The organism is Salinibacillus aidingensis, assembly GCF_055393355.1.
Map to the genome: position 1 here is coordinate 1313341 of NZ_AP043759.1, position 57290 is coordinate 1370630.

The 57290-nt window shown below is 41.0% G+C and carries 62 protein-coding genes and 1 riboswitch (2 of these 63 only partly in view); of the genes, 43 read left to right on the forward strand and 19 right to left on the reverse strand.

The window, feature by feature from the left end; all coding sequences use genetic code 11:
* Window positions 1-150, forward strand: the 3' portion of a protein-coding gene (locus ACZ5OK_RS07165) for an aminopeptidase (RefSeq protein WP_343840552.1). The gene continues 1104 nt to the left of window position 1, outside the view; 150 of the gene's 1254 nt are visible here — the last part of the coding sequence; its start codon lies beyond the left edge, outside the window; its stop codon occupies window positions 148-150.
* Window positions 151-400: 250 nt separating this feature from the next.
* Here the strand turns inward: ACZ5OK_RS07165 and ACZ5OK_RS07170 are convergent, their stop codons facing one another.
* Entirely contained in the window at window positions 401-823 is a 423-nt protein-coding gene (locus tag ACZ5OK_RS07170; RefSeq protein ID WP_343840555.1) for a hypothetical protein, read from the reverse strand.
* A 270-nt stretch (window positions 824-1093) separates the two neighbouring features.
* Here ACZ5OK_RS07170 and ACZ5OK_RS07175 point away from each other — a divergent pair, with 270 nt between their 5' ends.
* Window positions 1094-2083: a M20/M25/M40 family metallo-hydrolase gene (locus tag ACZ5OK_RS07175; RefSeq protein WP_343840558.1), complete on the forward strand. Its 990-nt coding sequence runs from the start codon at window positions 1094-1096 to the stop codon at window positions 2081-2083.
* A 38-nt stretch (window positions 2084-2121) separates the two neighbouring features.
* Here the strand turns inward: ACZ5OK_RS07175 and ACZ5OK_RS07180 are convergent, their stop codons facing one another.
* Window positions 2122-2907 carry a yteA family sporulation protein gene (locus tag ACZ5OK_RS07180; RefSeq protein WP_343840561.1) on the reverse strand — a complete coding sequence of 262 codons (786 nt, stop codon included), beginning with the start codon at window positions 2905-2907 and terminating at the stop codon, window positions 2122-2124.
* A 250-nt stretch (window positions 2908-3157) separates the two neighbouring features.
* Window positions 3158-3271: riboswitch (SAM riboswitch) on the forward strand.
* Window positions 3272-3429: 158 nt separating this feature from the next.
* Here ACZ5OK_RS07180 and ACZ5OK_RS07185 point away from each other — a divergent pair.
* From ACZ5OK_RS07185 to ACZ5OK_RS07200, 4 genes are all read left to right on the forward strand, one after another.
* Window positions 3430-4722: an O-acetylhomoserine aminocarboxypropyltransferase/cysteine synthase family protein gene (locus ACZ5OK_RS07185; protein WP_343840564.1), complete on the forward strand. Its 1293-nt coding sequence runs from the start codon at window positions 3430-3432 to the stop codon at window positions 4720-4722.
* Between the two features lie 782 nt (window positions 4723-5504).
* Complete coding sequence (locus tag ACZ5OK_RS07190; RefSeq protein ID WP_343840567.1) at window positions 5505-7010, forward strand: M23 family metallopeptidase; 1506 nt, start codon at window positions 5505-5507, stop codon at window positions 7008-7010.
* 185 nt (window positions 7011-7195) lie between these two features.
* A complete protein-coding gene (locus tag ACZ5OK_RS07195; protein WP_464758635.1) occupies window positions 7196-8227 on the forward strand; it encodes a C40 family peptidase in 1032 nt (343 codons plus the stop codon).
* Between the two features lie 130 nt (window positions 8228-8357).
* The gene (locus ACZ5OK_RS07200; RefSeq protein WP_343840571.1) at window positions 8358-9782 is read left to right on the forward strand and encodes a hypothetical protein; all 1425 of its coding nucleotides are present in this window, start codon (window positions 8358-8360) and stop codon (window positions 9780-9782) included.
* 152 nt (window positions 9783-9934) lie between these two features.
* Here the strand turns inward: ACZ5OK_RS07200 and ACZ5OK_RS07205 are convergent, their stop codons facing one another.
* Window positions 9935-10465 (reverse strand): CotY/CotZ family spore coat protein, encoded by a 531-nt coding sequence (locus ACZ5OK_RS07205; RefSeq protein ID WP_343840574.1) that lies wholly within the window; start codon window positions 10463-10465, stop codon window positions 9935-9937.
* A gap of 216 nt (window positions 10466-10681) precedes the next feature.
* Between ACZ5OK_RS07205 and ACZ5OK_RS07210 the strand changes: the two genes are divergently transcribed.
* The 7 genes from ACZ5OK_RS07210 (at window position 10682) to ACZ5OK_RS07240 (ending at window position 16734) form a co-directional block, all read left to right on the forward strand.
* Window positions 10682-11722 (forward strand): DmpA family aminopeptidase, encoded by a 1041-nt coding sequence (locus ACZ5OK_RS07210; protein ID WP_343840576.1) that lies wholly within the window; start codon window positions 10682-10684, stop codon window positions 11720-11722.
* A gap of 72 nt (window positions 11723-11794) precedes the next feature.
* Window positions 11795-13450 (forward strand): BCCT family transporter, encoded by a 1656-nt coding sequence (locus tag ACZ5OK_RS07215; RefSeq protein WP_343841493.1) that lies wholly within the window; start codon window positions 11795-11797, stop codon window positions 13448-13450.
* Between the two features lie 251 nt (window positions 13451-13701).
* Window positions 13702-14277, forward strand: a complete 576-nt coding sequence (locus tag ACZ5OK_RS07220; protein WP_343840578.1) for a hypothetical protein — start codon at window positions 13702-13704, stop codon at window positions 14275-14277.
* Window positions 14278-14332: 55 nt separating this feature from the next.
* Window positions 14333-14824, forward strand: a complete 492-nt coding sequence (locus tag ACZ5OK_RS07225; RefSeq protein WP_343840581.1) for a GNAT family N-acetyltransferase — start codon at window positions 14333-14335, stop codon at window positions 14822-14824.
* Between the two features lie 131 nt (window positions 14825-14955).
* Entirely contained in the window at window positions 14956-15405 is a 450-nt protein-coding gene (locus ACZ5OK_RS07230; protein WP_343840584.1) for a DUF4362 domain-containing protein, read from the forward strand.
* Between the two features lie 166 nt (window positions 15406-15571).
* Entirely contained in the window at window positions 15572-16114 is a 543-nt protein-coding gene (locus ACZ5OK_RS07235) for a hypothetical protein (RefSeq protein WP_464758637.1), read from the forward strand.
* Between the two features lie 296 nt (window positions 16115-16410).
* Entirely contained in the window at window positions 16411-16734 is a 324-nt protein-coding gene (locus ACZ5OK_RS07240; protein ID WP_343840590.1) for a hypothetical protein, read from the forward strand.
* A 53-nt stretch (window positions 16735-16787) separates the two neighbouring features.
* Here ACZ5OK_RS07240 and nfsA read toward each other — a convergent pair whose 3' ends face one another.
* The 3 genes from nfsA to ku all read right to left on the reverse strand — a co-directional run bounded on the left by nfsA (window position 16788) and on the right by ku (window position 19525).
* Window positions 16788-17534: an oxygen-insensitive NADPH nitroreductase gene (gene nfsA, locus ACZ5OK_RS07245; RefSeq protein ID WP_343840593.1), complete on the reverse strand. Its 747-nt coding sequence runs from the start codon at window positions 17532-17534 to the stop codon at window positions 16788-16790.
* A 24-nt stretch (window positions 17535-17558) separates the two neighbouring features.
* Window positions 17559-18257 (reverse strand): hypothetical protein, encoded by a 699-nt coding sequence (locus ACZ5OK_RS07250; protein WP_343840597.1) that lies wholly within the window; start codon window positions 18255-18257, stop codon window positions 17559-17561.
* A 431-nt stretch (window positions 18258-18688) separates the two neighbouring features.
* Window positions 18689-19525, reverse strand: coding sequence for a non-homologous end joining protein Ku (gene ku / locus ACZ5OK_RS07255; protein WP_343840600.1), 837 nt, complete (start codon window positions 19523-19525; stop codon window positions 18689-18691).
* Window positions 19526-19664: 139 nt separating this feature from the next.
* Here ku and ACZ5OK_RS07260 point away from each other — a divergent pair, with 139 nt between their 5' ends.
* Complete coding sequence (locus tag ACZ5OK_RS07260; RefSeq protein ID WP_343840603.1) at window positions 19665-21485, forward strand: DNA ligase D; 1821 nt, start codon at window positions 19665-19667, stop codon at window positions 21483-21485.
* 30 nt (window positions 21486-21515) lie between these two features.
* Complete coding sequence (locus tag ACZ5OK_RS07265; RefSeq protein WP_343840606.1) at window positions 21516-22088, forward strand: class I SAM-dependent methyltransferase; 573 nt, start codon at window positions 21516-21518, stop codon at window positions 22086-22088.
* 43 nt (window positions 22089-22131) lie between these two features.
* On the opposite strand, the gene ACZ5OK_RS07270 is transcribed toward ACZ5OK_RS07265, so the two are convergent.
* Entirely contained in the window at window positions 22132-22605 is a 474-nt protein-coding gene (locus ACZ5OK_RS07270; protein ID WP_343840609.1) for a hypothetical protein, read from the reverse strand.
* 887 nt (window positions 22606-23492) lie between these two features.
* Here ACZ5OK_RS07270 and ACZ5OK_RS07275 point away from each other — a divergent pair.
* The gene (locus tag ACZ5OK_RS07275; protein WP_343840612.1) at window positions 23493-24701 is read left to right on the forward strand and encodes an MFS transporter; all 1209 of its coding nucleotides are present in this window, start codon (window positions 23493-23495) and stop codon (window positions 24699-24701) included.
* 99 nt (window positions 24702-24800) lie between these two features.
* Here ACZ5OK_RS07275 and ACZ5OK_RS07280 read toward each other — a convergent pair whose 3' ends face one another.
* On the reverse strand, window positions 24801-25436 hold the full coding sequence (locus tag ACZ5OK_RS07280; RefSeq protein WP_343840615.1) for a glycerol-3-phosphate acyltransferase: 636 nt from the start codon (window positions 25434-25436) through the stop codon (window positions 24801-24803).
* 339 nt (window positions 25437-25775) lie between these two features.
* On the opposite strand from ACZ5OK_RS07280, the gene ACZ5OK_RS07285 reads away from it, so the two are divergent.
* The 5 genes from ACZ5OK_RS07285 to ACZ5OK_RS07305 all read left to right on the forward strand — a co-directional run bounded on the left by ACZ5OK_RS07285 (window position 25776) and on the right by ACZ5OK_RS07305 (window position 27728).
* The gene (locus ACZ5OK_RS07285; RefSeq protein WP_343840618.1) at window positions 25776-25979 is read left to right on the forward strand and encodes a helix-turn-helix transcriptional regulator; all 204 of its coding nucleotides are present in this window, start codon (window positions 25776-25778) and stop codon (window positions 25977-25979) included.
* Window positions 25969-26466, forward strand: a complete 498-nt coding sequence (locus tag ACZ5OK_RS07290) for a DUF3278 domain-containing protein (RefSeq protein WP_343840621.1) — start codon at window positions 25969-25971, stop codon at window positions 26464-26466. The genes ACZ5OK_RS07285 and ACZ5OK_RS07290 overlap by 11 nt, the downstream gene beginning before the upstream one ends.
* Before the next feature lie 60 nt (window positions 26467-26526).
* The gene (locus ACZ5OK_RS07295; protein ID WP_343840624.1) at window positions 26527-26742 is read left to right on the forward strand and encodes a hypothetical protein; all 216 of its coding nucleotides are present in this window, start codon (window positions 26527-26529) and stop codon (window positions 26740-26742) included.
* Window positions 26743-26801: 59 nt separating this feature from the next.
* Window positions 26802-27152, forward strand: coding sequence for a hypothetical protein (locus ACZ5OK_RS07300; RefSeq protein WP_343840627.1), 351 nt, complete (start codon window positions 26802-26804; stop codon window positions 27150-27152).
* A gap of 177 nt (window positions 27153-27329) precedes the next feature.
* Window positions 27330-27728, forward strand: coding sequence for a hypothetical protein (locus tag ACZ5OK_RS07305; protein ID WP_343840629.1), 399 nt, complete (start codon window positions 27330-27332; stop codon window positions 27726-27728).
* 315 nt (window positions 27729-28043) lie between these two features.
* On the opposite strand, the gene ACZ5OK_RS07310 is transcribed toward ACZ5OK_RS07305, so the two are convergent.
* The 4 genes from ACZ5OK_RS07310 to ACZ5OK_RS07325 form a co-directional block, all read right to left on the reverse strand.
* Window positions 28044-28175, reverse strand: a complete 132-nt coding sequence (locus tag ACZ5OK_RS07310) for a YuzL family protein (RefSeq protein WP_343840631.1) — start codon at window positions 28173-28175, stop codon at window positions 28044-28046.
* A 578-nt stretch (window positions 28176-28753) separates the two neighbouring features.
* Window positions 28754-28933, reverse strand: coding sequence for a hypothetical protein (locus ACZ5OK_RS07315; RefSeq protein WP_343840634.1), 180 nt, complete (start codon window positions 28931-28933; stop codon window positions 28754-28756).
* Between the two features lie 571 nt (window positions 28934-29504).
* Window positions 29505-29834 (reverse strand): hypothetical protein, encoded by a 330-nt coding sequence (locus ACZ5OK_RS07320; protein ID WP_343840636.1) that lies wholly within the window; start codon window positions 29832-29834, stop codon window positions 29505-29507.
* Between the two features lie 710 nt (window positions 29835-30544).
* Window positions 30545-31819: a SpoIID/LytB domain-containing protein gene (locus tag ACZ5OK_RS07325; protein ID WP_343840640.1), complete on the reverse strand. Its 1275-nt coding sequence runs from the start codon at window positions 31817-31819 to the stop codon at window positions 30545-30547.
* A gap of 159 nt (window positions 31820-31978) precedes the next feature.
* Between ACZ5OK_RS07325 and ACZ5OK_RS07330 the strand changes: the two genes are divergently transcribed.
* The 13 genes from ACZ5OK_RS07330 to ACZ5OK_RS07390 all read left to right on the forward strand — a co-directional run bounded on the left by ACZ5OK_RS07330 (window position 31979) and on the right by ACZ5OK_RS07390 (window position 44307).
* Window positions 31979-33790, forward strand: a complete 1812-nt coding sequence (locus ACZ5OK_RS07330) for a MotA/TolQ/ExbB proton channel family protein (RefSeq protein ID WP_343840643.1) — start codon at window positions 31979-31981, stop codon at window positions 33788-33790.
* On the forward strand, window positions 33787-34506 hold the full coding sequence (locus ACZ5OK_RS07335) for an OmpA family protein (protein WP_343840645.1): 720 nt from the start codon (window positions 33787-33789) through the stop codon (window positions 34504-34506). The genes ACZ5OK_RS07330 and ACZ5OK_RS07335 overlap by 4 nt, the downstream gene beginning before the upstream one ends.
* A gap of 437 nt (window positions 34507-34943) precedes the next feature.
* Window positions 34944-35045, forward strand: a complete 102-nt coding sequence (gene pqqA / locus ACZ5OK_RS07340) for a pyrroloquinoline quinone precursor peptide PqqA (RefSeq protein ID WP_425542213.1) — start codon at window positions 34944-34946, stop codon at window positions 35043-35045.
* A gap of 81 nt (window positions 35046-35126) precedes the next feature.
* Window positions 35127-36044 (forward strand): pyrroloquinoline quinone biosynthesis protein PqqB, encoded by a 918-nt coding sequence (gene pqqB / locus ACZ5OK_RS07345; RefSeq protein WP_343841494.1) that lies wholly within the window; start codon window positions 35127-35129, stop codon window positions 36042-36044.
* A 2-nt stretch (window positions 36045-36046) separates the two neighbouring features.
* A complete protein-coding gene (pqqC, locus tag ACZ5OK_RS07350; protein WP_343840647.1) occupies window positions 36047-36787 on the forward strand; it encodes a pyrroloquinoline-quinone synthase PqqC in 741 nt (246 codons plus the stop codon).
* Between the two features lie 46 nt (window positions 36788-36833).
* On the forward strand, window positions 36834-37157 hold the full coding sequence (pqqD, locus tag ACZ5OK_RS07355) for a pyrroloquinoline quinone biosynthesis peptide chaperone PqqD (protein ID WP_343840650.1): 324 nt from the start codon (window positions 36834-36836) through the stop codon (window positions 37155-37157).
* Entirely contained in the window at window positions 37135-38253 is a 1119-nt protein-coding gene (gene pqqE / locus ACZ5OK_RS07360; protein ID WP_343840653.1) for a pyrroloquinoline quinone biosynthesis protein PqqE, read from the forward strand. Before pqqD ends, pqqE begins: the two co-directional genes overlap by 23 nt.
* A gap of 413 nt (window positions 38254-38666) precedes the next feature.
* Window positions 38667-39953, forward strand: coding sequence for an MFS transporter (locus ACZ5OK_RS07365; protein WP_343840656.1), 1287 nt, complete (start codon window positions 38667-38669; stop codon window positions 39951-39953).
* 205 nt (window positions 39954-40158) lie between these two features.
* Complete coding sequence (locus ACZ5OK_RS07370; RefSeq protein WP_343840659.1) at window positions 40159-41247, forward strand: AI-2E family transporter; 1089 nt, start codon at window positions 40159-40161, stop codon at window positions 41245-41247.
* Window positions 41248-41425: 178 nt separating this feature from the next.
* Window positions 41426-42529: a CapA family protein gene (locus ACZ5OK_RS07375; protein WP_343840662.1), complete on the forward strand. Its 1104-nt coding sequence runs from the start codon at window positions 41426-41428 to the stop codon at window positions 42527-42529.
* A 134-nt stretch (window positions 42530-42663) separates the two neighbouring features.
* Window positions 42664-43398, forward strand: a complete 735-nt coding sequence (locus ACZ5OK_RS07380; protein WP_343840664.1) for a YwaF family protein — start codon at window positions 42664-42666, stop codon at window positions 43396-43398.
* Window positions 43399-43411: 13 nt separating this feature from the next.
* A complete protein-coding gene (locus ACZ5OK_RS07385; RefSeq protein ID WP_343840666.1) occupies window positions 43412-43597 on the forward strand; it encodes a hypothetical protein in 186 nt (61 codons plus the stop codon).
* A gap of 131 nt (window positions 43598-43728) precedes the next feature.
* Complete coding sequence (locus ACZ5OK_RS07390) at window positions 43729-44307, forward strand: C40 family peptidase (protein ID WP_343840668.1); 579 nt, start codon at window positions 43729-43731, stop codon at window positions 44305-44307.
* A 231-nt stretch (window positions 44308-44538) separates the two neighbouring features.
* Here ACZ5OK_RS07390 and ACZ5OK_RS07395 read toward each other — a convergent pair whose 3' ends face one another.
* Window positions 44539-45108 (reverse strand): NAD(P)/FAD-dependent oxidoreductase, encoded by a 570-nt coding sequence (locus ACZ5OK_RS07395; RefSeq protein ID WP_343841497.1) that lies wholly within the window; start codon window positions 45106-45108, stop codon window positions 44539-44541.
* A 243-nt stretch (window positions 45109-45351) separates the two neighbouring features.
* Here ACZ5OK_RS07395 and ACZ5OK_RS07400 point away from each other — a divergent pair, with 243 nt between their 5' ends.
* The 3 genes from ACZ5OK_RS07400 (at window position 45352) to ACZ5OK_RS07410 (ending at window position 49283) form a co-directional block, all read left to right on the forward strand.
* Window positions 45352-45792: a YwpF-like family protein gene (locus tag ACZ5OK_RS07400; protein ID WP_343840670.1), complete on the forward strand. Its 441-nt coding sequence runs from the start codon at window positions 45352-45354 to the stop codon at window positions 45790-45792.
* Between the two features lie 134 nt (window positions 45793-45926).
* On the forward strand, window positions 45927-47291 hold the full coding sequence (locus ACZ5OK_RS07405) for a TrkH family potassium uptake protein (RefSeq protein WP_343840673.1): 1365 nt from the start codon (window positions 45927-45929) through the stop codon (window positions 47289-47291).
* Window positions 47292-47318: 27 nt separating this feature from the next.
* A complete protein-coding gene (locus ACZ5OK_RS07410) occupies window positions 47319-49283 on the forward strand; it encodes a sensor domain-containing protein (RefSeq protein WP_343840675.1) in 1965 nt (654 codons plus the stop codon).
* A gap of 71 nt (window positions 49284-49354) precedes the next feature.
* Here ACZ5OK_RS07410 and ACZ5OK_RS07415 read toward each other — a convergent pair whose 3' ends face one another.
* The 3 genes from ACZ5OK_RS07415 to ACZ5OK_RS07425 form a co-directional block, all read right to left on the reverse strand.
* Window positions 49355-50245, reverse strand: a complete 891-nt coding sequence (locus tag ACZ5OK_RS07415; protein ID WP_343840678.1) for a putative RNA methyltransferase — start codon at window positions 50243-50245, stop codon at window positions 49355-49357.
* A gap of 68 nt (window positions 50246-50313) precedes the next feature.
* Window positions 50314-51525 carry a S1C family serine protease gene (locus tag ACZ5OK_RS07420; protein ID WP_343840680.1) on the reverse strand — a complete coding sequence of 404 codons (1212 nt, stop codon included), beginning with the start codon at window positions 51523-51525 and terminating at the stop codon, window positions 50314-50316.
* A 15-nt stretch (window positions 51526-51540) separates the two neighbouring features.
* Window positions 51541-52698, reverse strand: a complete 1158-nt coding sequence (locus ACZ5OK_RS07425; protein WP_343840683.1) for an FxLYD domain-containing protein — start codon at window positions 52696-52698, stop codon at window positions 51541-51543.
* A 419-nt stretch (window positions 52699-53117) separates the two neighbouring features.
* Between ACZ5OK_RS07425 and ACZ5OK_RS07430 the strand changes: the two genes are divergently transcribed.
* From ACZ5OK_RS07430 to ACZ5OK_RS07440, 3 genes are all read left to right on the forward strand, one after another.
* Complete coding sequence (locus ACZ5OK_RS07430) at window positions 53118-53336, forward strand: DUF1659 domain-containing protein (RefSeq protein WP_343840685.1); 219 nt, start codon at window positions 53118-53120, stop codon at window positions 53334-53336.
* A 35-nt stretch (window positions 53337-53371) separates the two neighbouring features.
* A complete protein-coding gene (locus ACZ5OK_RS07435; protein ID WP_343840687.1) occupies window positions 53372-53587 on the forward strand; it encodes a DUF2922 domain-containing protein in 216 nt (71 codons plus the stop codon).
* 86 nt (window positions 53588-53673) lie between these two features.
* Window positions 53674-53811, forward strand: a complete 138-nt coding sequence (locus ACZ5OK_RS07440; protein WP_370521800.1) for a YvrJ family protein — start codon at window positions 53674-53676, stop codon at window positions 53809-53811.
* Between the two features lie 211 nt (window positions 53812-54022).
* Here ACZ5OK_RS07440 and lepB read toward each other — a convergent pair whose 3' ends face one another.
* Complete coding sequence (gene lepB, locus ACZ5OK_RS07445) at window positions 54023-54538, reverse strand: signal peptidase I (RefSeq protein WP_425542220.1); 516 nt, start codon at window positions 54536-54538, stop codon at window positions 54023-54025.
* A 342-nt stretch (window positions 54539-54880) separates the two neighbouring features.
* Here lepB and ACZ5OK_RS07450 point away from each other — a divergent pair, with 342 nt between their 5' ends.
* Entirely contained in the window at window positions 54881-55081 is a 201-nt protein-coding gene (locus tag ACZ5OK_RS07450) for an aspartyl-phosphate phosphatase Spo0E family protein (protein WP_044157143.1), read from the forward strand.
* Between the two features lie 74 nt (window positions 55082-55155).
* Window positions 55156-55329, forward strand: a complete 174-nt coding sequence (locus ACZ5OK_RS07455; protein WP_343840692.1) for an aspartyl-phosphate phosphatase Spo0E family protein — start codon at window positions 55156-55158, stop codon at window positions 55327-55329.
* A gap of 176 nt (window positions 55330-55505) precedes the next feature.
* On the opposite strand, the gene ACZ5OK_RS07460 is transcribed toward ACZ5OK_RS07455, so the two are convergent.
* Window positions 55506-56651 carry an aminotransferase A gene (locus ACZ5OK_RS07460; protein WP_343840694.1) on the reverse strand — a complete coding sequence of 382 codons (1146 nt, stop codon included), beginning with the start codon at window positions 56649-56651 and terminating at the stop codon, window positions 55506-55508.
* A 111-nt stretch (window positions 56652-56762) separates the two neighbouring features.
* Here ACZ5OK_RS07460 and ACZ5OK_RS07465 point away from each other — a divergent pair, with 111 nt between their 5' ends.
* The gene (locus ACZ5OK_RS07465; RefSeq protein ID WP_343840696.1) at window positions 56763-56915 is read left to right on the forward strand and encodes an FbpB family small basic protein; all 153 of its coding nucleotides are present in this window, start codon (window positions 56763-56765) and stop codon (window positions 56913-56915) included.
* A 74-nt stretch (window positions 56916-56989) separates the two neighbouring features.
* Here the strand turns inward: ACZ5OK_RS07465 and ACZ5OK_RS07470 are convergent, their stop codons facing one another.
* Window positions 56990-57290: the 3' portion of a DMT family transporter gene (locus tag ACZ5OK_RS07470; RefSeq protein ID WP_343840698.1), read on the reverse strand. The gene runs 620 nt beyond the window's last position; the window shows 301 of its 921 coding nt (coding positions 621-921); the start codon falls outside the window, past its right edge — the gene reads right to left on this strand; its stop codon occupies window positions 56990-56992.

The window sequence follows — 57290 nt, forward strand, 5'->3', positions numbered from 1 at the left end:
CAATCTGAGGAAGAGTTGAAGGCAGCGGGTCTGAATACTTCACTTTTATCAGTCAATGTGACCTTTGGTAGCGATGATATGAAAGTAGTGGGCATTAAAGAAGGTGGAACGGAAGTCCTGTTAATGAAGGATGGGGCTTTCCAATTCTAAAAATCGTCTGCAATTTAAAACAGAGGAGACTGATTTCTGGTGGATTGTACCTAGTTCTAGTTATATTAAAAACAAACTGGGCAGCATTCCTGTAAAAAATAAAGATTATGGTTATGTTTATGAAAAAATGTACATAAAAAACAGGGGCTGAGTATCACAGAGTATATGCCAATATTTGAAAATGATAAATAAACGAAAGGGGAGGATTTAATTAAGGCATTAGTTGATAAACACCAATTTTAAAATGCAATCAAAAGGTGACATTTTCTGTCCGGGCCTCATGATAAAACCGATCCCAAAAGGGTTTTAATACCTGGGAAGAGGACGTATCCAGCCTGAACGTCTCCTCGTTAATTCGGACATGCTGATTTCCTGCAAATTCAACATCTGCAATCATTTTGCCTTCTTTATTAAAAAGCTGGACTTCCTGTTCAGGTGTGGAGGCTTTCGAGCTTATCTTTTTAAATTCAAGCTGTTCAAGTGCTTGTAAAAATTGCTGAATGATCTCTTTGTCCCTGGTTGTATATAACATTTCCTGATGCTCAGCCGAATATCCTGCAAGCTTTGATGGCTCTTCCGTCATGACTTCATTGATTGTCGGTGTTTTCCGATCGTGTATAAACAAAGTCATCACAATCATGAAAAGCAAAATCACAAATCCAAGTTTTTTCATCGTAAATCTCCCCATATTTTCCCTTTACTCTATTTGACGATGATCCCTTCTAGTTGGTTTCAGATTTTTTTGCTTATTTTGGATATTTGTTAGAAATTGACGAGATTTGTATCATTGTGCGAGAAATGGACCCATTGTTTTAGTCATTATGAAGGGTACATACAAACAGCGCTATGCCAATACTCCCAATTTTTTCAAATTTAAAGGAACAGATGCCTGATTTGCAGAAGTTAAATCATGAAAATACAAAAGGGGAAAGGGAGTGTATGAATGAAAAGGATGAAGTTATCAGCCCTTTGGATGATGATGATGATGCTGGTGGCGACACCTGTGTTCGTCTCAGCGGAGGCTCAATCAAATGGAAAATCGGATCAGGCCTTCGATAACAAAATTGTTAAACGGATAAAAGTCGATAACATCTATGAGCATATTTCCTATCTGTCCGAAGAAATTGGCTCACGACCTGCTGGATCAGAAGGAGAACAGCAAACGGTTGACTACCTTGTGGATCAATTGAAAAGCTATGGATATGAGGGTGTTAAGGTAGAGGAGTTTACCGCTACAACCTGGTATGGGGAGGACATTACCTCATACAATGTGGAAGCTGTTAAGGAGCCGAAGAAAAATCACTATATGGGTCAGCAAATTGTGATCGGTGCCCACCATGATTCTGTTCCTAATGGCCCGGGAGCCAATGATGATGCTTCAGGTACAGGGGCATTGCTTGAGTTAGCCAGAGTTTTTGCCAATACTCCAACCGATACAACAATCAAATTTGTCGCATTTGGAGCAGAGGAAAATGGGCTGCTCGGCTCGCAGGAGTATGTAGAAGCCATGTCTGAAGAGGAGATTTCCAATACAGTTGCGATGTTCCAGCTGGATATGGTAGGCAGTGCAGACGCCGGGGATCTTGTGATGTTTACGGCTGATGGTGAACAGAACGTCGTTACCGATTTAGGTGCCGCTGCCGGATCCAGAGTCAGTGAAACCGTACCGTATAGTGAATTAGGGCGCAGTGATCATGTCGCCTTCCATGAGGCAGGAATTCCGGCTGCATTATTCATCCACACACCGCTTGAGCCGTGGTACCATACGGACGAAGATCTTATTCAGTACATCAGTAAGGAAAAATTGAAGGATGTAGGAAATATTGTCGGCGCAGCGGTTTATCAAATTGCACGGAAGGATACACCGGCACTTGAACGGGCCAATGTTGCACCTGAGCCTGTTGAGTATGATTATGAACCGCCGCAGTTGTAAACAGAGAACAGCACCGCAGCCTCTGCGGTGCTGTTTTGTCATTTATCATCTGAATGATTTCTCTTTTCTTCTTTGGCCACTTCCTCCGTATAAGGATCGATTTCATAAGGCTTTAAATCCCCGAATACACTCATGGTATCTTCTTCATCCAGGTTTTCCTCATATTCTTCATGCCTTGGGCTGGGATAGACAGTGACGTTTCGGCCTTCGATATCATTTCCGGCGAAGTTTTCATAATCCTCTACATAACCGACACGATCATCGGATTCAATGTAGGTTTCATTATAATGGTCGGGAGATACGGCAAAATCTGAAGGAGAATTGGAGGTTCCCCACTGTGCAACCTCCTGCCAGGAGTCTTCTGCATCAAACGCCTCGGTGTCTGTATCATCATATTCAAACTTCCCAAATGGGGGCAGAAGCACGCCTTCCTCCACAGGACGCTGTGTGGAAGAAACCTGATCAGGGGAGTGTTCCACACAATAGGTGGTGGTCGGGAGGGCTTCCAGGCGCTCCAGCGGGATTTCCTTTCCACATACCTGGCAGGTTCCATATGTGCCTTCATCGATAGCCTTTAACGCATGTTCAATATTTTTTAATTCATCCTCAGCATGGTCATTCAGGGCAATATCTTTTTCACGTTCATATAATGCCGACCCTTCATCAGCAGGATGATTGTCATAGCTGGACAATTCTCCCATGGATTGATGATAATGGCCATTTTCTATATCAAAATGATCATTTTCTTTTAACCGCTTTTCAATATCCTCTTTGGCCTTCTGCAGCTGTGAACGGAAGGTGGACATTTGCTCATTTGTCAGCATGATCATAACTCCTTCCTGAAACAATCTTATATGACTATTGTCTGTTGAATTTAAGGAAAAAATAAAGGTAAATCTAAGAGGAACTACTAAATGATGGAATGAAAAATTTTTATAAAAAATTCAGAAAAACAATTGACAGAAGATTTATTCTTCTCTATACTCTTTATTAACATTTCATTTCGCACAGGCGAAGGAAATTAAAAAAGTGAGACGAATCATCAAGCGTTTCGCCGGAAGAACAATAAAAGATCTCTTATCCAGAGTGGCGGAGGGAAAGGCCCTGTGAAGCCCGGCAACCTTCAAGTGACGACTTGAAAAGGTGCTAAGTCCTGCAGATCTGACAAACGGATCTGAAAGATAAGAGGAGGAATTGGAACTTACAACCCTCTTCTTATTGAAGAGGGTTTTTCATTTTCCCTCTTATCCCTTATTTGAGCACTTTAACGCTCTGGACATTCAAATCATGCGTTAAAACGGAGTAAGGAAGAGATTTTTTACAAAAACTATTAAAGGAGTGGTAAAATGAGTCAGGAAAAATTTGGATTGGAAACATTACATTTACATGGAGGTCAGGAGCCGGATCCAACAACAGGTTCCCGCGCAGTTCCGATTTATCAAACGACCTCATACGCATTTCGTGATACAGAACATGCCCAGAACTTATTTGGTCTTAAAGAAGAAGGAAATATTTATTCCCGAATTATGAACCCAACCGTTGATGTTTTTGAAAAACGAATCGCGCTTTTAGAGGGTGGAACCAATGCGGTTGGATTATCATCAGGGATGGCAGCTATTTCCTTATCCATTTTTAATCTTGCCAGAGCTGGAGATGAAATTGTTGCTGCCACGGACCTATATGGGGGAACCTATAACCTGTTTAACCATACCTTGCCGAAATACGGAATCAATGTAAAATTTGTGGACCCTAAAGATCCGGAAAACTTCAGAGAGGCCATTACAGACAAAACCAAAGCCGTATTTGCTGAGACAATCGGAAATCCAAGTCTTCATATTTTAGACATTGAAGCAGTAGCCGCTATTGCTCATGAAAACGGAATTCCATTACTTATTGATAACACATTTGCCACTCCTTATTCCTGCCGGCCTATTGAATACGGAGCAGATGTCGTTATTCATTCCGCTACAAAATGGATTGGGGGCCACGGAACGGTCATTGCCGGAGTTGTTGTAGATGGCGGAAGCTTTGACTGGAACAATGACAAATTCCCTGATTTTACAGAGCCTGATCCAAGCTATCATAATCTCGTATTTTCAGAGCTCGGGGAAGCAGCCTTTGGTACGAAGCTTCGTGTACAGCTTCTTCGTGACTTTGGACCATGCTTAAGTCCGCAAAGTGCATTCCAATTGCTGCAAGGTTTGGAAACCCTGCATCTCCGTGTTCCTAAACATAATGAAAATGCTCTGGAAATCGCGAAATTCCTGGAAAACCATGAGAACATAGAGTGGGTGGCTCACCCGGGGCTGAGCAGTCATCCTTCCCATGCACTGGCAGAAAAATATTTTGATCAGGGAGCAGGATCGATTGTCGTCTTTGGAATTAAAGGGGACCGTGAGGATGGACGTAAAGTTGTTGACAATGTCCAGCTATTTTCACACCTGGCAAATGTGGGCGATGCAAAATCCTTAATCATTCATCCAGCCTCAACGACACATCAGCAGCTAAATGAAGAAGAGTTAAAGCAGGCAGGCGTGACAGAGGAATTTATCCGTCTTTCCGTCGGCTTAGAGTCAACAAAAGACCTCATTCATGATTTAGATCAGGCCATCAAAGCAGCCGTCAAAGAGCCAGTATAATTTATCAAAGAAAAAATGACATTTATCAGTCAAACGTAAGTAGGGTGACTCCGGAATCAGGAGTCACCCATTTTTTATGCAAACAAATAAAAATTCAGGTTTTTTGTCATGCTGTTGGAAAATATAAAATATCCGACTTTTAGATCATAAGTCATGTGAGGCCACGTCCGGCTCCAGCGCCCAGCGACTAGCGTGACTTCCTTCACCTCCGTCCGATAAGTCAACATCGACTCACGCTGTTCGTCGTGTTTCCTTTTCCGCGTGTTAACTGGCTGTAAGTCCCCCTGTAGAAATAAAGGGGGGGTCAACAGCCAGTAAACACCCGATTTGTTCAACTAACAATCAGTGGGGATGAACCCCACTGATTAGAGTTTCACTTTATCTCCTACGGCTCAGTCCAGTCCGTACGTCGCTAATAGAAAAGCGGAGGCGACCGTTTAGGCCCGACGGCATAAGCAGAATATTCGGAATGGCCGTATTTTGGCCATGGAGGAGATTCTGCTTATGACCGCTTGGGCCTGGGAGCCGTAGCTGGACAAACGGGCGCTTCCGCCTTTGTCATGGGTAGAACAGTTTTCAACATTATTTTTCTAAATTATGACAGGTATTATACAAGTATGTTACATTCTGCCTATTTCTATTTATTTATGTTAATGTTTTTGGTAGAGTAGTAGAGTGAAAAAAATTAACGATATAACGAACCCTTTTCAGTGATGCTTCCGTGTCACTGGAAATGGACAACATTAATATAAATAGAGAGAACGGATTGGGAGGAACGAGAAGTGCTTGAACAAAATAAGCGCCAAACATCCATAAAGAATAAACAGAAGGCAAGGCTTCCAAAAGTTGTACTGACCACCTGTCTAAGTCTGGGTATTACGTTAGGTTCCGGTTCCATACAAGCTGTCGAATCAGATGAGGAGCTGCCTCGTGTTTACCACGTTTATATGGATGGTGAACATGTAGGTACGGTCGGCAGCAAAAAAGTCATCGAGTCCTTTTTGGATGAAAAAGTTACGGCCGAAGAGGAAAAACGAGGGGATGTTCAATTAGCTGTAAGCCAGGATATTGAATACATACCTGAGGTTACTTTCCAGCCTGTATTTGATAATCAGCGTGTTATGAATCAGCTGAAGGATGAAATCAGCTATAGTCTGGCAGCTGTTCAGCTTAAGGTTGGTGGAGAATTAGTCGGTTATTTTAAGGATGAAAAAGTTGCCAAGAAAGTTCTGGCTAAATATATGGAAAAATACCTGCCTGAAAAGGTGGTTAAGCAAACCATTCAGGATATTGTGAATGAATCAGAAAATACGGAAAAAACTTCTGAATCTGACGAAGATGAAAAGAAAGCGTCAGATGATAAGAAGATTAAAACAGAGGATTCTACTATACTAGACGTTTCTTTTTCAAAAAAGGTTTCACTTTCCGACGAAAAAGTGGATCCCAATGAAATTTTATCCGTCGAACAGGGAATAAAATTACTGGAAAAAGGAACACTCGGCCAAAAGCTTCACGAAGTAAAACAGGGAGAGGCTCTAAGCACGATTGCCTCCAAGCATGATTTAAGTGTAAGTGAACTATTATCCCTGAACCCTGATTTAGAGGAAAACTCCATTATTCAAATCGGGGATAAAGTCAATGTTACCGGTTATGAGCCTTTTTTAAATGTTGAAACAACCGAGGAAAAAACGGTTAAAGAAACGATCGATTATGAAACAGAATATAAACAGACGGATGATTTATTTAAAGGTCAGACCCGTGTTCAGCAGCAGGGGCAGGAAGGAACCAAAAAGATTCATTACCGCTTAAAGAAAAAGAATGGACAGGTTGTTGATCGTGAAGTGATGGACAGCGAAGTGATTAAAGAACCTGTGAAGAAAATTGTACTGGAAGGGACAAAAGTGATTCCGTCCAGGGGTACAGGCGACTTCAGATGGCCGGCAGCTGGTGGTTATGTTTCCAGCGGTATGGGCCAAAGATGGGGAAGCTTCCATAAAGGAATGGACATTGCCCGCCCAAGTAACCGGTCCATCTATGCGGCCGATAATGGTGTGGTCGTATCAGCAGGTTATGATGGCGGCTATGGAAACCGCATTGTGATCAACCATAAAAACGGATATCGTACCACTTACAGTCACTTATCTTCTATTCGGGTAAATGTGGGACAAACCGTACAAAAAGGTCAAGTGATTGGAATAATGGGATCGACAGGAAATTCCACAGGTGTCCATTTACACTTTGAGGTTTATAAAAACGGTGCCTTGAAAAACCCTGCTAATTTCTTTTAATACCTATGTTCAGCAAAAACGATAATAAAAATCCTGATAGGCAGCCACTCTCTATAAGAGGGTGGCTGTTTTTTATACTTTTAAAGTTACCCACCTTAAGAATAAAAACCTTGCAGCAATCCATGATAAAACTATAGAAATAAAGGAGGATGATGATGGGTAAACAATCACTTTTCAAGAAGCTTATGCTAATTGGGCTCATTTTTGTTATGATGGTCAGTTCAACACTTCCGGCCCATGCTCAAGTACAAAACGTTCCGACAGCAGGAGTGGCCATTAACGGAAAGGTCGTTGACGGGATCAATCCCATTAAAATCGATGGGACGTATTACTTACCCTTTGTAAGAATAGCCAAGATCCTGGGTTATAATCATATTAAATTTGAGAAGAGAACGAAAACCTACGAGATTACAGATGGTTCGACGACGATTCGGACAACCATGGGTGGAACGAAGGCGAAGAAGGGGAATGAGTATGTAAACATTAAGCCCCCGAGATGGATCCATGATACCGCATATATTTCGCTGCATGCGGCTGGTGCTTTATTTAATTCCTACATTCGCTTTAAAAAGGAAAATGGCTCTATCCAAATTCAGAAGCCTGCACAAAAATACGTTGTCCATTCCGGTGATACATTATGGAATATTTCCCGTATCCACCACACGAGCGTGCAAAAGCTGAAGTCACTGAATAACCTGAAAACAAATCTTATTGTCGATGGACAGGTCTTAAAATTACCTGCAGGCGACGACAGTGCAAAGGAAATGGAACCGATTCGTGAACGGGAGCCTGTTGAAAATAATAATAAGCTGACAGCCACCAAGCAAAGGGATAATATTATTCGTGAAGCCAAAAAATATCTTGGGGCAGGCTACAAATTTGGGGCAACATTAGCGGAAGCTCCTAAATTGTTTGATTGCTCTTCCTATACCCAGCTGGTCTTCAAAAATAACGGAATTCAGCTCCCAAGAGTCTCAAGAGATCAGGCGAAAAAAGGAAGATCCATCACCAAAAGTCAGCTAAAAACAGGAGATCTAATGTTTTTCACCACGAATGACTTATATTCAGACGGAAGAGTAGGGCATGTCGGCATTTATATGGGAAATGGAGACATGATTCATGCTTCTACCTCCAAAGGGGTAACCATTACGAAAAATGTTTTAAGTAACAGCTACTGGAAACGAAATTATTTGTTTTCCAAAAGAGTGATTGAATAAACAAAGCAATAGAAATGAACTCTTGATTTGAGGGTTTACCATCCGGCAGTCACCGTTCTGGGCTGATGTGCATAGGGTATTAGCACAAAATCACCCTGAGCGGTGAATGGATAAAGGATGGTGAACACTCATGGAGTTGGAATTCAGCCATTTTCTATACGGACTTTTCACAATACTGATTATTGTTACGATGGCCTTTCGAAAAGGTGTCGTTTTACCTACATTGCTGGGAACCTTTCTTGTCGCCTGGGCATTTAAAGGCAGTGTTATCAGTGGATTTACGGCGATATTTAATGCGAATTTAGTGGCGGCAAAGGAACTGTTTAATATTTTCCTCATCATTACCTTCATGGTTGCTCTGTTGCATGCCTTGAAGGACCTCGGAGCCGACCGGCGAATGATTGAACCGATTCAGAAATTCATGACCAATGCACATGTGGCCTTTTTTGTTCTGATCGGGGTTACTTATGTCATTTCGTTATTTTTCTGGCCAACACCAGCTGTCCCATTGATTTGTGCATTGCTTGTTCCTGCGGCTGTGCGATCGGGTCTGCCTGTTATGGTGGCAGCCGTTGCTATTGCTTTAGCGGGTCAGGGCATGGCGCTGTCCTCGGACTATATTATACAGGTCGCACCGGAATTATCTGCAAAAGCAGCAGGTGTGGAAACCGGCTTACTTGCAGACCGGGCACTGGTCCTTTCCCTTATAACCGGGATCATAGCTGTCGCTCTTGTTTATTTTTGGCATCGAAAATCGTTTCGGACCAAACACGATCCTGTCAATGAAAAAGAAATTCAGGCGATGCAGGGGCTTGAAGAAAGTCATCGCACATCAAAATCAAATAGCATTACTGCCTGGAGTAAAGTTTTTGCGGTATTGGTTCCATTATCGATGCTCGCGGTTATGATCACAATGATTTCCTCCAAGCTAACGTCCGGCCGGATGGGAAGCTTTGAAGGAGGAGACGGAGCTGCCTTTATTGGTGGCGTGGCTGTCATTCTGCTGCTGCTTGCATCGGTTGCGTTTGGAAAGCATAAGGCGCTGGATTATATTGGTGAGCATATCACAGAAGGTTTCGTGTTTGCCTTTAAGGCGATGGGACCGGTGATCCCCATTGCAGGCTTCTTCTTCTTAGGAAGCTCGGATTTTTCCGGCAGCATTTTATCGTTGGGCGATCAGTCTGCACCGGCCTTCCTGTTTGATATTGTTAAGGCATCACAGGATATTCTGCCTCAGAGCACCATTCTGGCCGGTTTAAGTATATTAGTTATTGGTATTATTACCGGTTTGGATGGTTCCGGATTTTCAGGATTACCCCTCACCGGTTCCTTATCTGGAGCATTAGCCACAACAGGGGCAGATCCGGCAACACTCGCAGCCATTGGGCAAATGGGCTCGATTTGGACCGGTGGCGGAACAATTATCGCCTGGTCTTCGTTAATCGCAATTGCCGGTTTTTGCGGAATTTCGGTTATGGATCTTGTCCGGAAAAATTTCGCGCCTGTTATTCTCGGCTTAACACTGTCAACGATCATCGCCCTGTTGATCTGGTAACGATTCAGCTTTAACGAACACAGGAACAGTCCCATTAGTGTGGCTGAAATGGGGGTGTTCCTTTGCCATTATTAAGGGTCTTTGGTTGTGTTTTATTTACCAAAAAATGGGACCTGGAATCCCAGGCCCCGTGCTTATTTTCGAACATGATTTTATAGTAGTGAAACGGCAGGCAGGCAAGTGATTGCGCAGAAGCAGTCTAAGTCAACAGTGATGCAGATTCCGGTACGTTCTAAATCGTTCACATTTAATCCATTCAGCTGGTCGCAAGGGTCTTCATCACATTTTGCTCCATGCTGATCTCCAGCCTGATCCGGGTCTCCGTCACAGGTCAGCAATTCCAGAACAGCGCAGCAATCGTCACCTACTTCATTTACACGGAATACAAAGCTTTCAATGCAATCAAAAAGTGCATTTATGCCAGCACCTTGAATGTCAGCTCCAAATCCTTTAAACGGTTTTAAATCTTTTCCATATAGAATAAAAGGTACAGTGTCAAGATTATTTCGGCTTACAGGGGATACAAGGCTGTTAATGGATCTTTCACAGCTAACATCACATAGTTCATCCGTTACATCATCCTGGGCATCTGCAATGGCACGAACAACATCGCACACGCAGTTATCATCAGTAAATTCGCCAGCTACTCGATTATCGTCTTTAAATTTTTTACCGCAACCCATCGATTGGAACACTCCTTTTTTTCTGATTTTTAAATTCTACACTAACAACGTATGAGATTTTCGTGGATAGGTATAGTCGAATATCCCAGGTCTGAGAGGAAAAGTATAAAAATAGGTGAATGTGCCAATGCAGGATTCCTTGTGATAGATATCTTTCATAGATAGGAGAGAAGCAGACCGTCATCTGCTATAATAGACCAAAAAGGGGGATTATTCATGCGAAAGCGAGTTCGGGAGCTGGATGTAAAGATAGGGACCCTTCACCCTGGAGAGCGAAATATGATTTCTGATGTTCCGGGTGTAATGGTGGGCCATGTGACCAAGTGTGAGGATCTGGACAATGAGACCTGCATCAGGACAGGCGTGACAGCCGTATTGCCTCATCAGGGGAATTTGTTTCAGGAAAAAGTACCAGCTGCATCGTTTGTCTTGAACGGTTTCGGGAAAACTGCCGGCCTTGTGCAGGTGGAGGAGCTGGGAACCATCGAATCTCCCATTATGCTTACCAATACGTTTCAGGTGGGAACCGTGTGGCAGGGGACCCTTTCCTATATGCTGGGGCAGAATCCGGATGTAGGGGATACAACAGGTTCACTGAACGTGGTTGTCGGGGAATGCAATGATATGTACTTAAACGATGCAAGAGTTCAACGTCTGACAAATAACGATGCCGTCCAAGCCATTGAGGCTGCAGAAACCGACATTGAAGAGGGCGCGGTCGGAGCAGGAACAGGGATGATGTGCTACCAGTATAAAGGAGGGGTTGGGACTTCATCCAGAAAAGTAAAGGATGGATATACCATTGGCGCGCTTGTGGTCAGTAATTTCGGAAAAAGGGAGGAATTAGAAGCGGCAAGGTATCAAAAAGCGGAGATGGATGAATCCGGCATTCCTGATGGTTCGATTATGATGATTGTGGCGACGAATGCCCCCGTTTCCGATCGTCAGCTAAAACGTATCGCCAGGCGGGCACCGATCGGACTGGCCCGTACCGGAAGCCGGGTACACCATGGAAGTGGAGATGTTGTGATTGCTTTTTCCAATGCCTATACCATTCCACATAATGATCAGGGAGACTATTTGGAAAAGCAGATGCTGATCAGGGATGATTCGCAGGTGATGAATGAGCTTTTTCAAGGGGTGGAGGAAGCAACAGAAGAGGCCATTTTAAACTCTTTAACCAAAGCTCAAACCATGGAGGGCAGAAAGGGAAGAGTTGCCGAGGGGATTCCTTATTCTCTGTTCCAACGCCAATAAAGTTTGACTCCATCGAGATACATATGAAAAAGGACATTATCATTCTTCTTTTGGATAAACTACGGAGTGTGGATGCAATCATACTTAACTCCAGAAGGAAAGGATGATTATGTGAACAGAAATCGTCTGATTGATTGGCCGACTTTTATTGGAGCATTGCTTCTTCTTTTGCTGGTTACTGTTCCGTTAATGATATGGCCTGAAAAAGGCGAGGATATTGTACTGAAAGCCAATGAATATATTACAACCAACTTTGGTGTTCTGTACTTATTGGTCGGTTTAGGGATCTTCTTTTTCCTGCTGGTGGTAGCCTTCAGCAAAAATGGCTGGGTAAAACTGGGGGAAAAAGAAGAAAAACCGGAATTTGGGAACTTTTCCTGGGCAGCCATGCTGTTTTGTGCAGGAATTGGCTCAAGTATTTTATATTGGGGAACGATTGAATGGGCGTATTACCTGCAGGGCCCACCCTTTGGAATTGAAGCCGGATCACAAGACGCCATTCGCTGGGCAGCCACCTATGGAATTTTCCATTGGGGACCGATCGCCTGGGCCATCTATACGCTGCCGGCACTGCCTATGGCTTATTTTTATTATGTACGGAAGAAGCCGGTGTTAAAGGTTAGTGAGGCTTGCCGCCCTCTCATCGGTCGGGCCGCAGATGGAATGATTGGTACAGTTATTGATGTTCTTTTTATGTTCGGACTGTTAGGTGGGGCTGGCACAACCCTTGCCCTTGGAACGCCAATGATTGCACAGGGAATTCATGTACTGACTGGTCTTGAGATTAATATGATTCTTCAAACCGCTATACTCTTAATCTGTACGACCATTTTTGCAATCAGTTCTTATACGGGCTTAAGAAAAGGGATCAAATACTTGAGTGATGTCAATTTATGGCTGGCGATCTTTTTGCTGGCTTTTACGTTGTTGTTTGGTCCAACGCTATTTATCCTGGAAACTACAACAAATAGTATAGGTTTGCTCTTAGATAATTTTTTCCATATGAGCACCTGGACAGAGCCTTTTCAGAATATAGGAGAATTTGAACAAACGGGTTTCCCGGAAGCCTGGACGGTTTTCTATTGGGCATGGTGGCTTGTGTATGCTCCGTTTGTAGGGCTTTTTGTAGCTAAAATTTCCCGGGGACGAACCGTAAGACAAATGGTACTGGGAACGATGATTTATGGAACCCTCGGCAGTGTTTTGTTCTTTGGGATCATGGGAAACTTTGGTTTGTACATGCAGCTAACCGGTGAATTTGATGTGCTACAGGTTTTAAACAACCAGGGAGCACCTGCTGCTATCATCAGTATCGTAAATCAGTTACCTATGGCAGGCTTCATGATTTTTATTTTCACCGTTCTGGCTATTATTTTCTTAGCGACGACGTTTGACTCCAGTTCGTACATTCTCGCTTCTGTTGTACAGACAGAGGTTGACGATGAGCCTATTCGCTGGAATCGTATGTTTTGGGCCTTTGGATTATCCTTTATGCCGTTAATTCTGATGTACCTGGGTGGATTATCTACACTGCAAACCGCAAGTATTGTCGGCGGCTTTCCACTGCTTATTATTTTGACGATGCTGGGCTGGTCGTTTATGAAAGCGTCGAATGGTGACATTAAAGCATCAGAAAATTACAAACCGAAAACCATTAACCTGGATCCGAAAAAGATCAGGGACCGGTTGAGGAGAAGGAAAAAGAGAGAGAAGAAGAAGGATGAGTAGGGTATTTCGGCAGGGGATACTGACTGCAGCAAACGCTAAATCATAAGAGTTTGCAGGATATGCCCGGGTTCAATCCGGGCATTTTTTATTTATTTTGATTATTGATATGAAGGACATATTCCTTGAGTCGCTGGAATGTTATGTCTTTCATCTGCGCCTATCGCGCCGTTCCCCTTTTCTACTTTTCAGAAAACTAGTAAAATAGTAGAGGATATCTCAAAAGACTACATACCACAGAAGGGGAATATGAGATGAACAAAGCCAAACTGATTGTATCACTAACAGCCGTTGTTATCTTTTTCGCTGCGTTTCAGGTGAATACGAAAGGGTACTTACTATTTGCTCCCCCATTAATCGAACAGGAAGTCATTGATCAGCGCTTTGAACTTCAGAAATACCAAATGGGAAATATTGAGGAGATGAATGTGAGTAAAAAAGAAATAAAAACGAGTATTATTGACAGCATCCTGGCCCAAAAAGCATTGGCGGAAAAAGCAAAAGAAGAAAATTTGGAAGTTCATGAAAAAGAGCTTGAGAAGCGGATGGAGCGGGCAATGGAGCAAGCCAGGGAATATAAGGATGAAAAATATGGAATTGGAGATTACCTTGAGACGAAAGATCTGACTATTGAAGAATATTTTAATCAGCATGTAAAGGAGCAAATAAGGGCTCAGCTGTTAGTGGATAAACTGCATGAAAAATGGATGGAGGAGACAGAAGATACTGGTGCATTCAGCGGCATAGAAAAGAAGAGACGGGAAATTATTGAAAGCTTTGAGCAGGAACATCAGGAGGAAATTCAGGAAATTAAAGAAGAGAATTTGTAGAAGAAAATACAATTTAAATAAAAATATATTCGATAGGTCGAAAGGAGTGTGATTAATGTCAGCCAATAGTAATATTTCTGTTACTCTCGATTTTTACAAAGAAGAGTATAAGTCTAAATTAGGTGACTATCACTTATCCGAAGAGCAAAGCACATATGCCCCCGTACCTTTTGAAGCACTTTTAAAATGTGAAGAAGACCGTACAAGATACCCTATTGTAATCCTGTATAATGGGGTGCCAGCAGGCTTTTTTGTTCTACATGGTTGGGAAGGAGTAAAGGCTTATAGCACGAACAAAGATGCAATTTTATTAAGGGGATATTCGGTTAATTCAATGTTTCAAGGTAAAGGGATTGCTAAAGGATCACTGATAGTATTAGACTCTTTTGTGAAAAGAGAATTCCCAAGTAAAAACGAGATTATATTAGCAGCTAATCATAAAAATAAAATTGCACAACACGTATATAAAAGTAGTGGCTTTGTAGATAAGGGTGTAAGAGTTATGGGACGAAAAGGAGAGTTATTTATTTTACATAAAGATCTTTAATACATATTTCAACAAACGGGGGCGAATGCTGTACAAGGGTATTCGCTCTTATCTGTTTAAGGCAGAACAGTGGAATAACATGAAACACTCCTTCAATAAAATTGTCTAAACGATGGGAGGGATAGGTACATATGAGACCAACAAAGATTTTATTTGTTTTAATAATTATAGTGTTAATGGCAGGTTGTCAGAATACAGAAAACTTACCAAATACAAATCAGAAAGAAGATAACATTCCAAATTACAATCCTTCATCTGAAGATATTGTAGATATGCACGGAGACATTGAAAATATAGATAGATTTAAGAAGTTTATAAACAATGTTGAGGCAGGACAGAAGGATAGTATTAGAGTAATCAGATATACAACAGAAGGTGACCCAGTGCTTCGTAACCTTGAATATGATGGTGAAGCTATCATATCAACATCTGACACACGAAGGGATAAATATGGGAAGGGGAGTATAAATACTGCAACTTGTGAATCAATTGAAGTGAATGAAACTACAGAAAGAACGGATTACTTACTTGATGATTGTGAAAATATTATAGATCATACGATTTTAGTGATCTGGAAATAGCAAATAACTTTTTGTTCTACAAACGGCGACGCGCAAATGTTCAAAATAATTGTCACCAATGTAAAACGAAATGAAAGCAGTAGAGGTGAAAATTGTACACACAGGGAAATAGTTATTGTGCTAACGCGGCCAAGAGTTGAACAAGGGCTAATAAGAGGGGGAAATAATGTTGACAGGGAGAAAAATCATTTCTATATCACTTATGGTCAGTTTAATAATATCATTGTGGTTTAATGTATCATATTATCAACAACAACAGCAGGTTCATGAATGGAAAGAAATAACCTACAATCAGTTTGTTTCAAAAATTTACTCGGGTGGTCAATTATTAGGTTTCCAAACATCTTGGTACAACAAAGAAAGAGCATCTTTAGAAATTGGTGAAGCTGCAATGGCTCTCTATCAGTGGTATATATACAGTGATAAAACGGAGACCGAAACAGCTCCACATGTAGAGGAAATTGCGAAATATTTAAGTTATGTTGCTTATATTTTGGTGAATCCTAATGGTCAGTTTGAAGGTGATGATTCCGAGAGTGAGGAATATGTTAAAAACATTGCCAACGTGCTCTATAAAGAATTAGGTGAAAATGGTGTCATTGGTGATATAACTGATGAAAAAGAAGAAAAAATCTTTCATAAATTATATGAGCTTATTCCAGAGTCAAAAGTAGAAGGAACAGAAAGTCGAATTGATTTTTTCTTTTAATTGTATAATTCTATCTCATTTATTGATTTTAATGGCTTATTTGGTCCATATAATCAACCCTCTAAAAGTGACTTTGCTATCTTGATCACTAAGCGAATTGAAGTAGCTGTAGGTTTACACGCATTAACTTGCCGTAATACCCCCACTGTTTGCAGTCACGCTTTACCACGTATTAACAATCTGTAATCCCTTTGTACTGATGAGGAAACAGCTTGAAAAAACCTGATAAGTCTCGCAAACAAACAGTGATCTCCACTGTTTGAAGTCTCGCTTTATTTACGAAAGGAGCTTTTATTTTGCTTGTATTTTTAAGTTTTATACTAATTATCCTCTCTGTTATATTTTTTCTATTGGGATATATGTACTTAAATAATAAAGCTGAAGGCCTGATTATGTGGAGTTTTACGGGAAAGGTTGAAAAAGTGAATGACAAAGAAGGCTATAAAAGACAACAAGGAAAGCATTCAATCCTAATTGGATTCATTTTCTTTTTTATACCAGTTTCTTTATATCTGGTTGAAAATTTGAATATAAATCCAAAATCACTTTACCTTTGGCTTATTGTTTTAGCTGGTGCGACGATTTTAAATGCGGTGCAGGAAAGAAAGTTTTTCAAATAAAAACAACATACTTAAGGGGGAAGAACCCCCTATTGAGCTCTCACTTCAGCTATTCAGCTTCGGTTCATTCCTTTACTTCTTACAAAATCAGTAACATCCTCGCGTTTAGGTTTGGATAATTTGCGGTGGATTTGTCCGGTAAAGGTGTCTGTTCGGCTGTTTTCGCTTCGGCTTTGATAGTAATTGTTTAAATGCTCATCAAATTGGTCTATTTGTTCTTCAATCGCAGTATCATCGGCATACTGGTTTTCAAAGTAAACGGCATCCAATGGCAGTCTTGGTTTCTTTTCCGGCTCATGATCGGGGTGACCAAAGGCCATGCCAAAGAGCGGAATGACATAGTCAGGAAGGCCAAGCAGCTCGCTTACTTTTGCAATGTCATTTCGTAAGCTTCCCAAGTAGCAGATTCCCAGACCCATGCTTTCGGCAGCAATGGCCGCATTTTGTGCAGCAAGCGCCGCATCAACCGTGGCAACAATAAAGTGCTCGGTATTTTGCAGATTTTCACTCATTTTTTCTTTAAGCTCCTCATCAGACTGTAGCTGGGCCCTGTGGAAATCTGCGCAAAAGACCATGAGATGGGCATTTTCCCGTACATAAAACTGTCCGGACACATTGGATAGTTCCTGCTTTATATGGGCATCGGTCACTCCAATGATGCTATAGGCCTGATAGTAGCTGGAGGTAGAGGCCTGCTGTGCCGATTTTACGATGGTACGGATTTGTTCATCAGATAATGGCTGGTCCTTGAATTGACGGATGGATCTGTGGTTTAAAAGGGTTTCAATCGTTTCGTTCATGGTTTTCTCTCCTCTCAATCTTCCTTAAGTGACTTCAAAAAGAATAAATTCTTCTCCTAAATTGTGAGAACTGTTTTCAAGGTTAACGTGCGAAGGGACTCGGACCTTTATGGTGTCGCTATCTGCCCATTCCATAGCCTCAATAGGGTTATTGTAGTTTAATACTTCTTCCGTTAAATCCTCATTTTGTAAGGAAAGCAGTTTATGCTCCGTTAAATCGACCACCTGGATGTCATGTGTTTTAGTCTCTTTTTGGCCCCGCTCAAAGAAAAGCATGATTTTTTCCTGATCCGGCGATAACTGATAGGATACAAAAGCAGCTAAATCGGTTAAGGGGACCGTGTTTTCCTCTTCTCCTTTTTGAATAAGGAGGTAGGAGCAGCTCCTTTTATCCTCCTGACAGGCATAGGACATCATGTATAAACCACCAGCTTCATCCGTCAGATGGCGCGCCTTAAAGGATTGAGCCATCTCCTCAGGCTGTTTTCCGGATGCTGCAATGTAGCGTCCAAGTAAGGGCGCATTCTCCAGATGAATGGTGACGGAATCCTCAGTGTCCGTAACAGGGATGGACAGCGTTTCGGGTAAAGCTTCTTCTTTATTCTCCGTTTCTTGTGTTACTTCTTCCTTATCGGTTGTTTCCTTGACCTGACTCTCGTTGTTATCCTCTGAGCATCCAATGAAAATCAGTGCCATCGATAGGAAAAGCAGCCATTTTTTCATGTTTCCACCTCAATTATGTACGCCTCTTGATTACCCAACTCCTTTTATTATATAGAAACATCCGATTTTTTTAAAATCCTGTGACTTTGCCGTGGGAGGTTTAACAGGTGCCAAAAGCATCACAATATTGTTTGTTCAGAAAAACTGGGCGTAATTATTCACCTGCCATACGTTTCGGCCATATTTTAATAGCAGGCAGGTGATACGTGTGAAGTATATTCATATCCTCCATATTTTTCTTCATCTGATACTGGTTGGGGTCATGGCTCTGCACTTTTTTAATAGGATTAATGATGTCATTGCAGCGTTTATCGTTATCCCCATTTTCGTATATTTTGTCATTCTGTTTGCATGGTTAAATAAACCCAACTCCAAAGATCCCTGACCACGCTTTACCGCTTTAAAGGATGTGGGGACAGTCCCCACATCCTTTAAAGCGCTTTTTTCTTCTTGGCTGTGGTTTTTTTCTTGGGCTTGGATTTGTTTCCTTTCTGGGAGCGTTCGAGGGAGGCTTCGAGGGCTTCCATGAGGTCGGTAACGTTATCCGGCTTTTCGGTTTTCTTTTCTTTCGCTGTTGTGACCTCATCATTCTCCTTTTTCGCCTCAATTAAATCCATTAATGCAGTCCGGTATTCATCAGTGTATTTCTCCGGTTCAAATTCAGTGGTCAGTTCATCAATGAGCATTTTGGCTGTGTTCAATTCCTTTTCGCCCAGGTCCGTCTCTGCAGGAACATTTGGAACCTGATCCACCGCGCGTACTTCATCCGGATAATGGATGGTTTCCATAACTATCGTATTTTCATATACCCTTACAATCGCGAGCTGTTCCTTGGAGCGGATCATGATCTTGGCAATTCCGATTTTACCAGTATCTTTAAGGGATTGCCTTAGAAGAGCATATGCCTTACCGCCACCTTCATTGGGCGACAGATAGTAACTCTTTTCAAAATAGATCGGATCGATTTCTTCCAGCTGTACAAAATCAACGATCTCAACAGCTTTATCATCCTGCTCCTTTTTTAGATTCTCCAGGTCCTCATCATCGAGAACGACAAACTTATTTTTGGCATATTCATACCCTTTCACAATATCATCATTGGAAACTTCTTTATCACAAACCGGACAGACCTTCTCATATTTAATGGGGCTTTCACATTCTTTATGCAAATTGCGAAGGCGGATATCTTTGTTTTCTGTTGCAGCGTGCAATTTTACCGGAATATTCACCAGGCCAAAGCTGATGGTACCCTTCCACATCGTATGCACGTTTCATCAACTCCTTTTCTTCTTAGCATTCATCGGAAGAAACGCTTTTATCCTGCCTGCAAAAAAGATAAACATGTATAAAATGGTCGTTTTCCCCAATTCTAAGGATGGATAAAGTACAGGTAAAGGAGCCATCATCATGTGGAAACCAATGCTCCCGACATTAGCCGATGAAATCCCCGAGGGAAAGGAGTGGGTATACGAGGTCAAATATGACGGCTTTCGTGCTGCCTTAGATTGGACAGAGGAAGGGGCAAGACTTGTTTCTCGCAATGGAAAGGATTTAACGAAACATTTTCCCGAAATCATGACGTTTCTACAGAGTCAGCAGAAAACGATAGAACCCTATTTGCCGCTTCATTTAGATGGAGAAGTGGTCATCCTGAAAACCCCGATGCATGCGGATTTCGGCTTACTCCAGCAACGGGGGAGGACGAAAAAGGAAGAAAAGATTCAGGAGCATGCCCGAAACCATCCGGCCCAATTTTTATGCTTCGATGGTTTGCAGATCGGAACTCAAAAGCTCCAGCATCTTTCTTACTTAGAACGGAAGGAAAAGCTCCGTCAGCTCTTTTCCTCTTTAGGCTGGTCCTTAAATATCTCTTTTATCCATCCTGTTTCTCTCATTCCTTATTATAAAGACAAGCACGCATTATGGAAACAGCTTACCCTTGAATACGGAGAAGGAATCGTGGCCAAGCAAAAGCACCAGACCTATCAGATGGGAAAAAGGGTCACTCACTGGTTAAAAATTAAAAATTGGCGAAAAGTTGCCGGGTTTATTACGGAATATGACCCTGAAAATGATTATTTTACCGCATCCATCTATCATGAAAATGAAATAGAAGCCCTAGGTGTTGTGAAGCATGGATTTTCAGAGGAAGCCTTTACCACGTTAACCAAACTGATGACGGAAAAAGGGGATAAGAGAAACGGAATTTTTCACCTTCCACCGGCCGTATGTGTTCAGATGAACTGCTTAGAGGCGGAGGATGGACAGCTGCGGGAGCCTAATTTTGATCAGTTCCGTTTCGATTTGTCGCCTGAGGAGTGCACGGCTTCAAAAAAAGAGCTCGATTTAGCGATGTTGCCGGAAAAGGTGGAGATCACAAATCCGGACAAGCCATTATGGCCAAAGCCAGGGTTCTTGAAACTGGATCATCTTATGTATTTGCGAAACATGGCCCCATACATGCTTCCTTTTTTGGAACAGAAAAAATTGACCTTAATCCGCTATCCTCATGGGGTTGGGGATGAATCCTTTTTCCAGAAGCACCGGCCTGATCATGCCCCTGACTTTGTGGGTGTCTATCAGGAGGGGGATGAGGAGTTTATCCTTTGTCACACGGTGGAGGCTCTCATATGGATTGGAAATCAGGGGACGCTGGAATTTCATATTCCCTTTCAGAAGACAGAGGAATCCTATCCGGATGAAATTGTGTTTGACCTTGACCCACCCTCAAGAAAAGAATTCTATTTAGCAGTAAAGGCGGCAAAGCTGTTAAAAACCATCTGTGACCAGCTTGACCTTTATGCGTTTGTTAAAACGTCGGGAAATAAAGGGCTCCAGGTTCATCTACCCTTACCTGAAAAAGCACTGACCTATGAGGAGACAAGAGCTTTTACCGAAGCGGCCGCCCAGCTCCTTGTTCAAAAGCATCCTGACGACTTTACAATGGAACGCCTGAAAAAGAATCGCGGGAACCGACTATATGTGGATTATGTGCAGCATGCGGAGGGCAAAACGATTATTGCCCCTTATTCTCCACGGTCGACAGAGGAAGGAACCGTAGCAACCCCTTTATACTGGGAAGAGGTCCATGAAGGATTGGACCCGGCTCAGTTCACAATAAAAACCGTACAGCAGAGAATTTTAAAAGCAGGAAGCCCCATGATAAAATATAAGGAAATTCGAGATCAGCAGACTTTTACGAAGCTTAAAGCATTGATTAATCACTAGGTTTTCATGCCATGGAGGTGCACACAAAACATGTCTGAAAAACGCTTTGATCCGAAAAAGGCAGATAAATTAATTGATCCCGGCCGGCAGGAAAAAGTACCCCAGGATAAAGTTGTGGAGCTTCTTGCACTGTCAGGGGACGAAAAAATTGTGGATCTTGGTGCAGGCAATGGGTATTTAACGCTTCCTTTAGCCCGGCAAACGTCAGAACGGGTGATGGCCGTTGATGTGGAAGATGGAATGTTAACCATGCTTGATCAGCGGGCAAAGGAAGCAGGAATACGCAATATTGACCGGATGATAAGTCAGATCGAACGATTAAAATTTCCAGATGCCATGTTTGATCGTGCAGTTGCAGCTTTTGTTCTGCATGAAGTGGATGGAATAGAGAGGACGCTGAAGGAAATTAGCAGGGTACTCAAAACAGAGGGAAAGCTCCTCGTCTTGGACTGGGAAGCGCACGAATCTGATGATGGTCCGCCTTTAGATCATCGTATCCATTCCAGCCGAATGAAAGGCTTTTTGGAAAACGCAGGATTTAAAACAGAGGAAGGTTATTTGAATTCGGATATTTACTACATATCAGCTCATAAATCCAGCTGAAGGCTAAATCGAACCAGTACCCGATATAACAGGTACTGGTTTTTCATTTGTGTTGAGGTTTGTCAAAGGCTAACAATATGCTTCGAATAAAAAGCCCCACTAACAGTCCCGGTATGAGGGAAAGCATGGGGAGCCAGACAGGTCCAAGCAGTACTCCAAAAATTCTTATCCTTTCAGCAAGCATTAATCCAACAGTGATAAAATATGCCCCAAACACAAAGGGAAGAAATGCATAACGAGTTTCCCCCTGATCCACTTCATAGAAGGCATCCCATAATGCAAACATATACAGGCATGGATAAAACATCAGAAATTGATAGTTGGTGACGGCAAATGCCTGATCGATTTCTCCTAAGAAGCTGTAGCGGATGGCCTCGTTAAAGCCACTGAAAATATTCAGGAAAATTTCCATAAATATGAAGATGAATCCAACTAAGTAACGTCTTTGCAAAACCTGAGCAAATCCCGGTAAGGCTATGTTCCATAAAATTGAAGATAGTTTTCTCTCTTTGTTCAATCTTAATCACTCTTTAACGAAGTATTGTTAATCATGAATTTGTAAAACTTTAGGAAAGTGTCTTATTACATAAAGTAACCTCCTGGCTATTTTTTATACGACCAGCCTGCAGGATCATTATTTTTGTAAAAAAATTTCCCTGTTTTTAATCTCTCCGCCTCAGGATGCAGATGAAAATCCTACTTTTTTCGGTTTTATCATTTTGGGTAAAAAGTTATGATTAAAGTATGTTCATTGAGGGTATATAGAAAAATGTAATCCTGCAATGAATGGAATAACTAAATGGTTGAATGACTGAAAGGACAGTAGTGACACAAATGCCATGAATTCCCCTTTAATGTGAAGTGACCATTTTTGACGTTGCCATAGCCTGACTGGACCATCAGGCTATGGTGTTTTTTTGTGCTTTTTCCAGTCTGTGGTTCCCAGGTCGCCTCTGCTTTTCTATGTCCAGCTGCGGCTCCCAGGCCCAAGCGGTCATAAGCCGAATACCCTACATGGCAAAAGCAGCCACTCCGGATATTCTGCTTATGCTGTCGGGCCTAACCGGTCGCCTCCGCTTTTCTATTGTCCAGCTGCGGCTCCTAGGTCAAGGCGGATATAAGCCAAAGCCATTGCGTGGCCAAAAACATGCCACTCCATGTCTTCGTCTTATCCCGCATGACCTGAACAGTCTCCTCCGCTTTTCTTTCCACCTGAATAATTTTTCGGGTTTCGCTGAAGACTTTTAAAGGAGTGGAATCTGATTGTTTGCAGGGATGATCCTTAAAAGTTGAACAATCAGCTGTTAAACCGAGGAAAAACATTTGCATTTTTTTCACGCATGAACTGGCCGTCATACCTCACTGATGGAAGATTCACTTTATAATTTTTGAAGGAGATTGGATATGGAAAAGCAGAAATGGGCTTTGTTTGCCTTAGCTTCTATACCGTTGATGATGACATTGGGAAATTCGATGTTTATTCCCGTTTTACCGACGATTGAAAAAGAGCTGGATATCAGTCCGTTTCAGTCAAGTTTAGTGATAACCGTTTATTCAGTGGTTGCGATTCCTTTAATCCCGATAGCCGGATATTTATCGGATAAATTTGGTCGTAAGAAAGTAATGATACCAAGTCTCATCATTACTGGCCTGGGAGGGGCGTTGGCGGCGTTTGCAGCCTGGAAAATTGATAGTCCATACATGATGATATTGATTGGCCGTTTTCTTCAGGGAATTGGAGCAGCTGGCGCCTTTCCTGTAGTCATTCCTACCGTTGGGGACTTGTTTAAGGATAAGGAAGACGTCACAAAAGGACTGGGCATTATTGAAACCTCCAATACATTTGGAAAAGTCCTAAGCCCTATACTTGGGGCATTGCTGGCCTTCCTGATCTGGTATGCTCCTTTTATCTCTGTACCTGTTTTGTCGGCGATATCGATTGTGCTGCTTGCTCTATTCGTCCATGCCCCTGAACAGGAACAGAAAGAGAAAAAGGGGACATTCCGGAAATATATTCAATCGATTAAAAAAGTTTTTCACTATAATGGACATTGGCTCACAGCAACCTTCATAATTGGATGTCTGAATATGCTGGTCTTATTCGGTTTTCTCTTCCATTTATCTGAACAATTAGAGCTGAGGTTTGAAATTGAAGGTGTGATGAAAGGGGTACTTTTAGCTGTTCCGCTGCTTGTCTTGTGTACAGCTTCTTTTTTTACGGGAAAAAAGGTAGGGGAGAACAAAAAGGCCATGAAGTGGGTCATCCTGATCGGCAATGCAGGGGCAGCGGTAGGATTATTTTTCATTCGTACCGATATGAACGTCACTTGGACGCTCATTCTGCTGTCTGTCACGGGGCTTGGGATTGGCCTCTCTTTACCTTGTCTGGATGCGTTAATTACAGAGGGGATAAAAAAGGATATCCGGGGCACCATTACATCGTTATACAGCAGCATGCGATTTATCGGCGTTGCTTTAGGTCCTCCTATCATTGCGATGATGATGGATTCATTATCCTCCTATATCTATTGGCTGTTGGGAGGTTTAAGTATCCTGGCAGCTGTTGCCACGTTTTTCTGGATTCGTCCTGATGAAGAGGAACAGAAGGGATAGCCCCTGTCGTACAGCTGGGGCGAATATATGGGATGACAAACGAACCAGTAGCAGGAAAAAGGATTAGAGTACATCGCGCTCTAATCCTTACTGTTTGATTTACCCGGTCATTTCCCGGTTCTTCTGAAAGGCATCCTTCAGTTTTTTCTCTTCGCCTTTGATGATCCGTGAAAAATTTTCCCTGTGCATAAGAACAGCCAGCAGGGTTAAGAAGGCAGCCGATAATAGAGCGAGGGCACCGAAATCAAGCAGATAAGTCGAAATGATAAAAAATGTATAAAGAGCCATCGCACCTATCACAATATAGCTGGTAAATATGGTAAACACAATAAATAAAAATAAACCTAAAAGTCCAAACTGCCAGTCTATAATTAAGAATAAACCGATGATCGATGCGGTTCCTTTTCCACCCTTGAAATTCATAAAGAAAGGAAAGTTATGACCTAATATCACAAAGACTCCATTTAAATAATAAATAAAATGCTCAAAATCACCTTGAAGCGTCCCGTTAAACAGGAAGGTGATCGTCATAACGGAAAGCACAGGCTTAAGAATATCAATTAGCGCAACAAGAGACCCGTATTTCCATCCGAATGTCATGGTTACATTGGAAGCTCCTGCATTTTTACTGCCCACATCTTTAATGTTCCGTTTTTTCCATTTCCCGATAAAGTACGAAGGCTGAATACACCCAAATACATACCCCGTCAAAATACTTGTGAGTACATAAACCATCCCCGTTCCCCCTTTAGTAAAAACATCTCTGGATGATCCTTTCAACTGCTGGTTATCCCTGTCTATTTAGAACATACCCGAAAATTTGGAATTTTCAAGTCTTTTTTTAAACGGCTGTTTGTGATTTGGTATAATACATAATTATAATAGGAAAAGACAGGATGTTTAGCATGGGCTCACGAGTAGATCGTCAATGAGACCGTCTTTTTATTTTGTCATCTCAGCAAGAGTAACTGGAATCCTAATTGTAACAAGTAAAGGCTGGATGTCATATATAATTGACACATATAACAAATGTCATATATAATGTACACATAGATGGTTGAAAGGGTGTTTGACTTGAATAGAGTCAAAGAGTTTAGGAAAAATCGAAACGTTACACAAATTGAGCTTGCGAAAAGAGTCGGTGTGGCAAGACAAACCATTAATTTAATTGAGAACGATAAGTACAACCCGTCTTTGTCATTATGTATATCTTTAGCCAAAGAACTTCATACAGATCTGAATACTTTATTTTGGGAGGAGAAGAACCATGAAGAATAAAATACTAAATCGTTTTATTGGAGCGGTTGATGATCGTGATGAATACCAGCGACATGAAATTTACAAAGAATTAGCTTTTTCCGGAATTTTGTTATGGTACTTAACCTTGTTCCTCATGTTTATCAGTCTTATTTTTGATACAATACATAACACACTATCGTTTGCTACACCCTCACTATTCATTATAAATATGGTTTACGCAGGTATAGTAATTGTGAAAATAAGGAGAAAAAATCTGGATGAAACAGACTGTGCGTCTTTAGAAGAATACGAAGAAAAGAAAAAACAATTGAAAATAACTTCCACTCTGTTTGCTGTCCAATGGGGATTTTTCATGTTGTTTTTTATGGAATATGTATCCCCTTATATTTCGACTGGTGAAATAGACGTGGATTGGTGGGATGTCGTTATATGGCTTATTGCTGGAGCATTTTTTGGTATGACACAATATTCGATTTCAAAATCAAAGATACAGAAACACTTCTAATTCATGAAGGGGGATTGCGAAATGATAAATGTGTGTGCATGTTGTCCATGTTTTAACAAGATGAATCGTGCCATAAAAGTCCTGGCCACTGCTTTAACGGTTATTATTTTTGGAGTACTTGGTTATTTTTTACTGCCTTACATTATGCCGGGCAATTCTGGTTTTGTCCTTTTAATATTCACGCCTTTTCTAATTGGTGGTCTTTTATTTGGTTTGGGGTTATTCGGACTGGCTTTTGCCTTAAGTAAATTATGCGAAAAGATGAAAAGAAAGTAACCGTTTAGTCTGGCATAGGAGACAATCGTATTTTTTTAAATAGATATGGGGGGAGAAGAGTGAATTTGTATTTCCAAAACTATTCGAAAGTATTTAGAAAGAATTTTATGTTAGTAATAATGGCATTAGTTTTATTGATCCTAACCTTCTTTATTTGGGCTGGTGTTCCGTTTTTTGTCATCGGGAATGCAGTTGCAGATTTAACCTCTAATTTGGTAGTTATCCTTCTATGTACTTCACTTTCAGGAGGATTTCTTTTTTCTTTATTTTTTGCTCCAATCAATCTAAAAGTTGCTGAAAATATAGCAAGCCTTAAACAGCGTGGTATATTACGATCTTTTGTGCGAATACAAACGATATGGATATTAGCAAGTTCCTTAATCTTTGCAGTCGTTATGGGTGTTGTTTGATCACGTATGATTCGGTCATAATCCCCCCTCTGATGGGAGTTTAACTGAGTTTCACTTTAATAAATAAAAGTAATATGAGTTTAGGATATTGAGCCTGGGAGCAGGAAAACTCGGATAAGGCTTGAATTGAAAGTGAGGGATAAGGTGAAGGTAATTAAAATCATACTATTTTCATTAATGATTTTTTTTGTTGCCTGCAATGACGAGGAACACCTTATTTTTCATAACATAGAAACTGCAGAACAGGAAATTGGCAAATTCAAAACCCCTGTAATGCCAGTGGGCTATGAGATGAAAAAAATAACATATGATAATGACGGTTTCACCCATCCAGTAACCAAAGTGTTCTATCAAAAGAAAGGGCATCGTATTACGTTTATGATTGCCTCATCCTGGTTTGATGATTATCCAGCGAAGAAGATGGAAAACAATCATATAGCCAATATGGTATGGATTTCAAAAAAACAAGAATTTGTCTTAAAGTGGAGAAATACCCCTAAACAAAGTTACAAATACCTGATCACTAAAAATAAACAGGACAAGGAATGGCTCGTTTCCCTTGCAGAAAATTATTAAATTAAGGAAAAGCGGAGGCGACCGTTTAGGCCCGACGGCATAAGCAGAATATCCGGAGTGGCCGCTTTTGGGCCATGTAGGGTATTTTGCTTATGACCGCTTGGGCCTGGGAGCCGCAGCTGGACAAAGAAAAGCGGAGGCGACTGACCAGGTCATGCGGGATAAGCCGAAGACATGAAGTGGCATGTTTTTGGCCACGTAAAGGCTTTGGCTTATATCCGCCCTGACCTAGGAGCCGCAGCTGGACAAGGAAAAGCGGAGGCGACCGTTCAGGTGCAAACGGGCGCTTCCGCCTTTGTTCTCAAACCTATCCTTTTACGTACGCTTCTGCTTTTTCCGGGATGAATCAGCCTTTTTTCTTCCGGTATCCCTATTTGTGGTGCCTTGTCCTTCCGTTTCCGGAGATCCCAGACCAACTTTAGATGGATTTGCTTTTCTTTCTTTCATTCTTCTCACCTCCAGTTATACGTTTTCCTTCCTATGATTTGGTTATGATTATTTTCATCATGAAGAGGACGATTTCCTTGGATCGTCCTAAACTAAACGCAGGGATCCGTTTGGTACTCGAACGCCATAAATAAAGGACTGCCATTACTTAGTAACAGGTTCAGTTTCGGGAGAGAAAATTGCTAATCACAATAGAAATAACATAATAATTAGCATACATTCCGCCTATATTTCGCAATATAAACGACAAAATTTCGCAATATAAACGACAAACAAAAACGCTCAGATTTTTCTGAGCGTTTTTTATCGTAAAATTTAATTTTTTTGTTAAACAAAAGCAACCGTTACTTTAAGTGTAAAGATTCACAAAGTCTTTATTTTAAATTTCTTCTATACAAAAAAAACACTTTTAATTATTTTTTGTTATAGCTCGCTTTACATCAAAAATTCCTATCGCTCCATATTTTTCTCTCCACTTTGCTAATTTTGAAGAACTATCATTACTCAAATAATCTTCTCTCCTTTTCTTACGCTAACGCACCCGTTGCTTAAAAGGATACAGGTCTTTATCTCATAGATTATTTATTTTTATTCCAATCATATGGCTTCTTTGCCCATTCCCATAAAATATTAATCAAAAATACAATAATTGAAATTCCAATATTATCTACCCACTGGATTTCTTCTGAAAATAAAATGTCCTTAATTGTGAATCCGACAAAAAATATTAATCCATATATCATGCTATTTTTAAACATATTATCCCCCAAAATAAGACATCAAAAGTTACTTACGCATCTGCATTATATACACTATTGGCACTAAACCTTCAGGGAAACGTTCCCGATAGTTTCCTAAGTTCTCTTTCTACTCTTTTTGTTGCTTTTTATTATAATTTTATTTTGACATCTTTTGGGTGTTAATACTTCCAATTACTTTACGAACATCAGCATTATCAGTGATTATCTCCATTGTTCAGTACCTTTCCTTATTCAACATTCGCACCCGTTTATTTAAGTACACTTATACATAAAGTTACTTCTTAGAAAACATTCGAAGTAATAACCAAATGCCTCCTACAATTACAGCAAGTACAACTACAGTTAAGATTAAACCTGGAACACCAACACTACTCATTTAAGCACCCCCTTTTTAGAATAAACGTACTGAGAGGAATTTAACTTTCTTAATTCATTCTTATTCAACTCTTCTGCTCGTTAGCTTAATATCTCCTAAACTAATGTTAACATAATATTCCAACTATTTATCGAATAAAATAAAGATGACCAAAATGTTGATCGCCTTGTTCAACTATTGCACCCCGTTACTTTAAGTGGATTGTTTCACATACTTTATACTTCCTGCACATTCTTTTTCCATTTTACATAATTGTAAGCAAGTGTCTATTAGTAATAAGAAAAGGAATATAATTCCAATAATTGACATTAAGTCACCCAGCCAATATATAACAAGATATATTATGAATACAAAAGGAATCCCCCACAAGGCACGTATAAACCTTCTTCTGTAAGTTAATTTGTGATAGTTTAGTGCGAAGCCTTTATCCTTTTTTTCTACATCCTTATATATTACCGACATTATTGTATTAACAATTAAAACCGCAATAACTGGTCCGACAAAATACAGTAGAATATCCACACTATCCCTCCCTTAAAAAATAACAGTTTTATAAAACAATTAAACAATCTTGCGTCTTTAGTACAATTGGCAGTTTATCATCTTTAACTATTGCACCCCGTTAGGGAGTTGAACAAGACTATCCTGTTCCTTTGTCTATATTTTAACATAAAATACCAAAAAACCTTTCCAAAAGATAGGACAAATCATGATTAGCATCACATATCACAATGAAAATAACATAGCTTTTAACAAGCGTTTTAGCACCCTAATTTCACGTTGTACATAAGTTTTGTTTCTTTGCTAAAAAGGTTGCGATTTATCACGTATTAACTGGCCGTAATACCCCCACTTAGTCTTGAGGGTAACCCAACAAGACTAAGTGGGGGATAAACGGCCAGTAAATCCCTGATAAGTTCAACTAACAAGGAAAGCGGAGGCGACCGGTTAGGTCATGCGGGATAAGATGAAGACATGGAGTGGTATAGGCATGGCCACGGAATGGCTTTGGCTTATATCCGCCTTGACCTGGGAGCCGCAGCTGGCCAAATCAGTGGGGGATGGAGAACCCCCCCCACTGATGGAAGTTTCACTTTATCATGTTAATTTAGGTGTTAGGACGTAATAAATGTTGTGAAATCAATAAAAACAGGAGTACGAAACGCTATGCGATTTGTACTCCTGTCTGGTGTGTGATTTATTGTTTTCTCTACTGGAACTGTAAGTGTTCATTACTTAGGTGCTTCCTCGTAAATCCGGGTCACATCGGTTCCGGGAAAATAAAATTGAAGAATCTCCTGATAGGTTTTCCCGGCCTCGGCCATTTTCTGTGCCCCCCACTGGCTCATGCCGACCCCGTGCCCATAGCCCTTTCCTTTCACCACATAGGCATCATCTGTAGATTCAGACGAGGTGATGAGGTAACTTTTAAAAATCGAACCGCCAATCATAGGGCGGATTTTCGATAGTGGGACATTCTCTAATGAAATTTCATCCATCATCATCATTCCGAGAATCCGGTGCATAAAGGTTATCGTCACCGATCCTCTCACCGAGCGATGGGCAGCGGTTTTCTGATCAGCTATGGAAAAGTGGGGAATCGCTAAAATTTTTACGTCCTGATACCCCTGGTTTTCCACCCAGCTTTCCATCGATTTCATCATTTTTTTGTCCTTGCCCTGTAAATGGGGCCAGACGTCCGGTGCATTCCAGGCCCAGACAAAGGTATCCATGGGCAGCTGCTGTTTATGCAGGGTAAATGTCCACGGACGTCCCGGATCATAAGGGTCCTTTTTGATGGGATAATAGCTGATGGGCTTGCTTCCCCAGACATTTGCATTGGATTCTGTAAACCCTCCATTGCTTGCCGAGTAGAAGGCTGTGATCGGTCTACCGTTATGAGTAATAATTTCGCCCTTCGTTTCCTCGACAGCCTTATTCGTTTTGGAAAAGGTGGAGTAGCCGCCATACACCTGAAATTGGATGGTGTCATTCATCTGTTTTTCCCCATTCAGGTGCATGAGCGCATAGGTTCTGGCGGCCAGACTTTGAGCCTTAAGAGCTTCCAGATTCCAGGTTGAAAAGACTTCAAAGGGAACGACACCTTTTAAATAGTCTTCCAGCAGCAATTGATTCACGGGGCGGACGTATTTTCCTTTTTCAACGGTAAACTCCATGGCCCCCTGGTAAGGACGGTCATTAATGTATAAAAGATTCTCCTCATAGGATTCAGGAATGAGGGTGATCGTGTCCGGAAGCTTATGTTTTCCGTCCTTATCCTTAAGATAAAGCTTTCCTTTCTTTACGAAAAGTGTATAATTCCCTCCTTTCTCAAGACGAAAAAAGGGGCTGAGTGTTCGATATTCCCCTTGAACCTGAATGTGAAGCTTCTTCGGATTGTCGATAAAGTTGACTAATTTGACCGAAACCATATCCTCTCCAGCGGCAGTTGTCAGCGGTACACAAATAACAATTAAACATACAAAGATAGACCATAATGTTTTCATATCCTTATTTTTCTAATTGTCCTTGTCATTATGTATGGTAAGTCGTGGCAGATGGGCAGGAGGTGTAAATGAGGGATCGATGTTCTAAACTTGTACAGCTGTTAATAAGTTGGTTAAAGAAAGGCTTTTCCAAGTTTCAGCGTACAAGGGGGGATGAAGGTGTTTGATTTTTTGCCGGCAAGTAATGATTTTGCACGGATGATTATTGTTGTTACGTTTGTATTTTTAGCCGTTGTGACGGTGCGTGTCATCTGGCAGAATCGCAGCATTTTTACCTTTTTAAGAGCGCAGTTGGATTCAGCTGAGCAAAAGGTAGAAGACAGCGAGTTCTGGCAGGGACTAAAGCAGCAATACGACCGGGCCAACAGCAAAGAAGATGATCATGTGGATGTGCAGGCCTTTGTGGAATCCTATATGTCAAAATTTTCGACTCCATATCAATCGACCAGTATTTTAAGTGGAATTAAACGAATTCAATCCTCGGGGTCTACCGTGATTTTAATCGGGGTGTTCGGTACCTTCGTCGGGCTTATCAGTGCCTTGTCAGGTCTTGATATAAATGGAGCCAATATGCAGTCCTCCATTCAGAATGTTTTAGATGGAATTTACACGGCCTTTTATACCAGTGTATGCGGAATTGCTGCTTCCCTTCTCATTACCTTTGTGTACCGGAATTGGGATGCAGAGAACTTAATGCTGCAGCTGACGTTAAAAGCGGAAAATATGCTTCAGTCCTATGGAAAGCATACGTGGGAAAGCCGAATGGTGGATTCCCTCAATCAGGTAAAGGAAGCTATCACCGATATGCATCAGAGCCTGGAGGAACTGGATGAATTTTCCGACACTATGGAGCAGGCTTCGAGTAATATGCGGGACTACAATGAGAAGTTTTCGGAGAGCACAGATACATTGTACAGAATTTTTGACAACCTGGAGGACGCATCTGATTCCTTCAATAAGCGGATGGACCATATCAATGATCAGTTTACTCAGTTTTTACAGCAGCTGCAATCACAGGAAAACTCCATCAAAAGTGTGGATGAAAGTGTGAAGGATCTGTCAAGCGATATTTCCACGTTTGTCAAAGATACCAGTGCCCACGTACAGCAATTGACGAGCGATAGCAAGGGCTATATGGAGCGGCTGGATGAAAAAATGGAGCAGACGTATCAGAAAATGGCGGACTTTTACAACCATAATGTCAATCAGCTGGAAAAGGTCGCTTACAGTATGGAACAGCTGGAGACGAAAAATCAGAACTATATTACGAATGTCGGGAAAGCCACAGATACAATCAAAAATGTCTTACAGGATCGTTCCTTTGATCAGTTGCTGCATGTGACGAAAAGCTTTGCCGAAAATGTCATGGTGCTGGAGAGTCATCTGGAACGTCTCCAGAATCAATATACAAGTTTAGGACAGGAAAAACAGGAATTTATGAAATTTTACCAGAGCCAAAAGGACGAATTACAGCGTCTGCGGGATGAGATCCAGAGCTTTTCCTCACAAAATGAAGGCATGCGCAGACAGTTTGAGGCTATTAAATACGGCTTTGAGCAGGCGGATAAGTCCAATCGGGAGTTTATTCAGCAATCCTATCAGCTCATCCGTGATGTGAATGACGGTCTGAAGCAGAGCAATCAGGATCAGGCGAATCAGTTAAAACAGGTGATGAATGACATGACGAATCAAATGAATGATGCCTTCCGTAATTTAGACGCGATTATGTCGAAAAATCTGGATAACAGCATCCAGAAGTTTGAGCAATTTGTCTCGAACACCAATCAGGCCATGGAGCGTCAGTTCTCAGCTGTAAATAATTATGTTAACAACCATATGGAATCAAGTCATAACGCGAATCGGGAGGTCATTCATGCTGTTGGTGACATACGGAACCGAATTGATGACTGGGATCAGCGCATGAGGCAATCGGTTCGTACAATAGGTGCCAGGGAGAATGGTAGGCCATGAATTCCAAATATAATCGTTTATTTAAAGCAAGCACCCGGGAAGGAAACTTCTGGCCTGCTTTCACGGACATTTTAGCGACGATTTTGCTGGTGATTCTGCTGATATTAATTACGCTGATGTTTACGAAGCAGCAGCAAATTGAAGGGAAAGAAAAGGAAGTACAGGAGAAAGAAGAGATTATCGATTCGCTCGTTGGCTATGAACGGGGCATGATTGAACAGCTATCCATGGCCTTTCAGCAGGAAGGGGTGGATGTTCAAGTCGACAAGGAATCCGGTGCCATTAAGTTTGATAGTGATCTTCTATTTGACTATAATAAATCCGATTTAAAACCTGAGTTTAAGCAGCAGCTCAAACAAATTATCCCTGTCTATGCTTCGGTTCTGCTGAATGAGAAAAATCGGGATAAAATTGATGCGATTTTAATTGAAGGCCATACTGATTCCGACGGCTCCTATATGTATAATCTGGAGCTTTCACAGGACCGTGCCTTCAGTATTGTCCGTTACATTTTAAGTGATGAGTTCGGGGATTTTCCCCATAAGGATGCCCTGCGTGAAAAAATTTCAGCGATAGGCAAGTCTGAAAGTCATCCGATTCTCGTCGATGGACAGGAGGATATGGACCAGTCCAGACGGGTGGAACTAAAATTCCGCCTTTCCATGAATGAACAGATGGAGGGGGTCTTGAGTGATCTAAATGAGAAAACACAATAAAACTTCTTACTGCTGAGGCTTTATCCCGATAAAAAATACCCGGCTTAGTTAGGCATCTTTAGGAACCATGTTGATTCCATTAAAGAGCGCCTGGATCACTACGTCAATCCAGGCGCTTTTCTATGCTCTTTTTTATTCCAGGACATATTCATACGACCTTCCAGCCGTTTTTATAAAATATATAAGCTCCCGACTCTTGCGCTTTATTTATCCTATCAGCTTTTGCAGACTCATGATTGTTAAGCCCTCCTTAAAGTATAACTCCTCATATTTCATATTTTCGTCTTTCGTTGCTGTGGTCATTTGTTGGACAACTCTTACGTAAAGGTTTTGGTTATTTTAGGGTTTCTGCCATCATAAAATAATCTCGTATGGTGAAATAAGCACACCATGGCTATTATTCATAACCATTGCTGTCATTTAAGGGGGTGAAAGATATGTGGAAGACACCCGAGTACAAAATAATTAATACGGCTTCAGAGGTGACCATGTATTCGTACATCAGTAAGGGGTTTCGGTCAAAAAAGCGTGGACAATAATTTGTAGTTAACAAGCTGAAATAGTATGTGGATGGGGAAACATGCTGTAAATATGGTTGAAAGGATGGAAGAAAAATTCGTATTAGAGTCTTAGGTGTAGCGGCGGGTGGAGGTTTCCCGCAATGGAATTGTGCTTGTCCCAATTGTCGTGATGTTCGTGATGGAGAAAGTGAGCTTAGGCCTTTATTACAGTCTTCTCTTGCAGTAAGTACAAATAATAAGGACTGGTATCTAATCAATGCAGGCCCGGATGTAAGCAGGCAAATTGAGTCATTTGCCTCGCTGCATGCGGGTCGCGGAATTAGGGAAACACCTTTGTCTGGTGTTATTTTAACTGACGCTGAGCTTGATCATACCATTGGTTTATTATCACTTAGAGAAGGTTCCCATTTGACCATATATGGAACGGATACTGTACAGAAGTGTTTACATTCATCTTTCCCAGTGAAGCCGATGCTGCAAAATTATTGCACATGGGAATGGCAGACCCTTCACCACAATGGAAAACAACGTATTGGAAGCCCAGATGAAGGATCTATAATTGTTGAGACTGTCCCTGTTTCAAGAAAACCGCCACTTTATGCCAAGTCAAATGGGGGAAATGATGGCGAAGAAGGTGTTTGGGAGGTGGGTTTGCTTTTTTATAATGAGATTTCCAGTAAATGTATTGCCTATTTCCCTGCAATCGAAACCATCACTCCCGAAATAGAATCTTGTCTACAGAAAGCTGATGTTTTAATGGTTGACGGAACCTTTTGGTCGGATGAGGAATTGGTTGTAATGGGAGCAACGGAAAGAAATGCAAAAAAGATGGGGCATTTACCGATTAGTGGTCCATCGGGGATAATGGAGCAATTAACATCGTTTTCAGCCGAACGAAAAATCCTGATTCACATTAATAATAGCAACCCTATTCTGAGAAAGGATTCAAAGGAAGCGTATGCTTTGGAACAACATGGGTTTGAGATAGCTTATGAAGGTATGGAACTGGAGGTTTGAGAATGATAGAGCAGGGCGGATTCATTAGTAAGGATAAGGAGATTAAAAAAAGAGAAAAGCCTTTGACTCAGGCAGAATTTAAGGAGCAATTAATAGATGTGGGGCGTTTGTTCTATCATGATAAACACCCTTTTCATGTGGCCATGCACGAAGGAAAATTAAGCCGTGAGCAAATTCAGGGCTGGGTGGCCAACCGATATTACTATCAGAAATCTGTCCCGATAAAAGATGCAGTGATCTTATCGAAACTGCCATCAAGGGAGTTCCGTCGGGATTGGATCCAGCGAATAACTGATCATGATGGTAGAAATGAGGGTGAGGGAGGAATTGAAGCGTGGTTAAAACTGGGAGAAGCTGTCGGGTTGTCCCGGGAGGAACTATTAGAAGAAGACCATATCGTCCCTGGGGTTCGATTTTCCGTCGATGCCTACGTTAACTTTGTGCAGGAAAAAACTTGGATTGAAGCTGTTGCCTCCTCGTTAACTGAACTATTTTCTCCTGACCTCATTTCAAATCGAATTCAGGTGTTGGAAGACTTATATCCTTGGATTAATCACTCAGGACTGGGGTACTTTCATAATCGCTTAACACAGGCACCGCGTGATACGAATATTGCACTTAAGATTGTTATGGACTATTGCCAGACCCCCGAAGAACAACAGCGGGCGATTGATGCTTTACGTTTTAAGTGTGATGTGTTGTGGGCGCAGCTTGATGCAATCGAACACGCTTTTCCTCACTAAAAGCACTTTTTTAGGAAACTTAAAAAGATTGGTGGTGGAATAATTTTTGACTGCCAGTTTTCCAAAGCTTTCAACAAAAGGAAGACTAAAATATGATCAGATAAGGGAAAAACATCTTCTTTTGCTGCCAGAAAAGGTTGTGGTCTTAAACGAAACGGCTGCTTCTATTCTGGCTCTTTGTGACGGAAACGAAACGATTCACACCATCACCGGGAAATTGAGGGATTCACTTATGGAAGGTTCAGAAAACACAGAAACAGAAGCCTTACCCAGTTTCGAAAAAATGAAGAGAGAAATCACTCAGTTTCTCCATGACATGGTAGATTATGGATGGGTGGTGATACAATATGATAGAGTCAAAGACAAATAGAGTCGAGCCTCCTTACTCGTTACTGGCTGAATTAACGCATCGTTGTCCCTTGCATTGTCCATATTGTTCGAACCCGATCGAAATGATACAGAAGGAAAGGGAACTCACAACAGAAGACTGGCTTCATGTTTTATCAGAAGCAGCAGAACTTGGGGTTGTAGAGGTTCATTTTTCTGGTGGTGAGCCACTTTTATGGAAGGACCTGGATGTTCTCGTTCAACACGCTTATTCATTAGAGATGTATACGAACCTAATTACAAGTGGCATCGGATTAACAATGGAAAAGGCTAAACACCTTAAAGAAGCGGGTTTAGACAACGTGCAGATAAGCTTTCAGGCAGGTGAAAAAACACAATCGGATAGAATTGGTGGTTATAAGGCCTTTGATAGGAAACGGGAAGCGGTCAGAGCGGTAAAAAAGAGTGGCATGCATTTATCATTGAATTTTGTTTTACACCGTTTAAACATTGATGACTTAGATAAGATTATTGCCCTTGCGGAGGAAATGAAAGCAGAACGTGTGGAGTTAGCTAATACACAGTACTATAACTGGGCCTTACTCAATCGAAACCAGCTTTTACCAACTCGAGAGCAAATCGAACGGGCAAGTGAAGTTTATGAAGCAGCAAAAGCCCGTCTCAAAAATGAAATGGAAATGATTTGGGTTATTCCTGATTATTACGCATCGACCCCCAAACCTTGTATGGGGGGCTGGGGACAGATTGGACTTACGGTAGCACCGAATGGGGATGTCCTTCCTTGCCCAACTGCCGGGATGATTGAGGGTCTCTTCTTTGAAAATGTGCGGGAGTCATCCCTGCGCTATATTTGGAATGATTCAAAGTCTTTCAATCAATTCCGTGGGGAAGAATGGATGCCTGAAACTTGTCGTTCATGTGATCTGAGGCACGTGGATGGAGGCGGATGTCGATGTCAGGCGTTTGCTTTGACCGGGGATGCCTATGCAACCGATCCAGTTTGTCAATGGGCACCACACCACCATATTATTGAAAAGGCTGTAAAGGATACGAATAGCAAAACGGAAAAGCTGTCATCTTCCATAATTTATCGGCAATACGCCCGTAAGCTAAAATAGGGAAGAGTACATATTTGGTGCTAGAGGTGATCAAAAATTACCTTTAGCACCTTTTTTTATGGTATAGGAAATTATAAAATTACTGATTTGTGGATAAAAAATAGGGAGAGGCGACGTCCGGCTCCAGCGCCCAGCGACTAGCGAGACTTCCTTCACCTCTGTCCGATAAGTCAACATCGACTCACGCTGTTCGTCGTGTTTGTTTTATCTCCTCCGGCTCAGTCCAGTCCGTACGTCGCTAAACGGGCGCTTCCGCCTTTGTTCTTAACGTACCAGGAGACTGGAACGTTTGTGCATAAATGGCAGTACAGACTGGAATAATAGATAGGGTTGCTTGAACTTAGCAAAGTTAGCAGCGTACATAAACCTTCATGATAAATTTTACAATAAAGTGAGGAATGAAGTGGTAATATATGTTAGGTGAAGTAAAAGTAGATCATGTACAAAACAAACCCATACATCCAGCGGTTAGAAAACTTATGCTGGTCAATGCCATACGGAGTATTGGAAAAGGTATGATGATTGTTATCTTAGCTTTATACCTCGGCGCATTAGGGTGGAGTTCAGTAGCAATCGGAAGTGTGCTCGCTGCTGGTGGTCTTCTCGGTGTTCTGCTTGCACCATTCATCGGTGTTTTTAGTGATCGATCAGGCAGGAAACCATTCGTACTTTTTTCTGAACTATTAACAGCTGGGTGTGCATTAATAGGAATCCTTTCAACAAGCCCTGTTTTGTTGTTTATTGCCATCACACTTGCTGGTTTCGGGAAAGCTGATGCAGGTTCGTCCAGTCCGTTTGCCCCGGTGGAACAGGCATGGCTTGCCTCCTTTATTCCTGCAACTGAACGTGGAAGGGTATATAGTCTTAATAATGCTCTTAGTTTTTTCGGAATGGCGATGGGCGCATTACTGATTGGGACTTTAAGCACAGGAGGAAATCATATTTCTGGAATTTCCTCTTACCGACTTGCATTTTATTTCACGTTTGTTTTTTCACTTGTAACTACTTTGATTATTTTAACCATTCGGGAAGAAAGCAGTATAAAACAGCAGGAATCCAGACATGAGGAATTTGGTAGTGAGGAAACCGGGAATAGGGAAGAAAACATAATAAAAGAAGAAAATGCTGCGATCTTAAAACTTGCATTGATTAATGTTCTAAATGGGATTGCCATTGGATTAACAGGACCAATGATGTCTTATTGGTTTTCAGTAAAATTTGGGGTTAGCAGCACTCAAATTGGGGGTACATTGGCTATGACCTTTTTTGCAACAGGTGTTGCCTCCATTTTACAAGCAAGACATTCTCATAAACATGGAACCGTTCAATCCGTTGTGTTTATTCGGTTCATTGCAAGCCTGCTTTTGATTTTAATGCCAATCATATCCTCTTACGCTCTTGTCTCAATCGTTTATATCCTCCGAACAGCTTTAAATCGGGGGACACAAGGGGCTCAACAAGCGTTAAGTGTCAGTCTGACTCGTGGAAAGCGCCGTGGTTTCGCATCTAGTATTAATCTTTTTTCCATGCGACTGCCTATCTCAATTGGGCCGTATATAGCAGGGTACTTATATGGGTTAGGTTCACTTTCACTGCCATTTTATCTAGCATCTGGCTTACAATTCAGTTTTGCTTTTTTATATGGTAAAATTTTCAGCTCTTATGATGCCAGAATGAAAGTGAATGTTTCATCCGGGTGATGTTCGTTCTAAGGGAACAGTCACCCTTATATGGTCTCCAAATCAAATTTTTAACCATCACAACTTCAGCTTAAACCAGTCTGCTCCTATTTCAAATTCAGTCGGAATAGCAAATTTCATAATATTTTTTTAGAATAGATAATGAAAAATTTAGCAATAATGGTAAGATAGTAGAAAAGGAAATTTGAAATAGGAATGGTAGGATATGATGGATTTAACAAAAACTAAGTGGTTTCGTGTTTGTATAGGGATTATCCTGTTTTTAACGATTATCTGGCTGATTAATGAAGTGCAGTTCGTTTTTACGCCTGTAGTCGTTTTCTTTCAGACGTTATTTATCCCATTTTTACTGGGAGGCATTCTCTTCTATTTATTCCGGCCCTTTATTCATTTGCTCGAAAAAATAAAGGTACCCCGGAAACTGGGAATTTTGCTTCTTTATCTTATTTTTATCGGTCTATTAACCTTTATTATTTCCGTTATTGCACCCGTGGTCCATCAGCAATTTTCGAATTTGATTGATAATATTCCGGAAATGGTGGATGTGGTGGAACAGGGCATCACTTATTGGCAGGCCAATCAGGAAATGCTTCCACAATATGTGAAGGATGCCATTGATTATGTAAGTACCCGGCTTGAGGATATCCTGATGTCAACAGGAAATTATATAGGTTCTGTTTTAGGCAATGTTGTCAGCTTTATCGTTTCCCTGGTCATTGTACCGTTTATTTTATTCTATTTATTAAGTGATCAGGAAAAATTTGTTCCCAATGTTACCCGTTACTTTTCAAAAACACAGTCCCATCAGATAAGAGAAGTTCTGGGAGATATGGATAAGGCTATTGCCAGCTACATACAGGGGCAATTAATCGTAAGCTCCTTTGTAGGGATTGTGCTCTTTATTGGCTATCTCATCATTGGCCTCGATTATTCACTTTTACTGGCTTTATTTGGAATGGTCACGAATGTGATTCCGTTTTTAGGACCGTTCCTTGCAGCCATTCCAGCTGTCATTGCCGGCTGGTTCCAGGACCCGATCATGTCTCTGTATGTCATTATCGTCATGGTTGTTGCCCAGCAGGCCGAGAGTAATCTGATTTCCCCGGTCGTGATGGGTAAATCCCTGAATGTTCACCCACTGACGATTATTCTCTTAGTATTAGTCGGGGGGAACTTAGCAGGGGTTCTTGGGATGATTTTAATCATTCCTTCCTATGCTGTAGGAAAAGTTATTGTCCAGCATATTTATCGACTCTGGAATATCCACAAACAGACAAAAGTAGAGAAGGCTTAAATATCCTGTTCATGAAGGATGAAATGATGATCATTTCATCCTTTTTTTAATGTCTGGAAAAGGCCGGCTGCAGTTCTTACTTCTATCAATCTTCCTTTCTGCATATACCAGAAATAAGAAAAACATAGGGAGATTGTCCTGTGATGATATGCAGGATGATTTCAGGAAAGGAAGGAATATGAAGAAAGTTGGGTTCATTGGTGCCGGGATATTGCTTGTTCTGCTATTTATGGGAATGTTTTTGTTTGGACAAGAAGACAGCAGGAAAACCTACGCCTACCACCACTCGCTGGAGCATGATGTTTTACAGAAATCAATGCCTGAATCCCCTTTGCCTCTCATACCTCAAGAACCTATCTCCATTTCGTTTGCAGGTGATACGATGTTTGATGGTTCCATAAGATCAGCTATCAATCAGCAGGGGCCGGATTATCCCTTTCAGTATGTAAAGAAGGAAGTAAGAAAATCCGACTATGCCATTCTTAATCTGGAGACGGCCGTAACGACGGAGCAGGAAAAGGATACAGTCCAGCTTTATAATTTCAAAGCAGATCCTAAAGCCTTGTCAGGGATCAAGCAGGCGGGTTTTGATATGGTTACCCTTGCGAACAATCATGCACTGGATTATCAGAAGGATGGATTTAAGGATACGATTAAACATTTGAACAAACACGATTTGAAATATTTTGGGGCAGGGGTTAATCGGGACAGGGCCTATGAAGCACAGACAATAGAGATAAAAGGGAGGACGATTAAGTTTTTAGGGTTTTCCCGCTTTTTACCGGCTGTACGCTGGTATGAAGGAAAGGGACCGGTCATTGCCAGTGCCTATCAGCAGGAGCAGGTTTTGAATACCATCAAACAGGAAAAAGGGGATGCCGACTATTTGTTTGTATACATCCATTGGGGAGTGGAAGGCAATGTCCGGCCAGAGGCGTGGCAGCGGGATTATGCGAGGAAAATGATTGATGCAGGTGCAGATGGAATTATAGGTGCACATCCTCATGTTTTACAGGGCTTTGAGTATTATCAGAATAAACCGATTGCTTATTCTTTAGGGAATTTTTTGTTCCCGGATTATGTTCAGGGAAATACGGCGGAAACAGGTGTACTGACACTGAAAATAGACGGAGACAACCTAACGATGGCATTTACGCCTTATCGTATACGTTCAAATCAGATTCATCCTCTTAACAGGGAAGAAAAAGAACGGATATTACAGAAATTGGAGGAATTGTCCTTTGAAATCAGACGGGAAGGCACACATATTTATTCCTCCTGATATCCAATTCACTCCACCTGTAAAGTAGACGAATGCCTCAGAATATGTCATACTTTTTGAGTAACCATAAGGAGTTCTACAGCTTTTCGAATCATTCTTTTCCTTATTGGGAAACGGTACGTGGAGGCACTCGTATGTTTTTGGATTATTTTTCCTATGAAAATCCAGGAGATCCATTTTCGCTGTTTTCAGCCTCTCACCTGGTTATGCTGGTCAATGGGGTACTTTTCGTCATTGTATTCATGGTTTTTGGAAAGTACATCCGAAATCATTCTCTTTTGCATACATGGGTACGATACATACTGATTGCCGTTTTACTTTTAAGTGAGGCAACTCTAAATCTCTGGTACCTTACAGCGGGAGAATGGGATATTCGGGAAACCTTACCGCTTCAGCTGTGCTCCTTATCCTTAATTATGAGCATTGTTATGCTTGTGACACGTTCAGAAAAATGGTTTGAAATCGTCTATTTTCTGGGAGTTGGAGGTGCCCTGCAAGCCCTGATCACCCCGGAATTATTTTATGATTTTCCCCATTACCGATATTTTCACTTTTTTATTGCCCATATTTTCATCATTTTGGCGTCCATCTACATGATCGTCGTTGAGAGAAAACGGGTAACCATTCATTCGGTGTGGAGGACGATGCTGGTGTTAAATGGAATAGCGGTTGTTATTTTCTTTTTTAACCGGTGGATTGGAGCCAATTACATGTTTTTGGCTCACAAGCCTGCGAATCCAAGCTTGCTGGACTATTTACCTGAATTCCCTTGGTATATTTTATGGCTGGAGATCATCGCTGCATTTATTTTTTTGCTATTATATCTACCTTTTCTTTTAATAAAAAATCTAGACAGTAAGGACATATGAAAGGGGAAGACAGATGTCTATTATGAAGATGCTGCTTATTTCGATTGTAATTGGAATAGCAGTTGGGTATGGATCCGGATATCTGCTGGATGGACGCTTTCAGCCGGATTTCTTTGTTATTTTCACCATTATTTCCTTTATTTCACTTCTGTTAAGGGAAATAAGAAAGGATAAACAAAAGGAGACGGATCAAGAGTAGAAAAGAATCGTCTCTTTTAGCCATTAATCTACTCCTCCAGACTTATTATTAGGAAAATTGCAAAAATATAGTGGATAGATTGGAAAAAATCCTGTATAGTTTAGAAGAGGCAGAGAGGAGTTTTTTGGAAAATGGCTAAAGTTTACATAGTATTAACGAAAACAGGCACAATTTTTTCCCAGACCATCCGCCTTTATACGAAAGAGCCTTATAATCATGTGTCCCTATCGCTTGATAAGGAACTGACTGAGCTGTACAGTTTTGGACGGAAAAAGGCTTATAATCCACTTCGAGCGGGTTTTGTAAAAGAAAATGTGAAGCACGGAATTTATGCCAGATTTCCCGACACAACCTGTGAAATTTTCGAACTGGAAGTAAGTGATCGTCAGAAGGAAAAAATGAGAAAGGTCATTCGTCATTTTCAACTGAATCAACACAACTACCGATATAATCTTTTGGGAATTGCTACTATACCATTTGGCAAATCGCTGGAGCGGAAATATGCGTATTTTTGCTCTCAGTTTGTAGCTACCGTTTTAAATATGGCAGGGATTCGTTTATGGGAAAAACCTCTGGGGCTTATTACGCCGGGAGAATACCGAACCGCTCGTTTGCTGAAAAAGGTTTATGAAGGACCTTTAAGCATTTATGAAGACCATTTAGAAGAGCAGGAGTCCGTCTCTCTGCAGGACGAAATGCTCCAGATTTAGCAGGACTGTTTTCTGATCTATTTTCCGATCCAGCTATTCATAATATTTATATAAAAATCAGAAAACTGGCAGAAAAAGCCTTATTTGTATTTCTTTATACAAATAAGGCTTTTTTGTTCTCCGGATCTTCTGCTTATGCCGTGGGGCCTAAACGCTCGCCTCCGCTTTTCTATTGTCCAGCTCCAGGGCCCAGACCCTCGCTGATGTAAGCAGGGCCCCTCCGCTTTTCTATTAATCTTTACTTTGGATGATGTCGTGGTCTACGTAGCGTTGGCCGTTTAGTTCGCTGATGATGTTAATGGCTACTTTTGCGCCGTGGCCGGATGTGATGATGGTGTGGACACTTTCACCAGCTACAGTTCCGGCTGCCCAAACATTCTTTTTGTTCGTTTTACCTTCGTGATCGACTTTAATATTTCTTGCTATACGCGGCTCCTGCCCATCAACAATTTTTAAGCCCATATCCTCGGCTAAATCTACGGATAAACCGGTCGCAAGGAGAATGTGCTCGGCTTCATATTGATGCTGTCCCATATGAACCAGGTAATGCCTTCCTTTACTCTCAATTTTTGTTACTTCCTCCGTCTTTAATTCAGCTCCTAATGCTTTTGCCTGCTGCATACCTGTTTCAAGCAAATCAGGACCTTCAATTTCCTTTATCCCATAATGGTTTTTTACCCATGCTTTTTTTGTAATACTCTTTCCTGTATCAGTCAGCAGGGTTTTCTTTCCTGCTTTTGCTGCAAAAATGGCTGCACTTGATCCTGCAGGTCCAGCTCCAATAATGGCGATATCGTACATCATTTCGTCCACTCCTTTTCTTATATATTGAATCACTCAGTATGTAAGAATATGAAAGTTGCTATCATTAATATAGCCATTATCAGACCAGATAAAACATCCTGGAACCCAATTGGCGTGATAAGTCAACTAACCATCTGTGGGAGATGGAGAAAATCCCCACTGATGGTAGTTTCACTTTATGTATAATTCTATTTGAAATACTTGGGATAAGATATATAATAGGGGCACAAGGTGGTGCATATGAAAACATTTAAATTGATTTCTTTAGATGTTTTAGAAAAGCAGGGCGACGAACTTAAAAACATGCCTATAGATTTAACGGACGGATTAATCATTAATCGTGAAGATGAAGATAACCATTGGCTGGTCGAGGCGTACATGGATGACTCTTATAAAGATTATTTTCAGCAAATGCAGGACGAAAACAGGGAATATGTCCTGCAGGTAAAAATCTCCAAGGAATCCAATGAGCCTGCAACGATGATGGTGAAATTGGTTGGGTTGAATCAAATCGGTTCGTCTATGAATGTCCTGTTTTTAGGAACATTATTAAATCGAAAACAGGAAAAGGTGGAGGAAATGCTTCAGGCATTAATCCAGGAAGGCTATCAAGGTACAGAGCTGCTGGAGAAGTTTAAGGAAAAAAGCAAACTGTTCGACATTTCTTCTTCCTCTAAATAAAAATCACCCCGCTTTTATGGAGTGGGGTCATTTTTTTAACGTTCGTGAATAAAAAACTTGTCAAAATCGGTTGATAAACGGAAAAAATCTTGTCATGATAAGAAGGATTTTGGTGTATAAAGGGAGAAAGTGTTATGAGAAGTAAAAACAAATTTTCAGAATGGTTAAACCAGCGCTCGCCGGTGCAACTGATCATTATTTTTTATATCATTGCGGTAACCGTATCCTGTTTATTATTGGCCATGCCTGTTGCCCACAAAGATGGGGTCGATTTAACCTTTATGGAGGTCCTTTTCACATCCGTCAGTGCTGTAAGTGTAACAGGATTATCTGTGGTTTCCATAGTGGATAGTTTTAACCAGCTGGGCATCGTCCTGTTAGCGGTTGTTCTTCAATTTGGCGGAGTCGGGGTTATGACCCTGGGTACATTTATATGGCTTGTCGTTGGTAAGAAAATAGGTTTGAAAGAGCGCCGGCTGATTATGGCCGACCAGAACCAATATTCCTTTAATGGAATCGTCAAGCTGATGAAAGGTGTCTTCAAGCTTATATTATGGATCGAGCTTGTTGGCTTTCTTATCCTTGGTACGTATTACTTAACGTATTTTTCAAGCTGGAAGGAGGCTTATTTTCACGGATTCTTTGCCTCTATAAGTGCTACAACCAATGGGGGATTTGATATTACAGGTCAATCTCTCACGCCGTTCAAAGATGATTATTTTGTGCAGATAATCCACATTGCCCTTATTATATTTGGATCTATTGGCTTTCCGGTATTAGTTGAGGTGAAGGATTATTTATTCGCTTCCCAAGAGGAAAGAAAGTTTATGCGTTTTTCCTTATTTACAAAGGTTACATCCATAACATACCTTGGATTATTGATATTTGGGTTTATCATCATGATTGTACTTGAATGGAATCACTTCTATGCTGATAAGTCCTGGCATGAAATGATTTTTTACAGTTTATTTCAATCGACTACGAGCAGAAGTGGCGGTCTTGCTACCTTTGATATGAGCCTTCTGACCGAACAAACGCAATTAGTCACATCTGTGCTGATGTTTATCGGGGCTTCTCCAAGCAGTGTGGGGGGAGGTATACGAACAACCACATTTGCTTTAGTTATTATTTTTATTTTGACCTTTGCCAGAGGAAAGAGCAAGGTTTCGGTATTTAAAAGGGAGATTTTTGAAGAAGACCTGTACAAAGCAGTAGTTGTTGTGCTAATGGCGGTTGGTCTCTGTATCACTGCTATTGTATTGCTAACGATTTTTGAGGATTCTTCACTGATAGCGATTATTTTTGAGGTTTGTTCAGCATTCGGTACAACCGGACTTTCGATGGGCGTCACAGCTGAACTCACAAACATTAGCAAAGTCATCTTAATGGTACTGATGTTTATTGGAAGAATCGGAATTTTAACCTTGCTCTTTTCATTTAATGATGTAACAAAGAAAGGCGAATTCCATTATCCAAAAGAAAAAATTATCATCGGCTAGGAAGTCAGACTTTTAGGAGGAATTACCTTGGGGAAAGGATCTCAGCATACAGAACTCATGACACCAGCCCGGATGCTGGAACAATTGAATGATGCGATTGTCATTTTACATGCGGAAGGGCAGGTTCTGTTTGCCAATCAAGCAGCACATATCTTGCTGGGTGAAGAAGACCTGACGGGACAATCCATAGAGCTGTTCCTTGAGCATGGAACTGTGATGCAAAAGGAAAGAGAACCGATTTTACTTGAATTAAACTCCGCAGATCAGACGCTGGTTCAAATTCGAACTTGGAAGCTTAACGATGGTCATATCTGTTTGTTTATCCATCCTGTTCGTTTCAATGATCAAAAAGAAAACCAGATGTATGCACTGAAATATCGGATGAATCAGTCACATGAAGGGATGGTTTTGCATCAAGCCGGTCAGATTATAGATTGTGATGATTCACTGGCCAAAATTTTTGGCTATAAGAAGTCAGAATTAATCCGTGCATCTATTGATGAATTTATCGATTCCTCTTATTTTCATACGCTTAAAGAGAATATGAAACAGGATCATGATAAGCCTTATTTACTAAAAGGATACAAAAAGACGGGGGAGCCTCTGTACATTGACGTATTACCGCAGCCATATCCCGACAAGGATGGGGACTTGCGCATTGCTGTCATTCGGGATGTCACCGAACGTGTACATAATGAAAAGCAGATCCAGTTTATGGCTTATTATGATGAGCTGACAGACTTGCCGAACCGAAATTATTTTGTAAAGACATTGGAAGAAGCCATTGCTGAATGTCGAAAGGATAACGGTCAGATCGCAGTTCATTTTGTGGATATTGATTATTTTAAACAAATTAATGATACGTTAGGCTATCAGTTTGGCGATGCTTTGCTGCAGGCATGCTCCGATCGCTTAAAGCAGCTGCTGGATGGGAAGAATTTCATTGCCCGTATGAGTGGAGATGAATTTTTGATCCTGCAGCGTGATATTCAGAACAAAGATGAGGCGGAAGCATTTGCGGAAAAGGTGATTCGGGCTTTTCAAATCCCAATAGATGTTCAGGATTTTGAAATTTTTACGACGGTAAGTATCGGAATCAGTCTATTTCCGGAAAATGGAAAACATCCAAATGAGTTAATTAAACAGGCAGACTCTGCGATGTATGTGATTAAGGAGAATCAGCGGAATCATTATAAAATATTTGAATCATCGATCACAGAAGATTTTAAAGAGATGCTTACCATTGAAAATGAGTTAAGAAGAGCCATTAAACAAAAGCAATTTGAGGTTCATTATCAGCCACAGGTGGATATTTCAAATAATCAGGTCATCGGCTTTGAAGCCCTTCTTCGCTGGAAGCATCCATCCAGAGGCTATATATCACCGGGAATGTTTATACCACTGGCTGAGAAAACCGGACTTATTATTGAAATTGGAGATTGGGTGCTGCGGGAAGCCTGCCGTCAAAACCGGAAATGGCATGAAAAAGGCTATGGCCCGACAAAAGTCAGTGTGAACTTATCCGTAAAGCAGTTCCTGCAAAAAGATTTGGTGAAGAAGGTCCGGGACATCTTACAGGAGTCAAAGCTCGATGCGAAATATTTAGAGCTGGAAATAACCGAAAGTATGGCGATGTCCAATGAAGCTTATATTATGGATACGCTTAAGGGTTTGAGAGAGCTCGGAGTAAATGTCTCCATTGATGATTTTGGAACCGGGTATTCCTCAATGAAATATTTGAGTCAGTTCCCTTTGAGTAAGCTGAAGATTGATCAGCTATTTATCAGGGGAGAACAAAAGCAGAATCAGGCGATCGTGAAGTCGATTATTCATCTGTCGCACTCCCTGGATATGAAAGTGATTGCAGAAGGTGTGGAAACCAAGGAACAGCTCGAATTCCTTAAAGGTGAAAAATGTGATGAAATTCAGGGCTTTTATTTTAGTAAGCCTGTAGCTCCAGGAAAAGCTGAGCGATTTTTTTCGTATAGTTAGATGAATCATTTTTCCAAGGTTCATGGTTCGTAAAAAGGAGGAAGCCTCTATTTCAGAGGTTTCCTCCTTTTTTACTTCTCATGTCCTTTGATACCAATTAAAATCTCCAGATCAACTGTAATGGAAGATAAGGAGTGCTTGTCCAGTACCGCTTGAATGTCCGTTTCAGATATGGACCAGGTAAGGGGTGTCATTTGAATTAAGGATTGCATCGATGACGGATTTAAATCCACGTTGTAGGTCACACGAATTCGATCCTTCAGTTGGAAATGGCGTGTGAAAAGGTCAACGGTATCATCATTGGAATACGAAGCCCGGTCGGTATCCTTGAAAAAGGCATCTCTCAATTCCGTTAAATAATTCTGTTGAGGCACGACTTTCAGGACATACCCGCCATTTTTTAACAGCCTGGAAAATTCACCATAATTAGAAGGGGAGAGAATGTTTAAGAGAAGCTGGAAGGACTGATCCCGAAAAGGAGAGTGAGCAAGGTCAGCAACCGCCCAAATCGTCTCTGGATAGTTTTTGGCAGCAGTCATGATTCCCTCTTTTGACAGGTCAATACCAACTCCCGTTACCCCGTTTGTAAATGTGTTGTGCAGTTTTTCGGTAATCCTGGCAAGATGTGAGCCTTCACCACAGCCAGTATCCAGTATGGTAAGGGCATCCTGTCTGGAAACGGTGTTCTGTATCCACGCGTCTATTTTTTCGAGCAGGGGCTCAAACAGCTGCTGCTCGACCATTAATTCTCTCCGGGCCTCAAATAACTCTTTGGTATATTTCGTTTTGGATGGCCGGGTAGTAAGGTTTATATAGCCTTTTTTGGTAAAGTCAAATGTATGACCTTTCTGACATATAAAGCTTTTCGATTCATGTACCTCCATGAATGATTGGCAAATAGGGCAATGAAATAGGGATTGGTGCTGTTGAACCTGCCGTGCACTTTTGATTCTCTTATTCATAGGAATACGCTTCCTCCTTTGTTCTAAAAAAATCCCCTATACGTGGAAATGGTATAGAGGATGACAGGTCAGGATTGTGATGAGTCTTCCTGCTTTCCATCATTGGCAGGGGTTGGTTCTTTCTTTGTCGTCGAGAGAGATGTCTGATTTTTTTCCAGGATCTTTAACTGGTCATTTTCGTAACCAACGATAAATGTCGTTTCATAATGCTCAGTAATTTGAACCTGATTTTTATTTCTGGAAACATGATCAGCGTTTAACGTTATTTTGACTTTCTGATTGGATTGCAATTCAGTATTGAGATTATTGATCGTTAAATCATGTATATGCACATATTCGTTTCGAAAATCCTGATAGCTTTTCTGTCTTTGCCGCTCGATTCCCAGCAGTTTATAAGCATTTAAGTAATCCCGCATTTCAACGTTCTCATAAAAATAATTTACAATATAGGTTGCATCCTGAATCAGTTGCTCCTCATTGACTGTATCCTTTGTTTTCAGAGCTCCATCAAAGCTTAGTTCCTCATCATCCGCCTGGTCTGACCACATATTCACCCGGTCTACTACCTGACCGATAGGAAGACTGAAGCCAATTTGTCCCTCATTGGAACCTGCTGAATTAATCGCAATAATTTTCCCTGACGGACGGTGGATGAGAGGCCCGCCGCTGTTTCCATTCGTAATAGGAGCAGAAATTTGATATAAACCTTCATAATTATACTGATCATCTACATTAAAAGTCCGATTTTTGCCGGAGATAATTCCTGTTGTAACCGTGTTTTGAAAGCCTAATGGACTCCCGACGGCAATAATTTCATCGCCAATCTCAGCTTCATAGTCCGGATTTAACGATAACGTTTTTCGGTCCACCAGCTGGGGAACACGCAGAACAGCAATATCCTTTTTCGTTCCCAGTCCGATAACGGCTGCCGGATACGTACGGGCATCAGAGGTTTTCACATAGACAGAGTCTGCATTTGCTACAACATGAGCGTTTGTCATGATGTCTCCTTTATTGTTATAGATAAAACCAGAACCAATGTTTTTTCCTGATTCACTTTCTGCCTCAATTTGGACAACGGATTTTTGTGCTTCGTGAATAATCGTTTTCAGCGTCGTTTCATTCTCCTGATCATCCGCACGGACCAGACTGGCAATGCTGTTATCGACATCAATGGCTTTCTTGCTCCAATTCTGATAGTAAAGGACCATCGTTAAAATGAGACAAATAGTCATGATAACGGTTATAACAACAGGCCAGAATAAGCGATTCTTTATCATTAAGGTCACTCCTCATTACGGTGAGTCAAGAAACCATTTGACTTGGTCTACTTCCGCTTTTAGTTCTTTATCCATTTCATAATGGGTAAATTCAAAATTTCCCTCTTCTTCAGGGTAGAGGGTATCAGGGTAAATATATACTTCATTGGTTTCAACGATTTCACCATTTTTGTCCAGCAGATTATAGGAAACAGAAACAGAGTAAATCGGGACCGTGGCGACGCTTTTTAAAGTACCTGAGACGATTAAATCGCCAAAGTCATCCTTCTTAGCTTCAATGGAAACCATCTCAATGGCATCATTTTTATTGAGCTTATACTCCTGCTCAGCTGCATTTATGGCCTGTTCAATCCGTTTCTGCTGCTCGGTTTCAAAGGCAACCTTTTCTTTTTCAATGGTCGTCTTCAGGCTTTGCAGCTTTTCACTTTCCGGAGCGTATCTCAGTCCATCCTCTATAATCGCCATCGCATCTGTAAAATGATTGGATTTTAAGCTTTCATTGGCTTTGGAATACGTATAATTCACCAGTCTTGTACGAATTTTCTTCGTTATGTTTCTTGCTTTATCGGTTTGTATACCTTCTGCCTCCCAAAGAAGCAATTTTAACTCTTCTACGGAAGGCTCCTGACTTAATCTTTCTGTTACCTCAGCAGTCTTGATTTCATTTCGTGTCTTAACGAGCTGATCCAGTAATTTATCCACTACTTCGCCATTATAGTTCTGCAGGTCTTCTTCCGCCTGTTTTGTAATTTTAATGGCCTGCTGAAAGGCATTTTCATCTTGTAGATTCTTTGCTGAGTTCAATTGCTGCTGAATAGACATCGCGATATCCATAAACTGGGCATTTTGTACAGCTGCAGGAAACTCAGACTTATATTGCTGTGCTTCTTTATACAGTTTTTTTGCCTGCTGAAAATTTCCATCCACTGCAACTTTGTCCGCCTGTTTATAGGTTTCCAGGGCTTGATTTTCCTGAGATGATAGAAAAAAATAATAGCCTATAAATACGAGGATCGCAAGGAATAGTGCGCCAATGGGTAAAAACCACCATTTATTAAAACCTTGATTTTTCGGCATTCTCTCAGCTAAATCGGTAGGCATTTCTTTTCCACAGTTAATACAATACTCTTCTCCCTGTTTTACCTCTGTTCCGCAAAACGGGCAATGGGCCATCGAAATCACCTGCTTAAGCTTCTATTAATAATGTAAGTCAAATAAATTTTAACATAGAATTTAAAAATTGAGGCTTAAAAGTACGTTTTTTTTGTTAAAATAAAAATGGTAGAATTGACATATATACCTTGTATTTTCCAGTACATTTGTGTGAAAAGACTAATTATCTTTTGGAAAATTGTACTTACAGGAGGTGTGCTTGATTATGCTTGAAACCATTTTGGGTATTGTAGGTGTGGGGATTATTCTTCTTTATATTGGCTTTTGTATTTTTGATAACGCATAAGCTTCATAAAAAGAATGGTTGTTCCTGAAACCCTGTCACATTTTGATGTGACAGGGTTTTTTATGTCCGGGGAAATTATAGAACACTTTTCTCTGTCTTCTTTCGATTATAAAAGTGAAAGGAGGTGGGGGAGATGGCTGTTTCACAAATGATTCGTTCACAGTTACAGCTTGTATTTGAATCAGGTCCTGACAGCGATGGGGAGATTACCTATAAGAACAAAAACTTTAACAATGTAAAAACCGAAGCAACCGCCGATCAGTTAATGGCTGTGACAAACGCGCTGGTGCCTCTGCAGGAGCGTACGTTGTATTCTGTTGAGCGAAATGATTCATCCGTATTGGTTATCTAAAAAATGAAAGCAGTGGATAGAAGGAGGTGGAAAACATGGCAAAGAAGCTGGAGCTGAAGTTTACAAATGCTGATGGCAAGACGGTGACCTATTCTTTAGATCAGCCGGTGGAACCTGTTGATACAGCCCTCATTAATCAGGCAATGGACGAAATTATTACTCAGAATGCTTTTACTTCTTCAGGTGGGGATCTAATCGAGAAGAAAAGTGCCCGAATCGTCGAACGCAATGTACAGGAAATTGAATTGTAAGAATGAAAAGGAGCGAGAAGTCGCTCCTTTTTCTGGTAGATGAAAGGATAGAACCATGGAGATTTGAATGAGGGGGTGAATGGATCATGTTGGAAAGCTGGGCCAATTGGATACCGGAAATCGGTTTTCCTGTTGTGGTTACGTTTTATTTACTGCACCGCATTGAAGGAAAACTTGATATTCTGATTGAATCCATTACGGCTTTACCCGAAAAAATGAGATAAAGCAAACCCCATTGTGAAGAACCACCTCGGTCCACACAATGGGGTTTGCTTATGCTCTCGGGTCTAAGTGGTCATAAGCAGAATACCCTCCATGGCCAAAGTACGGCCACTCCGGAGATTCTGCTTATGCCGTCGGGCCTAAGCGGTCGCCTCCGCTTTTCTATGTCCAGCTGCGGCTCCCAGGCCTAAGCGGTCGCCTCCGCTTTTCTATCTACCTCGTTAGGGAGAATTCGTCGAAGGGGTAGATGATGAGTTCGCTTCGGCCGATGATTTCATCTTCTTTTATAAGTCCTAATCCGTTTCGGCTGTCCTTGCTGATTGACCGGTTGTCTCCCATCACGAAATATTCGCCTTCAGGTACGGTGATAGGTCCAAAATCGGAGGTGGACTTAATAGCTTCATCGTCCAGATAGCTCTGAGTCTGCTTTTGGCTATTAATATATAAGGAATGATTTTTCACCTCAACGACATCATTGGGTAGTCCAATAACACGTTTTACATAATTCTTTGACGGTCTCTGAATGATAACAATATCTCCGCGGTCTGGTTCGCTTAAGTAATAAATAGCCTTATTAAATACAACTCTTTCTCCGTTTTCTAAAGTAGGATGCATGCTTGCTCCTTCTACAACAGATGTAGCAAATATAAAGGATCGAATAATGAACGCAAGAATAATTGCGATAATAATAGCTTTGGTCCATTCCCAAATCTCTTTTGCCAAAATAATTCTTCCCTTCTTAATTAGTCATATATATAACTATTACCATGTTATCACAAGTATTAACAAAAGATGATGGTTTTATATCATATTATAATATTGTTTAAAAAACATTTAAAATGTTAAATCCCTTCTATCAATATTCCTGGATTATTCTCGGGATGTTCTTTGTAAACCCCCCGATAATTGTCGGATATTCTACGTATAAGATGTCGAAAAGCCGGTGAAATAAGGGTCTGTTCCTGTTTTTTCTGAAAACTTTGTCTAATATTGCGATATGGTTTACTTTCTCTATTACTTTTGCCATAATCATAAACGTTGTTTAATATAAAAATAGAAAGGGAATTGGATATGGGAAAGTCTACACAAAAGAACGAATTATTATATGAAGAAATTTTAGAAAAGAGAGAAAAAATGCATGAGGTTGCTGATGATCATGGCATCTCAAGTATTAAAACACTGACGGTCAGTCAGGAGCTGGACCATTTACTCAATCAGTATATAAAAAGTAAATTGCGAGAAAAGCAGGAATTGAAATTGTCAAAAAGTTAAACCATTCCCTGAAATTTTCGGGTTCTATTATGGTATAATAGAACAGAAGCAGTTAATTTTGGGGGGCTCCAGAAGTGGCGTCTACTGAAGATGCAGTAAAACTGAGAAAAGAGATAGAGACAGTTCGTTTTAAAATGGTCGAAGTTGCTACGTGGTATGGTTTTACAAGTAAGGAATCCGTTGAGATTAGTCAGGAGCTTGATACCTTGTTAAATTTATACCAAGCGATCGAGCAAACTCGAAACTAATTCCTTACAAGACTCCTCATGCTTCCTTCAAACTTCATTTTAAAAAAATCAGCGGTTTGGGGCCGCTGATTTTTTTATCACGGATAAACGGCCAGTAAATTCCTGATAAGTTCAACTAACCATCAGTGAGGGATGGAGAAAACCCCCACTGATGGAAGTTTCACTTTATGGTTATTTTAAAGATATTTCCTCAATCTCTTCATTCCTTCTTTGAGGGTTTCCATATCATAGGCATAGGAAATTCTCATATAGCCTTGGCCCAATGGAGAAAAGGCATCACCTGGAACAAGAGCCAGTCCCGCTTTTTTGACTAAATCAAGTCCCAAATCAAATGAGGAACTGTCCCCCACAGGGAATTTAGGGAATAAGTAAAAGGCGCCATCCGGCATAACGGTCTCCAGCCCCATATCTACCAGCTCCTGATAGACAAAATCCCGTCTTCTTTTATATTCCTCCCGCATGAACGTCGCATCTGATTTTCCTTCCGTCAAAGCCTCCAGTGCTGCATATTGACTAATACTTGAAGGACAGGAAACATTATACTGGTGAACCTTAAGAAGATGTTTGGCAATGTTTTCTGATGCCAGTACGTAACCAATTCTCCAGCCGGTCATCGAGTGGGATTTTGACAGTCCCTGAATAATAATGGTCTGTTCACGAACAGCAGGGAAGCTCCCAATGGATACGTGAGGCTTTTCATAGGTTAATTCAGCATAGATTTCATCTGCCAGAAGAAAAATAGATTTTCCCTGGATCAGTTCAGCAATCTCCTGTAATTCCTCCTTTGTTAAGGTTACCCCTGTAGGATTGGAGGGATAAGGAAGGACAATGCATTTAGTCCGGTCCGTTATGTATGACTCCAGAACGTCAGCCGTAGCTTTAAAATCATGATTTCTTGTATCTGCAAAAACAGGCGTTGCTCCAGCTAAACGAATGAGAGGTTCGTACCCGGGATAAACCGGTCCAGGGAGAATGACTTCATCACCAGGAGACAAAATAGTCCGGAACGTAATATCAATGGCCTGAGATGCACCCACAGTTGCAATAATTTCATGTTTTGGATCATACTGCAGCCCATATTTCTCACTGACAAAGGAAGAAATCGCCTCTCTAAGAGGAAGCATCCCTGCATTGTGTGTATAGGTTGTACGATTTTGGTCAATCGCTGTTTTTCCTGCCTCTTTCACATGGTCCGGTGTGTAAAAGTCGGGCTGTCCTATGGTTAAAGAAACAATATCCGACTCTCCGGAAACGAGGTTGAAAAACTTTCGTATCCCGGATATTTCAATGTTTTTTACGTTAGTATTAATGAATGATTCCATGTTATCCCTCCAAAGTTGTTACAAAATGTTCAAAATCTTTCAATGTATTCAGAAAATTCTTTGTTAAAATAGAATTGTAAGAAAATTTAAGGCATTGAAAGGGGTTATCGTATGAGACCGAGATTACCAGGATTTCAGGATTTAGTAAATGAATATAAAGAAGAATTAATGCGTGACGAGAAAATCATGAAAGAAATTGATATAAAAATAGAGAAAAAGCATAGTGATTCAGAAAAAGAAACGACAAAGCCATCATTTAACTAAAACCATTCACACCAAACCTATCATACCATTCCTGATTTTAATTGAAAAAAATATACCAGGGAAGAAGGGGGTTATTACCGCGTAACCCCTTTTTTTCCTGCTGTGCCCGCAATGCTGTTCTGATTTCTGTCCGGCCATTTTTCCAATAGAATCACAGCCCCTATAATACACGCCATACCAGCTGCTTGAAAGACCGAAAAAGCTTCACTGAACAATGTGATTCCAATGACGGTCGCAACAACAGGCTCAATCGTGGAAAATATAGCGGCTTTGGATGCTTCCACTTCTTTCAGCCCGATCGTATAAATGATATAAGCAACGGCCGTTGGGAGCAATCCCAGTCCAATCGCATAGAACAAGGCAGCTGGCTGTGTG

Coding starts and splice junctions, on each gene's coding strand:
- ACZ5OK_RS07170 (WP_343840555.1), bottom strand. CDS start 823: ATGAAAAAACTTGGATTTGTGATTTTGCTTTTCATGATTGTGATGACT.
- ACZ5OK_RS07175 (WP_343840558.1), top strand. CDS start 1,094: ATGAAAAGGATGAAGTTATCAGCCCTTTGGATGATGATGATGATGCTG.
- ACZ5OK_RS07180 (WP_343840561.1), bottom strand. CDS start 2,907: ATGCTGACAAATGAGCAAATGTCCACCTTCCGTTCACAGCTGCAGAAG.
- ACZ5OK_RS07185 (WP_343840564.1), top strand. CDS start 3,430: ATGAGTCAGGAAAAATTTGGATTGGAAACATTACATTTACATGGAGGT.
- ACZ5OK_RS07195 (WP_464758635.1), top strand. CDS start 7,196: ATGCTAATTGGGCTCATTTTTGTTATGATGGTCAGTTCAACACTTCCG.
- ACZ5OK_RS07200 (WP_343840571.1), top strand. CDS start 8,358: ATGGAGTTGGAATTCAGCCATTTTCTATACGGACTTTTCACAATACTG.
- ACZ5OK_RS07205 (WP_343840574.1), bottom strand. CDS start 10,465: ATGGGTTGCGGTAAAAAATTTAAAGACGATAATCGAGTAGCTGGCGAA.
- ACZ5OK_RS07210 (WP_343840576.1), top strand. CDS start 10,682: ATGCGAAAGCGAGTTCGGGAGCTGGATGTAAAGATAGGGACCCTTCAC.
- ACZ5OK_RS07215 (WP_343841493.1), top strand. CDS start 11,795: ATGCAATCATACTTAACTCCAGAAGGAAAGGATGATTATGTGAACAGA.
- ACZ5OK_RS07220 (WP_343840578.1), top strand. CDS start 13,702: ATGAACAAAGCCAAACTGATTGTATCACTAACAGCCGTTGTTATCTTT.
- ACZ5OK_RS07225 (WP_343840581.1), top strand. CDS start 14,333: ATGTCAGCCAATAGTAATATTTCTGTTACTCTCGATTTTTACAAAGAA.
- ACZ5OK_RS07230 (WP_343840584.1), top strand. CDS start 14,956: ATGAGACCAACAAAGATTTTATTTGTTTTAATAATTATAGTGTTAATG.
- ACZ5OK_RS07235 (WP_464758637.1), top strand. CDS start 15,572: ATGTTGACAGGGAGAAAAATCATTTCTATATCACTTATGGTCAGTTTA.
- nfsA (WP_343840593.1), bottom strand. CDS start 17,534: ATGAACGAAACGATTGAAACCCTTTTAAACCACAGATCCATCCGTCAA.
- ACZ5OK_RS07250 (WP_343840597.1), bottom strand. CDS start 18,257: ATGAAAAAATGGCTGCTTTTCCTATCGATGGCACTGATTTTCATTGGA.
- ACZ5OK_RS07260 (WP_343840603.1), top strand. CDS start 19,665: ATGTGGAAACCAATGCTCCCGACATTAGCCGATGAAATCCCCGAGGGA.
- ACZ5OK_RS07265 (WP_343840606.1), top strand. CDS start 21,516: ATGTCTGAAAAACGCTTTGATCCGAAAAAGGCAGATAAATTAATTGAT.
- ACZ5OK_RS07275 (WP_343840612.1), top strand. CDS start 23,493: ATGGAAAAGCAGAAATGGGCTTTGTTTGCCTTAGCTTCTATACCGTTG.
- ACZ5OK_RS07280 (WP_343840615.1), bottom strand. CDS start 25,436: ATGGTTTATGTACTCACAAGTATTTTGACGGGGTATGTATTTGGGTGT.
- ACZ5OK_RS07290 (WP_343840621.1), top strand. CDS start 25,969: ATGAAGAATAAAATACTAAATCGTTTTATTGGAGCGGTTGATGATCGT.
- ACZ5OK_RS07295 (WP_343840624.1), top strand. CDS start 26,527: ATGAATCGTGCCATAAAAGTCCTGGCCACTGCTTTAACGGTTATTATT.
- ACZ5OK_RS07305 (WP_343840629.1), top strand. CDS start 27,330: ATGATTTTTTTTGTTGCCTGCAATGACGAGGAACACCTTATTTTTCAT.
- ACZ5OK_RS07310 (WP_343840631.1), bottom strand. CDS start 28,175: ATGAAAGAAAGAAAAGCAAATCCATCTAAAGTTGGTCTGGGATCTCCG.
- ACZ5OK_RS07315 (WP_343840634.1), bottom strand. CDS start 28,933: ATGTTTAAAAATAGCATGATATATGGATTAATATTTTTTGTCGGATTC.
- ACZ5OK_RS07325 (WP_343840640.1), bottom strand. CDS start 31,819: ATGAAAACATTATGGTCTATCTTTGTATGTTTAATTGTTATTTGTGTA.
- ACZ5OK_RS07335 (WP_343840645.1), top strand. CDS start 33,787: ATGAATTCCAAATATAATCGTTTATTTAAAGCAAGCACCCGGGAAGGA.
- pqqA (WP_425542213.1), top strand. CDS start 34,944: ATGTGGAAGACACCCGAGTACAAAATAATTAATACGGCTTCAGAGGTG.
- pqqC (WP_343840647.1), top strand. CDS start 36,047: ATGATAGAGCAGGGCGGATTCATTAGTAAGGATAAGGAGATTAAAAAA.
- pqqE (WP_343840653.1), top strand. CDS start 37,135: ATGATAGAGTCAAAGACAAATAGAGTCGAGCCTCCTTACTCGTTACTG.
- ACZ5OK_RS07365 (WP_343840656.1), top strand. CDS start 38,667: ATGTTAGGTGAAGTAAAAGTAGATCATGTACAAAACAAACCCATACAT.
- ACZ5OK_RS07370 (WP_343840659.1), top strand. CDS start 40,159: ATGATGGATTTAACAAAAACTAAGTGGTTTCGTGTTTGTATAGGGATT.
- ACZ5OK_RS07375 (WP_343840662.1), top strand. CDS start 41,426: ATGAAGAAAGTTGGGTTCATTGGTGCCGGGATATTGCTTGTTCTGCTA.
- ACZ5OK_RS07380 (WP_343840664.1), top strand. CDS start 42,664: ATGTTTTTGGATTATTTTTCCTATGAAAATCCAGGAGATCCATTTTCG.
- ACZ5OK_RS07385 (WP_343840666.1), top strand. CDS start 43,412: ATGTCTATTATGAAGATGCTGCTTATTTCGATTGTAATTGGAATAGCA.
- ACZ5OK_RS07390 (WP_343840668.1), top strand. CDS start 43,729: ATGGCTAAAGTTTACATAGTATTAACGAAAACAGGCACAATTTTTTCC.
- ACZ5OK_RS07395 (WP_343841497.1), bottom strand. CDS start 45,108: ATGTACGATATCGCCATTATTGGAGCTGGACCTGCAGGATCAAGTGCA.
- ACZ5OK_RS07400 (WP_343840670.1), top strand. CDS start 45,352: ATGAAAACATTTAAATTGATTTCTTTAGATGTTTTAGAAAAGCAGGGC.
- ACZ5OK_RS07405 (WP_343840673.1), top strand. CDS start 45,927: ATGAGAAGTAAAAACAAATTTTCAGAATGGTTAAACCAGCGCTCGCCG.
- ACZ5OK_RS07415 (WP_343840678.1), bottom strand. CDS start 50,245: ATGAATAAGAGAATCAAAAGTGCACGGCAGGTTCAACAGCACCAATCC.
- ACZ5OK_RS07420 (WP_343840680.1), bottom strand. CDS start 51,525: ATGATAAAGAATCGCTTATTCTGGCCTGTTGTTATAACCGTTATCATG.
- ACZ5OK_RS07425 (WP_343840683.1), bottom strand. CDS start 52,698: ATGGCCCATTGCCCGTTTTGCGGAACAGAGGTAAAACAGGGAGAAGAG.
- ACZ5OK_RS07430 (WP_343840685.1), top strand. CDS start 53,118: ATGGCTGTTTCACAAATGATTCGTTCACAGTTACAGCTTGTATTTGAA.
- ACZ5OK_RS07435 (WP_343840687.1), top strand. CDS start 53,372: ATGGCAAAGAAGCTGGAGCTGAAGTTTACAAATGCTGATGGCAAGACG.
- ACZ5OK_RS07440 (WP_370521800.1), top strand. CDS start 53,674: ATGTTGGAAAGCTGGGCCAATTGGATACCGGAAATCGGTTTTCCTGTT.
- ACZ5OK_RS07450 (WP_044157143.1), top strand. CDS start 54,881: ATGGGAAAGTCTACACAAAAGAACGAATTATTATATGAAGAAATTTTA.
- ACZ5OK_RS07460 (WP_343840694.1), bottom strand. CDS start 56,651: ATGGAATCATTCATTAATACTAACGTAAAAAACATTGAAATATCCGGG.
- ACZ5OK_RS07465 (WP_343840696.1), top strand. CDS start 56,763: ATGAGACCGAGATTACCAGGATTTCAGGATTTAGTAAATGAATATAAA.